The organism is Streptomyces sp. NPDC059909 (genome assembly GCF_042730885.1).
GTDB lineage: Bacteria > Actinomycetota > Actinomycetes > Streptomycetales > Streptomycetaceae > Streptomyces.
The window spans coordinates 1-57,671 of the sequence record NZ_JBHWKX010000033.1 but is presented as its reverse complement, the minus strand read 5'-3'; the positions used below and the strand labels follow the sequence as shown (position 1 = coordinate 57,671).

Here is a 57,671-nt window from a genome sequence, read left to right as displayed (position 1 = left end):
TGGTCATGCCTCCCACACCGCGCCGTGTCGACCCGGCCGAGGCGCTGGGCAAGCTCGCCGACGACGACCAACTGGTGCGCGTGCAACTGCTCGTCACCTGTGCATCCAACACCGAGGGCCGCGCCCATGCCCGGCTCAGCCGGCTCCAGGCCGCCCTGGATGTGTTCGGCGGCCGCTCCCGGTGGGCGATGCGCGGGCTGCGCATCGGCCCGTGGCGCCTCGGTGCCGACCGCTGGCCCAGCCGCCGCGGCTTTGAGCGCCGCTGGAAGTACGGCCACTGTCAGCCACCCCGGGCGAACTGGGTGCGGCTGGAGGAGCTGACCGGGCTGCTGAAGCCGCCCACCGTGCACTGCCGTCTGCCGCTGCTCGCCGGTGATCTGCCCACGTTCTCCTTCGGCGACCCCGAACTGCTGCTGCAGGGCCTCTACCGGGCCCCGGACGGCCGTGAGCGCCTGGTCGCCACCTACGCGTCCGAGACGCTGTTCGAGTGCGCGGTCGGCAAGGCCGGCGGCGGCAAGACCGAACGCGCGCTCGCCCAGGCGATCGGGTGGGCGCACGCCGGCGGGGGGCTGATGTTCGTCGACCCGCACCGCGACTCCTGGCCCAGGGCCGCGAAGTTCCTGGCCCACGACCACCTCATGCAGCGCATCGCCCTGATCGACCTCAACGCCCATGGCCCCACACCTGAGTTGAGTTCGTGGAATCCGCTGTCCATGCAGCACGGCCAGGCCCCGCACGAGGTCGTGGAGGCCGTCACCGATGCCTTCGCATCAGCGCTCGGCTGGGACGATGTCAGCGCGCCCCGCGCGATCACCATCATCACCGCCGCGCTGGCCATGCTCGTCGCCGTCAACCAGACCGCCTGCCAAACCGGGCACCCCCAGGACCAGGCCACGATCTTCCACGTGCGGGCCCTGCTCACCGACCCCGCCTTCCGCGCCGTCGCGCTCGCCGCAACCGGCGAGCGGCTCGATGAGGAGACCCGCGCCTGGTGGCAGACCGTGTTCCCGACCCTGCCCCCCGACGCGTTCGCCGTGGTCCTCAACCCCCTCACCCGCCTGGCCGCCAACCCTGTCACCAGGGCCTTCCTCGGCCAGCCCGTCGGCGCCTACAACATCCGGGCCGCCATGGACCACCGGATGATCGTGTGGGTGTGCCCGGCCGGGAACGGGCCCACCGACCGGCTGCTGACCGCACTGCTCGCCCGCGACCTCCTGCGTGCCGTGCGCTCCCGCCGCGACACCCCCGAAGACCAGCGGGTGCCCTTCCGCCCCTACTTCGACGAGCTGATCACCCTCACCGGCGCGGCGCCGGAGACGATCGCCGCCATGTTCGAGGACTTCCGCAAGTACAAGGCACACGTCCACGGCATGACGCAGCTGCTGGCCCGGCTACCAGGCCCAGTACGGCTCTCACTGACGCAGAACGCCTCCACGCTGGCGACCACCGCAGGATCGAAAACCGCGATCGCTCCGATCACCGCCGAGTGGGGCGACAACCCCACCCCCGACCAGGTCACCGTCCTGGACCGGTTCGAGCACTACGCCTCCCTGACCGTGCACGGCCGCCGCATCGGCCCAGTACGGCTTCGAGGGCCCCACCTCGATGAGGTCTTCGCCGACCAGGCCCGCCCCGGCAACGTCGCCGCCCTCGAACAAGCCGCCCGGGCAACCGCCAGGGCGCTCCCCCTGGACCAGCTCACCACGCGCGCAGCCGGCCAGCTCGGCCGCGTCACCGCCCTCCTCACCCAGCACGCTCCCGCCGGCTCCAGCGCCGCACGGCTCACGAAGGGATACGAATGACCACCGCCAACCTCCCCGAGGAGCGTGCCGCCTCGCCCGTTTTCACGCCCAGCCCCGTCGAGCCGCTCCCGCAACAACTGCTGACCGTACTCGCCCAGCACCGCATGGCCACGACCAGGCAGCTCCACACCCTGCTTCGGCCCGGCGCAACCCGCCAAGCACTCTCCCAGCCGCTCAACACTCTTCGCCGCGAACGCCTGGTCGACTTCGCCGTCCTGCCGCAATCGAACCGCACCCGCGCCTGGTACCTCACACCGAGGGGCGCCCGCCTCACCAGGGACTGGCCCGCACTGCGCGGCCGCCCGCCCTACCCGATCACTTCGGCCACGGCCGCGTCACTCAAGACCCCCCACACCCTCACCGTGGTCCGTACACACCTGGCCTTCGTCACCGACGCCCGCCGACGCTGCGACGAACACGGCCCCCCTGGACTGGACGCCCGAGGTCTCGCACGCGATCGGCGACGGCGAGAAAGTCGTAGCGGACGCGGTCATGCACTACACCCTCGTCACCGAGCAGCAGCGCCGAAAGCTGCGCGCGTTCATCGAAGTGGACCGCTCCACCATGGGCAGCGAACGCCTCGCAGCAAAGCTGATCGAGTACGCCCGACTGTGGTCCTACGACCCGCAGCCCGCCAGCCGCGCGCGGCGCCCACAAGGCGCCGCCGGATCCGGGTGGCTGCGCTGGTACCCCGTATTCCCGCGTGTGCTGTTCGTCCTGACCGGTGCCTCCCGGCACACGCTGAATCACCGGATCAGCGACCTGCAGGCCATGGCCGCCCAGCACCCCCTCGTTGCCGCCCTCGCCCGCGACGTGCCCCTCGCTGCGGCCGTTCTCGACGACCTCGAAGCACACGGGCCCACCGAATCCGTGTGGATGCCGCTGGCTGGCGGGGGCCGTCGCTCCTGGACGGAGCTGTGACTTTTCGTGAGCGTCGACATTGGCCATCACCGAAGGCTCGGGGCAGGGAGATCTTCCGAAGGTGGGTAGTCAGCGCGGTATGCCGAGCGGCATACTCGAGCTATGGCAGACACCAGCGTCAAGATCGACGACGTCACCCGGGACCGACTCAAGGCTCTGGCCGACGATGCGGGCATGTCCATGAAGGACTACCTCGCCAAGGTGGCCGAGGAGAAGGAGCACGAGAAGCGGCTCGAGACGGCGACCGCCGCGTTCCGCCGCGTCATCGCCGAGCCGGGCATTCTCGACCGTTTCGACGCCGACTTCGGCGGACTTCCGCCAGTGCGCCACGAGACCCCGCGGGCGGCCTGAACCTGTGGACCTGCTCGTCGACTACCGATGGCTCCTGGCCCGCCAGGAAGACATCCTCCGCACCGATCTCACCGTCAACGACCTCAGCGTGCTCGTCGGCATGGCGGCCCGCCACCGGGTTGATCCGCCGCGACTCGACCAGAGTCACCCCGATGCCTTCTGGCGGGCCGCCGTGTTCCTGGAGGAGTGCGTACTGCTGCGCCCTCTCCCCACGCGCAACGAGGCCTACGGGTACGGCCTCGCCCTCGCCTACCTGGAGGCCTCCGGGGAACGCGTCGACGCAACGTACGAACCGTGGCACAAGCTGATCACCGACATCCGCACTCTTCGGCTGGACTCGTACGAGATCGCCGAACGACTCCGGTCGTGGCGGCTCCCGACCGATGGATGATCCCCTCAAGGGGCGGCGGGAGGTGGGTCTTGCCCACGGTGATTCCAGCTCCGCGGACAACAAGTGCTGAAGCGAGGGGCGCTTGGCCCGGCCTCGGTGACGTGCGAGCACGACAGGCAGCGGGCTCGCGTACGCCGTGCTCCGCGCCACGGCATAGTTCGGTCCCCGCCGCAGGGAGAGCAGGGTGACGGTGGTCGTCACGGGGTTGCTTGTCCGGATGAGGTTGCGCCTGCCTGAGGTGCCGAGTGGCGATTGTCGCAGCTGGTTTGGATCCAGGTGCGGTACTGATCTCCGCGGAAGCGGGGGCGGCCGGGGTGGCCGCAGGTCTCGCACATCTGCTCGGAGGCGAGTTCAGCGGTGTCGATGAGCGCGGTAGCTGCGTCGGTGAATTCGCCGTCGAACTCGCCCTGATCGTCGAAGCGGTCCGCGACGGCGATGCGCAGGCCGCCGAACTTCGTACCGAAGCTCTCAATCTGGTAGTCGGGGGCGAGGGCGACCAGGTCGCGGTGGAGCCGATCCAGCAGGGTGTCCCAGCCGGGCCCGACGGTGTGGGCCTGGGCGGGGATCTGCCCGGTGAGGAGACGGGAGCCTGTCGCGGTGTCGTCCATGGAGCCATGCTGCCCTGCGGCAGTGACAGTGGCTGCTGCCGCACGGCGGCGCCCGGGGTCAGGGGCGGGTGGCAATGATCGCTTCGGTGCGGATGACCTCCTCGAAGCGGCCGTCGGGGTTGAAGGCGAGCAGGGCCTCGCGCAGGTCGCGTTCGAAGGCGTCTTTGTGGTCGCCAAGTTGGGCGGGGGCTGGACTATCCCGAACTCGACTGCATCGACACCTCGATCCCCGCAGGCGAGAACACGAACCTGTAACTGCACCTGGCCCGACCCGCGAGCGGGGCACGCTCCTGCCCGAGGATTTCCACCTCGGCCTCTTGGTCAAGCTCGGCGAGGCCCGCAAGCGGGCCCAGGACAGCGACGAAGACCTGGCCCTCTTTGCTGACCTCGACGACAACGGCCAGTGGGGCTGGTCGGTGTTCACCGTCTCGGAGCTTTGGAACGACTGACGCATCCAGACCCACGGCTGACCAATCAGCACGGCCTACGGCCACGGCGCCGGCTCAGCGTGGCTGCTCCACACGCTGCGATCAGGCGGCGAAGGCAACGTAGGTGCCGACCGTGAGGCCGGAGAAGGTGAGGAGCTGGCGGGGCTTGAGGCAGGTGAAGGCGGTGTGCATCCCGATGCCGGCGGCGACGGCATACGGCGTCGTCTGCGGGATGAGCAGCGCGGGGGGCAGCGCGATCTCAGCAGTGATGACGGCGGCTGCGACCAGGCGCCAGAGGATGATGTCGCGGGCGGTGAGGTTGCCCGTGTGGCGGCGGACGAAGCCGGGGACGGCGTACTGGCGCCGGTAGGGGAGCTGGTCCTTGACCTGGGTGTAGACGTGAATCCATTGGGCGAGGTAGAGGCCAGTGCGGAATTGGCGGGAGCGAATCTTCTGCCAGGCGCTGTTCCAGTAGATGTCGGTGGTGATCAGCACGAGGAGGCACTGTGCCCAGGTGTTGGCCGTGCTGGGGCTGTGCTCGATGCGGAGACCGTGGCCGAGGTCTCCGGCGGCCAAGAGGCAGGCGCCGGTCAGCAGGGTGTAGCGGACGGCGTTGGGGCTCTTGAGGTAGAGGAGTTCCATGGCGGCTCCGGCGAGGACCAGCAGGAGTGCCAGCCGGGTGCCAAGGCCAACGGCCAGGACGAGGGCGGCGGCCGTGCGGACGATCAGCGCGGGCCGGTAGACGGTGATCAGGAGGTGGGCCCGGGCGGGTCCGAGGCGTTGCTCGGCGAGGTGGGCGCTGAGCGACCCGGGGGCGAAGCGGTCCCAGCCGCCCTGACCGAAGGCGAGGGCGAAGCGCAGGGTGCACACGGTTCCGAAGATGATCCGGAACCACTGGAGTTGTCCGGGGTCGGTGGGGTGCTGGAAGCCGGAGGCGAGGGCGTCAAAAAACCACACGGCTGTCCCTCACCTCTACGGGCTGCTCACCGCGGGCAGACAGGACGCGACCGTGTCCGTCGATCTGGTCGTACCGACCGCTGCGGGTGAGGTAGTTGATGATCGCCTGGAGCTGAGGCGGACCGAGGATGAAGGAGCCCGGGGACAGATAGTCGTAGACGTTCACCGGCTCGATGCGGCCGTCCTTGGTGCCGGTGAGCGTGACGACGGTGAAGGTGGCCCGGCAGAACATCTTCCAGCGCAGCCAGCGGCCGGGCAGGCGGGTGAAGCCGGTGATCATCCACGCCACCAGGCCGATGGTGACGGCGATCTGGACAGTGGACAGCAGGGACACGTTCATGGGCAGGAGCCTCCGGGTGGGGAGGGTGAAGGTGATGGGTGGGCGGCCCCGTGACCGAGGCGCCGGGGTCAGCGCTCGGGCTTCGGGGGCCGCTGCATCAGCGCGGCCGTAGCCTGGTCGAGGGTGACCTTCTCGTGCAGCAGGGCGGAGATCACTTCCGTGATCGGCATTTCGACCCCGTGGGCGCGGGCCAGGGCGAGGATCGCCTCCGCGCTCTTGACGCCCTCGGTGGTCTGCCGGGTGGCGGCCGTCGCCTGCTCGACGCTCAGGCCTCGGCCGAGGTGGGTGCCGAAGGTGCGGTTGCGGGAGAGCGGGGAGGAGCAGGTGGCCACCAGGTCGCCCAGGCCGGCCAGACCGGCGAGGGTGGCCGGATGGGCGCCCATGGCCGTGGCCAGCCGGGTGGTCTCCGCCAGTCCCCGGGTGATGAGCATCGCCGCGGCGTTGTCGCCCATGCCCATGCCCGAGGCGATACCGACCGCGAGAGCGATGACGTTCTTCACCGCGCCGCCCAGCTCGCAGCCGGTCACGTCGGTGCTGGTGTAGGGCCGGAAGTACGGGGTGTGGCACGCCTGCTGGAAGCGGCGGGCTGCGGCTTCGTCGGGGCAGGCGACGGTGGCTGCGGCGGGCTGGCCGTCCATGATCTCGCGGGCCAGGTTCGGCCCCGACAGCACCGCGACCCGGTCAGCAGAGACGTCGGCCACCTCGGTGATGACCTCGCTCGCCCGCTTCCCGGTGTCCATCTCGATGCCCTTCATCAGCGACACGATCACGGTGTCGGGCCCGATGTGCGGCGCCCACGCGGCGAGGTTGGTCCGCAGGGTCTGCGCGGGGATGGACAGCACCAGGAAGTCCGCTCCCGCCAGTACGGCGGCCGGATCGGTCGTCGCGGTCAGGGCGGCGGGCAGCTCGATGTCCGGGAAGTAGCCGGGGTTGCGGTGAACCGTGTTGATCGCGTCGGCGATCTCGCTGCGGCGGGCATGCACGATGACGTCGGTGCCGGCGTCGGCCATGATCTTGGCGACGGCGGTACCCCAGGACCCGGCCGAGAACACCGCCGCACGGGCGGAACGGTGCTGGCTCACTGCGGGGTCCTCTCGCTGAGTACGGCCCTGTCGCCCGGGTTGCGGTCGGGCCCGGTCATCGTATCGGCCGTTCCGGGAGCGGCCGGGGCGGTCGCGGGGCGCCGCAGGGTCAGCAGGACGGCGCGACGGCCCGGCAGTGCGGGCAGCACCTGGTGCGCCTCGCGCAGCATGTTCTCGGCCTGAACCTCGCCCAGCTCGCGAAGCAGTTCATCGGCGTGGGCGATCCACAGCCGGTAGAGCCGGTCCCACATCGTGGGCTCGGCGGGGCGCTCGTCCACGTGCTCCACCGTGAGCCCGGCGGCGCGAGCCTGCTCGGGCCAGGCTGGTGTTGCTCCGCGCCGCAGCGCCCGGGTCACGACCAGTCGGCCGCCCGGGGCCAGGACGCGGCCGAGCTCGCGCACCGCCGCGTCCCGGACGGTGGCGCGGCCGAGGGCGTCCACGCACACGATGCCGTGGGCACAGGAGTCGGGCAGGCCGGTGTCCTCCAGCTCGGCAACGCGGAAGGCTGCGCGGTCGGTGCCCCCGCCGAGGAAGTGGGGTCGGCGGGCCGTGGCCTGGGCGACGGCGACCGGGGACAGGTCGAAACCCTCCAGGCGAAGGGTGAGAGCGCGGGCCAACCACAGGCCGATGCCGCCAGTGCCACAGCCGGCGTCCACCAGGAGCTGGCCCGGCCGCATCCGCAGCCGCGCGGTCATCAACCCCAACAGAGGCCAGTCGCAGGAACTGGAGTCGACGACCTCGGCCGGGTAGTCCTCCCCCATCGCCTCGGCGTACAGGCGGGAGACGAGCCCTGTGCGGGCCCGGGCCGCGTGGAAGGCGTCGTACTGGGCGGAGCGCTGTCCGCCGGGCGCGTCCGGCGCCGCCGTGGTGGGATTCATCGGGGCATCGACCTCCTGATTCGCGAGCGGGTACCGGGGCAGACGACCTGCACGGCGTGAACGGGGCCGGCGGGGTCCGACAGGTCCAGAGCCACCGGCTCGTGCCCGGTGACGCGTGCGACCCGCCAGGCCACGTCCCCGGCCTGTTCGGCGAAGCCGCCGCCAGCCGTGGACAAATGGCCTGTCATCTCCGGCCAGGGTGCGAACCTCGTGGTCTGCGCCGGGCGGAAGGGCGGGATGTCGAACGAGGCGGGATCGCTCGGGAAGTCGTCCCGGGTCCCGGCGATGGCGGTCAGCCGGGACTGCGCAGCCTCGGTTAGCGCCCGGGTCAGCGCGATCGCCGGGGTGCTGTGGCAGCCGCCGCCAGCGAAGACCACGGGGAGATCCTCCGACCACAAGTAGGCCACACACACCGGCAGCCCGTACGGGCCGTCCACCAGCGCGACCTCCAGCGCCATGCCGGCGGCCACCAGCCGGTCGATCAGCTCCCGGCCGTGGAGGTCATCGACCGTCCCGGGCGCGATGAGGGTGCGCCGCCGCCCGCCGGATTGCCCGTCCCGGTACAGCACATCCCGTTCAACGACCTCGAACAGGGCGTGCAGCAGCGCCTCGTCCTTCGTGTTCCCGCATGCCAGGCCGGTACTGGTCGCGCGCAGCAGATCCGGGCTCCACTCGGGCCGCTGCGCCCGGCGGCGGACCAGGTCGATCGGCAGCAGCACCTTCTCGCCGCTGACCACGGCGGTGCCAGGCGTCCACTCCCAAACCATCCGGGCCAGGGTGTGCTCGGGGTACGGGACGGTCAGCGGCAGTGCGGCCACGGGGCAGTTGGGGGCGACCTCGGCGGCCGGGCCGTGGGCAGCGACGGGCAGCGGCTGCTCGACGTGCCACAGCTCGATCGCCTCCATCACGGCCGACAGCTTCGCCAGCAGGTCAGTGCCGCCCTTGCCCTGGGACGTACTCAGGGTCAGCGAGGCGGGGCGGATCGCCGTCCAGACCGGCAGCCCGATGCAGTCCAGGCCGGTCAACTTCGCGACTCGGGTGATGCCGTATTCCGGCAGGCGTCCGGCCACCGCGTCCCACGTCTCCTCGGGTATCCGGGCGCGTACCGTGCCCGGCAGCGCCACCAGGTCGTCATCGCGCACCACTTGCCATCTCCTTTCGCTCGTTAAGGAATCCGGGCATGAGCCGCTTGGCCGCCTCTACGGCGCGTGCCCCGCAGACCAGCCCGCGGGCGGACGCCTCCGCGTCGAACCGCTGCGCAGGGCACCGCCACACCCGCACCAGGACCCGGCGGGTGAGGTCACCACGCACCGCCGCGGTTGAGAACCCCGGTCGGCTGCGGCGAGCCCGCGCGAGAGCGTCGGCGTACCGGGCAACCGCCTGGCGGTCCTCCGGGGTCTCGCTGGCCAGCAGCAGTGCCACGGTCGTCTCATCCCGCAGGTCGACCGCCGGGTGAAACACGTGATGGGCAGGCAGATCCCCGCCGGTGACCTGGCCCAGCCGCTCCGCCAGCGGCAGGCCCGGCTCGTCGCTGGCCGGATGCCGGGAGCGGTATTCGAGGTAGGCCGCCCACGTCTTCCGGAACGCCGGGTCGAACACCTGCTGATAGACGATGCGGTCCTCGGTGGACAGCTCCAGGCCGTCCACGCGTTCGCGGGCAAAGGCGTTGGACCACTGCCGGAAGTACGTCGTCTCCCACACCGAAGGCGCCGGCTGGGAGTCGGCCCGCGGCGCCCAGCCGCTGAGTGCAGTGCGTACGGCCGCGAGGGCGTCGGCGCGCTTGAGGTCTCCGAAGTTCCGGTCCTGATCGCGCCGCTCGGCCAGCCATCCGGCGAACTCCGTCTCGCCCTGGCGGCGGCAGACGGCCCGCACCGCGGCTGTGGTGCGCTGCGGGTAGTAGACCGCGTGCAGCGCCGTCAGCGTCCTGGTTGCCCGTTCGGCGTCGAGTACCCCAGCCGACCGGGCCAGCTGAAGGGCGTGCCGGAGGTTGACCACCGACCAGGTCAGCGCGTCCCACTCCCCGTCAGGGGCCTGCCCGACGGCCACCTCGTCGTCGCCGTCGATCTCCCCCCGAACGTAGGCGGTGTAGATGCTGCCGACCCCGAGCATCCCGAACGGCGCCAATTCGGCCGCCCGCAGCGCGCCGATGCTCGCCGCCCCGATCAGCCGAACCCCCCGGCCCATTGCGGCCAGGATCTCCTTGTGGCGCAGCGCCGGCGCCTGGTGATACACCCCGTCGATGATCAACGCTGTGTCGCCACCGCGGATCGCGGTATCGAACAGGTCGCCGTGCCGCACCGGCGGCCACACCCGCACGCCCGGCGCCCTAAGCAACGACTCGGACCGCGCCAGCGTCGGCCCGACGAACACATGAATCACTGCGACCCCCCAGACGGTGAAGCGCCAGGGGCGCCCCTCCCCGGCCCCGAAGGAACCGAAGAGAAGGGAGGGAGGGACGCCCGGGTCAGAACGCGCGAGTCGAGAACTACTCCTCGTCCTCGACGTCGACCGCGACCACCACGGCCCCGGTGATCTCCTCGAGCTCCTCCAACGAGGCGCTGACGGCGGCGACGCCGGACTTGGACTGCTCCACGGCCTTCTCCTTCCTGCTCGGTCGGACGGTGCGGGCCGACTGCCCGTACCGGTCGTGCCAACGGACCCAGGGCTCTCCGCCCACCAAAGTCCGCCTGCCCGCCCCTGGCCGGGGCGGGAAGCCTGGTTTTCAGCCCCTGGAGAGGGTGCAGTGGTCGGCGACGATCCACTCACTGCCGCCTCCCTCAGGGCACAGGAAGACGGTGACGGGTTCTTCCAGGACGTCCCGGCACGCCGCCAAGGGCTCAGGCTCGCCAGCACCAGAGCCGGCGCATCCACCAGTGCCATCACCGCTCGCCTCCACGTGCACGGGCGATCTCCTGTGGTGGCAGGTCAGGGCGTGCGACCGGCGCGTCCGACACGTGCGGTGCGAGGATCACCACCGGCGGCGTCAGCCCAAGGGCGGCAAGCACGCCCACCGCCAGCCCCAGCCGAGACGACGCATCCTGCCTTGCGTGACGGTCACTCACCGCGCCACCCACGGAAGCATGACCGGGGTGACCGGTCCCGCTGGCGTGACCGCGCCCGGGTCCGTCGTCCACTCCACCCCGCCGCCCTCGGGGGCCAGCCACGCCACCGGCCGGGGCTTGTCCCCGTCTGGGGCGACGGCCCGCAGAATGCCCGTGCGGCCTGTCACGGAGTCAACGACCATCCGCCCGAGCCACGGATGCGCCTCGTGCAGCATCCCGCGCCCGCCGGTCACCGGAGGCCACCCGAGTCCGACGCCAGCGGCGCCCAGCTGTACCGCACCGTCACACCGTGTTCGGCCAGGGCGTTGACCTCCCGATACCGCAGCTCGTGGTTCGCCTCCGGGGCGAGCGTCGCGGGCCACCGGATGATCACCATGCCGATCTCGCTGGCGGCCGCCAGCTCCCGCACCCTGCGCCAGCCCTCCCGCTGCATCGGGTCCGGCTCCCCATAGGGATCCGTAACGGTCTCGACGAGCGCCAGGTCGTGGGCCCGCGCGAACGCGCGACCCTCCCGCTCCGCACGCTCAGCGGCCAGCCCTGGCGCAGTCGGGCTGCGCTCCGCGCAGACGTACAGCACGGCAGCCGTCTGCGCGGCAGGGACGGCGGACTTCTCCTCGGTGGTGCGTGTTGTGGGCATAGCGGCCTCGTCGTGGTCGGCGGACGGAGGGGGCGGCCCGCCCCCGACGGGGGACAGGGACAGACCGCCAGGCCCGAACCCGACCGATTGGACGTCGAGTTGGAGCGCTGTCAGACAGTCAACGATCACTGCCGCTATGGGACCATCACGCATGCGGCATGCGCATACGGGTATGCGCCCAGCGGGTACGGGCAGAGGACTGAGGCCGCAGCGACTCGTAGCGTGGGGGTACGCCGTGGACTGGCAGTCAGGACCGCTCCGGGACGCCTCCCGGGCCGGGGATTTCGGGCGGGTAATCGAGCTGACCCGCCAGGAACGGCGCATGACACAGACCCAGTTGGGCCAGGCGTGCGGGCTCTCTCAGTCCGCCGTCTCCCGACTGGAAAAGCGCGGCACCAGCACATACAGCACTGACATCCTGGCCGCCGCGGCTGCCCATCTGGAGATCCCGCCAACACTGGTGGGGCTCGCGGACGGTCGCCCGCGGGTGCAGGTGGAAGACGAGCACGACGTGAACCGAAGGAAGTTCCTCGGCGACGCCGCCGGGGTCGTAGCCGCCCCCGTAATGGCCTCCCTGCCCGTCCCCGACGACGGTCCCACGGGCCAGGCCGCTGCCCTGCGCCTCAGCACCACGGCGTACCGCAGACTCGACGGCTCCACTCCGTCCCGCGATCTGTCCGAGTCGGTACACACCCACATCCGGCTGATTCAGACCATCACCCGGGACGCCCCGGAGGCGGAGCGCCCGCGTCTGGCAGCCGTTGGCAGTGAGGCCGCGAGCCTGGCCGGGTGGCTCGCATGGGACATGGGAGACAACGGATCAGCCCGCACCTGGTACGGGGCTGCGATCAAGGCCGCCCGGTCCGCCGGCAACCCCCTGCTCGCCGCCTACCAGGCCGGGAGCCTGGCCCAGTTCGAAGCCCACGCGGGCAACGGCGTCCAGGCCCTCAACCTTGTTCGTCGCGCCCGCCGGTCGCTCGGCGAGCGGCAACCGGTCGTCGCCGACGCCTGGCTGTCCTCCGTGGAAGCCCTCGGACACGCCACCGCCGGTGACCGGCGCGCTGCCGACCGCGCACTTACGGCAAGCAGGGCCGCGACCGAGGCCTTGCCACGCGAGGAAGCACCGCCGTGGCCGTGGGTCTTCACCTTCACCGAGACCAAGGTCGTTGCCGCGCGGGTGGCATGCGGCGCCCGGCTCGGCCTGCCTGATTGGGTGCTCTCCGAGGACACCGAAGCCCTCGCCACCGGCCACGCCAAACAACGCGCGCTCCTGATCCTCGACATCGCCGCCGGGCATCTCGCCGGCGGCCGAGTAGAGGCCGCGTTCGCCCTCGCGTCCCGCGCGCTCGATACGGGGCTCCGCTACCGGTCCGGCCGGATCGTAGAGCGCGCCCGCGCCGTGCGCCGTACGCTCACCACCGCCACGCCGCCCAAAGTGGTGCGCGACTTCGACGAGCGCCTACACGGCGTCTACCTGTAGGGAGGGACCACGGCATGCGCGTAGGGATCACCGGACACCGCGGACTCAGTGAGGACGTAGAGGCGACGGTGCGGGCGATGCTCGCCGAGACGGTGAGTGCGTACAACCCCGATGACCTGACGGCCGTGTCGTGCATCGCGGACGGGCCCGATGCCTGGTTCGCCGAAGCCGTTCTAGACCACGGCGGTCGGCTCGAAGTAGTTGTCCCCGCAGTCGAGTACCGGGACAGCCTCCCGGAGTGGCACCACCCCGTGTACGACAAGCTGATGCGGCATGCCGCCGACGTGCACGAGACCGGCATGACCCCATCCGACTCCGCCGCGCACATGGCGGGCAGTGAGATCCTGGTCGGCCTGGTCGACGAACTGATTGCCGTGTGGGACGGGAAGCCAGCGTGGGCCTACGGCGGGACAGCGGATGTGGTGGCGTACGCCGAGCGGACCGGGGTTCCTGTGCGGGTGATCTGGCCGGAAGGCGCCAGCCGCTGACCCGGTACCACCGCCCCGACGGACGTGCACGCCCGGGCGTACGCGGACGAGATGGACGACCCGTTCGCCCAGCGGTTCCCCTGATTCGTGGACCACTAGGACGGACACGAAGGGTTCGCGTGCGTCATCGGCTACGACGGCGCAAAGCCAGTTGGCTTCCCCTACAGAACCCCGGCGACCGCGGGTCCCCGCGAATGGTGCTGTGAAAAGCCTCCCCAAGGCGCCGGCAGAAAGCTCCACGTTCTCGGTGTCGGAGCTGATGGTGCGCCCTGAGTGGCGCATGATCGGCGCCGCTGAGCGGCTGCACGTCCGGCCTCGATGGCGCGTTGGCACCGCTGAGAGGGCCTTCCGGACCGGGCGAACGGGCACTACCTCGTCACTCCCGCCAGCGGGAACCGATGATGCCCCAAGCCATGGTTTCGGGGATGAAGTTCCAGGTTTCCCTGCGGCTGAACGCTCGGCCCGCCAATAGAGAACGACAGGCGCCACCAGCGGGCCTGACCGGGCGAGAGCAGCCCACAGAGCCCGCTCAGCCCCATGTGGCACGACTGCACGCCTCACACAATCTGGCCAGGTGTACCGGCGGCTTCAACATACCCGTCGGGGTGGGGCGTTAGCGCACGTAATGAGCAAAGGGAGAGAACAGCAGATCGACTTCAGGTTCCGAAAGTGACCGGTTACATCCCGAGTCGTACGAGTGAACTCAAATATAGTACTGGGAAGTTGACTGACACATGCGTAACCTTGCCGCTACGCAAACGCATAACCGCAGCTGGACCAGGCCGCGGATCTGGACCGTCGTACGCCGATGGCCGGGCCAGCGGTCTGCCGCACCGCGTCGTACGGGGGAGAGACCACGTGACACGAGCACCACGCCGCCGGACGGGGCTCGCCGCTGTTCGCATCCGAAAGCACGCAACCGCCGTGTTTCTCGCCGGGAGCCTGATGGCACTGACCGGTTGTAGTGACAACGACACGAAGGCGTCGCCATCCGAGCCCAGCCATCGTCCTTCCGCGAGTTCATCCGCACCCCCCAGTTCCTCAGCCGACGTTGAGGAAGCCGCGGTCCTCGCCGCGTACACGCACTCCTGGGAAGCGCAGACCGAGGCCTACGCCAAGGCGTCTTCCGCGGGCACCGGCCTGAAGAAGTACACGACTCTCCGGGCCCTGGCTGACATCGAGAGTGACCTGGAGGCCATGCGCAAGGCCGGGCAGGTGACGTCCGGGAAGCCGGCGATCCACCCGAAGGAGCCCAAGGTGACCGACGGTGAGATCCCCAAGGCCACTGTCGAGGATTGCGTCGACACCACGAGCTGGACGCTGATCGACAAGGCATCGAAGAAGAAGGTCCCGCTGCCATCGGAGCGACTCACCAAGTACGTCAGCACCGCAACGTTTGAAAAATGGGGGGCGAAGTGGATGGTCACGGAGTTGACCGCACAAGATCAAGCCTGCTGACCCGACGCGTCGCCGTATTCACGGGCGCCGTCGTCCTGGCCACGGCCAGTACGGCTCACGCCGACGACGATCCGCCCGATGTCGGTGCGGGCAAGTGCCAGGTCATCAAGTTCTGCGTCGGCGTCGGCGTGGACGACCAGACCGAGGGGACAGGCCCACAAAGCGGCTCGCAGAACGGCAGCGAGAGCAAGCTGAAATGCAAGCTGACCAAGATCGACCCGAAGCCGCCAGCCAACCACCCGGCTTGGAAGGGCGCCGACCCCAAGAAGAGCGACCTGTACTTCCGCGCCTGTTCGGACGGCGGCCATGACAACCCCGACGGCTTCGTCGTCGTGCCCCAGGGCCAACCCGCGCCGCAGGTGGATCCGCAGGAGCTGGCGCAGCACGCGGTCGACTCCATGGCGCTGCTCGGCCCGGACATCGCCAGCCCGCGGGCGGCCGGGAAGTACGCAGTCGGTGTCCCGATGTGGATGTGGGTCAACCAGAGCGCCACGACCTACGGACCCAACACCGCGTCGGCGTCGGCGGGTGGGGTGGCCGTTACCGCAACGGCGAAGGTGTCGAAGGTCGTGTGGCAGATGGGCGACGGCGCCTCCGTGACGTGCAACGGTCCCGGTACGCCCTACCAGGCCTCCGAGGGCATGGCCCAGTCGCCGACCTGCGGACACATGTATTCCAAGACCTCTGCGGGTGCGCAGAACGGCAAGTACCAGGTCACCGCGACCTCGACGTGGACTATCGACTGGCAGGGCGGCGGAGCGGCCGGCCAGCTCACCGAGATCCGGCAAACCAATGTACAGGTGGCGATCGGCGAGCTGCAGGTCGTTGGGTAGAGCTTCCGGAGGGAATGAGCGTTGAGCAAGACCAAGGAACACAGCGAGACAGTCGCCCCGAACGGAGTGCCGCCTCAGGGGCGTGGCGCCGGGCCCGTAGCGCCGCCGCGTGTCTCGGCACGCAGGCGCCGACCGGGCGTGATCGCCCTGTCCCTGGCGCTGATCGCGGCCGGTGGTGCTGGCGTTGCCGTGCTTGTTCTGCAGGTCGGCCACCGTACGCAGGTGGTGACCGTGGTGCGCGACGTCCAGGTCGGGCAGGTCCTCACGGAGCAGGACTTCGGGGAGGCGTCGGTCGCTCTGGACCCGGCGGTGAAGGCGGTGCGCGCCGACGCCTTGGAGGCGGTGGTGGGCAAGCGGGCGGCGGTCGAGCTCAAGCCTGGCTCGTTGCTGGCCCCTTCGCAGGTGACGAAGGACTCGCTGGTCAAGCCGGGCGAGCAGTTGGTGCCGGTCGGGCTCAAGCCGGAGCAGGTGCCGGCCACCGCGCTGGTGCCCGGGCAGCGAGTGCAACTGGTGCGAGTCCCGGCCCAGGGAGAGGAGCCCAAGGAGGACGCCGCGCAGAAGTCGATCGCGGGACGGGCGGTGAAGGCCTCCAAGGCCGCTCCCGGCACCGGGATTGTGGTCGTCGACGTGGCCACGTCGGCTGCCGACGGTCCGACGGCTGCTGCCTGGGTGGCGACGGGCACTTTTCGGCTCATCCTCGATGCGCCGCAGGACGGTAGCTGATGAGTGTGATCGCGCTGGCCGGCTGCAGCGGCGCGCCCGGCGTGACCACCAGCGCCCTGGCGCTGCTGCTGACCTGGCCGCTCGCGCCGGGCAGGCGGATCATTCTGGCCGAGTGCGACCCGGATGGTGGGGCGGTGCTGCATGGGTTGTTGCAGGGAACGCTCGGCGACCGGTACGGGCTGCGGAACCTGTCGGTCGCGGCCCGCAAGGGCGAGCTGAAGGACGCCTTCTGGCGGCAGCTGGTCGACTTGAGCGCCGAGGACGGCACACAGGAGTCGCCGCGCGACCGGTTGCTGCTGCCCGGCGTGACCGACCCTGCGCAGGCGGCCGGGCTCGGGCCGGTGTGGGAGACGCTCGCCGACATGTTCATGGGTATCGACGCGCTGCCCGCGGACGGCCACGACGTCCTGATCGACCTCGGGCGAGGCGGTGCTTTCGGCCCGTCGGCGGTGCTCGCGCAGCGCGCGGATGCGCTGGTTGTGGTGGTCCGCAACACGCTGCGGTGTCTGCAGGCCGCCCAGGCGCGCATCGACGCGCTGGAGGAGCGGGTGGGCAACATCGGGCTGCTGATGGTCGACGAAGGCCCCTACCCCGCCGGTGAAGTGCAGCGGGTGCTGCGAGTGCCCGTGGTGGCGACGCTGCCGTACGCGCCGAAGGAGGCCAAGGTGCTGTCCGATGGGGCAGAACAACCCCGCCACTTCACCCGGTCTGCGTTGATGAAGTCGGCCGACACGGCAAGCACGGTGCTGGTCCAGCGGGCCGCGCTGCGCAGGGCCCGGCTGGCCCCAGATGCGGCGCCAGTCCTACGGGAGGCGGGCAGGTGACGCATGCGGGGTAGGCCGCTGCATCCCGATCCGACCGTGCGCGCGCCGGTGAACGGTCTGCCGGCCCGGTGGCCCGCCCAAGCCATGGTTACTCCTGTGCAGGGTGGGGCGGCGAACCCGCAACTGGTGGGCACTGCTCAGGTACCGCGCGCCACGGTCAACCACAAGGTCGCCCGGCATATCGCGTCGCAGGTTGCCAAACAACGCGAGGAGCTGCTGAAGACCGACCCGTCGCTGGACCGCGCCAGTGAGGAACAGCACTGCCTGCGCTGGATCAACAACCAGGTAGCCCTGTGGTCGGACGCCCAGGCCGTCGAGCGCGGTGTCAGCCCCACGCCTCAGGAGGACGATGCGCTGCGGCGCGCGGTGTACGACCTTCTGTACCGCGCCGGACGGCTCCAGCCCTATCTGGATGACCCGCGGGTCGAGGACATTATCATCCAGGGCCACGACGAGGTGTGGCTGGACTACGGCGACGGTCAGCGTCAACTGGTCGGTCCCGTGGCCGACTCGGAAGAGGAGCTGCTGGAGCTGCTGCGCGAGCTCGCGCGGGACTCCGGGCACAGTGAGCGGTCCATCTCCACCGCGAACCCGATGCTGGCGCTGTCGCTCAAGGACGGCTCACGTCTGCAGGCGATCACCGCGCTGGGCCCGAAGACGTATGCGGTGATCCGCCGCCACCGGGTCGAGCACGCCGACCTGAACGACATGATCCGGCTGGGCACCATCGACCCGGCTCTCAAGGAGTTCCTGGCGGCCTGCGTGCGCGCCGAGAAGAACGTGATGATCGCGGGCAAGCAGAAAGTCGGCAAAACGTCGCTGCTGCGGGCGATGCTCAAGGAATTCGACCCGGAGACCAGGTTCGCCACGATCCAGACCGAGGACGAGCTGCACGCCCACACCAACGGCTACCACCGCCAGGTCGTTTCTCTCGTGGCGCGCGAGTCCAACGGCGAGAAGGACGCCGCAGGGCGCGGTGCCGGCGAGATCACACTGCTGGACCTGCTGCACCCGTCGCTGCGGATGTCGCTGGAGCGGATCGTCGTCGGCGAGGTCCGCGGCCCCGAAGTGGTCGCCATGATGCAGGCGTTGACCAACGGCGCGGGCGGCAACTTGTGCACCATCCACGCCCGGCGCCCCGACATCGTCTTCGACCGCATCGCCGAGCTGTACGCGCTGGCCCAGGGCAACCTGTCCGAGCAGCTCGCCTACCGGCAGATCGCCAACGGCCTGGACTTCGTCGTCTACGTCTCCATGATCGACGAGACGCGGATCGGCGGCCGCCGGCACCGGTTCGTCTCCCACGTCATGGAAGTCACCGGGATCGGCGAATCCGGCCGCCCCGCCACGAACGAGATCTTCTCCCCCGGCATCGAGTTCGGGGAGGAGCGGGCGGTGCCGCGGATGGACCCGGCGTGTATCGACGACCTGCGCCGCGTCGGCTTTGACTCGACGCTGCTGCAGCACCCCTACGGCGCCTGGCAGGCGCCGCTGCCGCTGAAAGTGGGTGTGGGCCAGTGACCCTGCTGTTCGCTGTGCTGAGCGGGATGACTGTCATGGGCGGGCTGATCGGCGTGGTGGTGGGTGCCGTCGGCACCGACGCCCCGCGTAGGGCCCCGTTGCGGCAGCGGTGGCAGGCCCGGCGCTCTGGGCAGGAGCAGGCACAGGATGTACGGCTGCGACGCCGGACGCTTGCGGCCGGGGCGATCATGCTGGGCCTTGCCGTGTGGCTGATCTCCGGGAACTTCGTTGCCGGCGCGCTGCTCGGCTCAGCCGTGGTCGGCGTGCCCTGGCTGCTCACCCCGGCCCAGGCCGCGCAGGGCCGCATCGGCCAGCTGGAGGCCTTGAGCGAATGGACTCAGCGCCTGGCCGGACTGCTTCGCCTGGGCATGGGCCTGGAGCAGGCAATGATCACCAGCAGGAAAGGGGCCCCTGAGGAGCTCAACGGGCAGATCGCTGGCCTCTCTGACCGGCTGCGTCTTGGGTGGCGGCCGGAGGAGGCGCTGCGCGCCTTCGCTGACGAGCTCGACGACATTACCGCCGACAAGGTGGTGGCCGCGTTGATCCTCTCGGTGAATGACCGTGGCCCGGGCCTCGCCCAGGCGCTGGAGGACCTGGCGGCAACCGTCCGCGAGGAGGTCGCCAAGAAGCGCAGCATCGAGGCGGATCGGGCCAAGCCCCGCACCACCGTGCGGTGGATGACGTTCATCACCCTGGGCATCATCGTCGCCGGGTTCTTCGTGCCCGCCTACACCGCCCCCTACTCCACGCTGCTCGGCCAGCTGGTGCTGGCGTTCCTGACGGCCGGGTTTGTCGGCACGCTCGCCCTCATGCGCCAGTTGGGCGATTTCCGCCGCATCCCGCGCTTCCTGGTCCCCGACACGCGCAGCGCCGTCCGCCTGCCCGCCCCTGCTGCTGAGTCGGCCCTCGAGCGGGAGCCCGAAGGAGTAGACCGGTGAACCTGCTTCCCATGGTGCTCACCGGCGGCGCGATCGGTGCCGGCGTGGCGCTTCTGACGAGTGAGCTGCTGCGCCCGCAGCCCGCCTTGGCCGTCGCGCTGGAGCGCACCGCCCCCGGCCGCCTGACCATGCCCGAACCGGAACTGGACCGGGACGAGGTGTGGGGCCGGTGGCTGCTGGCCCGTCTCGGCCGCCTGCCTGGGGTGCGGATCCCCACCAAGAACCTGGCCCTGCTCGGCCAGGGCGCAGGTCAGTTCATGCTGAAGAAGACCGCGCTCGCCGCGCTCGGCCTCCTGTGCCCGGTGCTGGTGACCATTCCGTGGATCATCGTGGGCATCTCCCTGCCCATCTACGTGCCCGTCGTCGTCGGACTCGCCGCCGCAGGGCTGCTGTTCATCACCCCGGACCTGGCCGTGCGCGACCAGGCCAAGCGGGCGAGGGAGGAGTTCGCCCACGCACTCGCCGCCTACCTCGACCTCGTCGCCTTGAAGCGGGCCGGGGACGCCGGTCCTTCCGAAGCCTTGGAGAAGGCCGCCGCGGTCGGCCGCGGCTGGCCCTTCCTCTACCTGCAGGGGGCACTGCGGCGCGCCCGGCTGGAGAAGATCCCGCCGTGGCAGGCGCTGGATGACCTCAAGCACGAGTACGACCTGCCCGTCCTGGATGACATCGCCGACATCATGCGCGGCTCGGCCACCGACGGCGCCGCCGTCTACAAGGCGCTGCGGGCGCGCACCTCGGCGCTCAACACCGAGCTGCTCGCCCAGCAGGCGGCCGAGGCGAACGCCGCCAGCGAGAAGATGACCGCCCCCGGCGCCCTGCTCGCGGTGCTGGTGATGCTGCTGATGGCGTTCCCCGCGGTAATCCGCATGCTCACCGTCTGACCCGACCACCAACAATCTGGAGCGTGACCTGATGAAGTACACCGCTGCCCGCACCTACGGGGCCGTGCACTGGCTGACCACGCGCCTGCCCGAGAGGCTCAGCAAGGCGGGCAGGCGCCCGGACCGCGGCGACATCAGCATTACCACGGTCATCATCTGGGTCGCCGCCGTCACCGGCGCCCTGGTGATCGCCGGGACCATCGCCGCCGTCATCGCTAGGTACAACGGCAGCCTGTCCGGCATCTGATGGTCCGACTGGTGCGGCTTCAGGCAGGGTTGCGCGGACGAGCACGGCGCGGCGACCGCGGGGACGCGTCTATCCAGATGGCGATCGTCTTCCCGTTCGTGCTGCTCGCCACCCTCGCCGTCGTCCAGGCCTCGATGTGGTTCTACGCGCGGCAGATCGCGCTGACCGCCGCGCGTGAAGGCCTTTCCGCGGCCCGCTCCTACCAGGCCACTCCGGCCAATGGCGCGGCCCAGGCACGCGAGGTGCTGGGGCGCACGGCAGGCGACAGTCTGCTCAGCCCCAGCGTCTCCACGGCCGGCAGCAATGCCCAGCGGGTGCGGATCCAGGTATCTGGCACGGCGCAGTCGATGATCCCGGGCGTTCCGGGCCTGCGGATCACCCAGTCGGCCTCGGGCGCCGTGGAGCGCTGGACTGTTCCAGGAGAGTGACACGTGCTGAGCAGGATGCGGCGTTGGGCCCGGAAAGACTCGGGCAGCACAGCGATCGAGGCTGCCATCATCATCCCGCCGCTGATCATGTTCGTCTGTCTGGCGATCGCGGGCGGCCGCCTGGCCCTGTCTGGCTCGAAGATCGACGCAGCAGCCGAGGATGCCGCGCGGGAGGCGTCCATTCACCGCACGGCGGGTGCTGCTTCGGACGCCGCGCATGCGGCGGCCGCTGAGTCACTGGACGACCAGGGCATCCGGTGTGCTTCCAGCAGCGTGAACGTGAACGCGAGCGGGGTGAACGTGCCGGTCGGGCAGGTGGCGACCGTGACCGTGACCGTGCGCTGCACGGTCAACCTTGCGGATCTGCTGCTGCCCGGCGTGCCCGGGGCCCGCACCTTGGAATCGACCGCGACGTCGGTCGTCGATCAGTACCGGCAACGGGGGGACTGATGGCCGCCATCTGGATGCGCCCCGGGCGGGGTCGGCTCGATGACCGTGGTGGCGTCGCCGTGTTCGTCGCCGTGTGCGTTGTCGCGCTGATCGGCATCATCGGCCTGGCCGTCGACGGCGGTGGCAAACTCCGCGCCACGGAGCGCGCCGACTACATCGCCACCGAGGCCGCCAGAGCGGGCGGGCAGGCCATCGACCCGGCCCAAGCCATCCCCGGAACGGCGATCGCCGTCGGCCCGCAGGCCGCGCAGGCCGCGGCCCAGGCCTATCTGCGCTCCGCCGGCGTCGCGGGCACCGTCACGGTGTCCGCCGACGGCAAGACGCTCACCGTCACCACGACGGGCTCCTACGCCACGAAGTTTCTGCCGGTGGTCGGCACCGGCTCGCTGCCGGTGACCGGACACGGCAAGGCCATCCTCCTGCACGGCGTCACCGCTCCCGAAGGACCCTGATGCACACCAGCCACTCCCCCGCCGCCGGCCCCACCCTGATCAGGGTGCTCAAGGCCGTGCTCAGCGTGCTCGTCCTGGCGAGCCTGGTCGCCGGGCTGCCCCTGCTGCTGGCCTGGGCCACTCCTGTGGTGTGGGCGACCAGCCACGACGACCTGATGCATTTGCTGGACCGGCAGGACACCGGCGCCGCGTTCCTGGTGCTTCTCGTCGCCGTCGGCTGGATCGGCTGGGCCCAGTTCACATTCTGCGCTGGACGGGAGTTGGTCGCGCAGCTGCGCGGCCGGACCTGGCACGCCCCGCGCGGACTGGGTGCCTCGCAGCGCGCGGCGGCCGCACTGATCGGCAGCATCCTGGTGCTGCTGCCCGCCAGCTCGGCTCTGGCCACCCCTGCCCACGCCGCCTCGGTCCAGGCAGCCGCCCGCTTGCCCGAGCAGGCTCAGGCGCCGCGGGCCGATGCCGATCAGGCGACCGCTGCCGCCGGCACCAGCGAGACCAGTACGTACACGGTGCGCGATGTCCGGCCGGCGGAGAGCCTGTGGAGCATCGCCGAGCGGGAGTTGGGCGACGGCGAGCGATGGCGGGACATCGCCGCGCTGAACGAGGACCGCACCATGGTCGACGGCCAGACGTTCCGGTCCAACAGCTTCCTGCAGCCAGGGTGGCGGTTGCGCCTGCCCACCGCCGCAAATCCCGGTGACACGGGTGCCGCCCGGGCAGGAGACGTCCGTACCCAGCTCGGAGACAGCAGCACCTCGCCCGCGGCCAGCGAGCAGGTGGTCATCGTGAAGCCCGGCGACTACCTGTCGAAGATTGCTCAGGAGGAGCTCGGCGACGACGCCGAGTGGCCCGAACTGTTCAAGGCCAGCAAGGGCAAGCCGCAACCGCACGGGCTGCCTGAGATCACCGACCCGGATGTGATCTACCCGGGGCAGCAGGTCACCGTGCCCGCCGCCACGCAGCCCGACCGGCACGATGCACCCCAGGAGACCGACCGGGAGAACGAGGAAAGCCGCGAGCAGCCCACTCCCCCAACCGCGGAGGAGCCCGGCGGAAAGCGAAAGCCGGGCGGAGACAACGGCGAAGCACAGGCGCCCGCCCCGAACCGTCCCACCGCTCCCGCGCCAGAGTCCCCCGCACCTGCAGAGCCGACCAGCCGGCTGACCCAGCCTGGCCAGGGCACAACGACCGCGCCGTCGCCGCGGCCCAGCGCCAGTGCCTCTGCCGCGTCGCCATCCGCTCAGCACGAGTCGGCTGAGCCTTCGACGGCGCGCCCCTCCCCCACCGCCGCATCGCCCGAAGCATCCGAGGCACCCGCATCATCGTCGGCCAGCCATCCGCTGCAGCTGCGCACCGTCCTCGGCGCCGGTGCGCTCCTTGCCGCTGCCGTCACCGGCGCACTCGCCTTGCGCAGACTGCTGCAGCGCCGACGCCGCAAGCCCGGCGAAAAGATCGCGATCGCACCCGAGACCTCCACAGCTGAGGCTCAGCTGGCCGCGGCCGCCGAGCCGACCGGCGCGGCCCGCCTCGACGTGGCCCTGCGGACCCTGGCTCACCAGGTAGCCAACGACGACGAACGGCACCTGCCGAAGTTGCGGGCCGCGCGGATCGGCGCCCGCTCCCTCGAGGCCCTGCCCGAGGATCCCACGCAGGAGCCGCAGACGCCCTTCGCCGCCGGGCAGGGCGGCTGGTGGACCCTGCCCGCCGACGCCCCACTCCTGGACGACGAGACGGCACGCAACACACCCGCCCCGTATCCGGAGCTGGTCACCGTGGGCAGCACCGAGAAAGGCGAGCTGCTGCTGCTCAACCTGGCACAGCTGCAGGCCCTGCTGCTGGACGGCAACACCGTGCACATCACCGAAGTGTGCACCTCCATCGCCCTGGAGCTCGGGATGAGCCCCTGGGCGGCGAAGGTCGAGGTCGTCACCGTCGGATTCGGCGAAGATCTCCCCCGGTTACTGCCCACCTCCCGGATCGCGCACATGCGCCAGCCCGCACACGCCCTACGGGACCTGACCGAACGGCTGCTGGAAGCCCACCAGGACCCCGAAGCCGACGCCCAGCCGTACCTCCTGTTGTGCGCGTCCATGCTGGATGCCGATGTCGCCTGGCAGTTCGCCGACCTCATCGACAAGGCCGGCCGCGTCCCCGTCACCCTGATCGCCCCGGCAAACGCGGCAGCAGCACACTTCCCCGACGCGGAGATCCTCAACGCCTCGCTCGCTGAGCCTCAGCAACTCGACCACGTCGGCGCCGACATCACCCTCCAGCGTCTGGAACACGCCGCCTACCAGCAGATCACCACAGCGCTGGCCGTCTCCGGGCAGCCAGCCGACCCGGCCGAGGGGCCCTGGCAGGAGGTGCCGGACGAGCCGGACACCAAACGAGTGCCCGAATCGCGGGCGGAGACCAACTCGGAATTGCCCGTCACCGACACGACAGAGTCTGCATCGCTGGCTACGGCGGACACGGGCGACGGCGAGGTATTCCCGGCACTGCTCGCCGCATCAACCGATCCTGCCGGTCTCCGTCTGCTGCCCGTGGCTCCGGCGGCGGCTGATGCCCATGCCAAGCCCGAGGAAGAACTCCGCACGGGCGCGATGGAACAGGCCTCGGCGACGGAGCCCTGCCGCGAAAGGGCTGCGAGGCCCTCGGCCGACGAGGGCACGGGCAACGAGGGTGAGGCGCAGGACCTGCACGCACCGGAGATCCGGGTCCTCGGTCCGGTGGAAGTGACCGGAGTCGCCACCACCGGTCACGGCCCGCGTCAGGCCCAGCTCGCCGCGCTGCTGTACTTCCGCCCCGGCCGCAGCGCCGACGTGCTGTGCGCCGACATGGACCCCAACAACCCCTGGTCCAAGGACACCCTCAACGCCCGCATGCAAGGGCTGCGCCGCGCCCTGGGCAACGACCCGTCCGGCACGCCGTATGTACCAAGGCGCCAAACCGGGGACGACCCCTACCGCATCTCCCAGAGCGTGCGGTGCGACTGGACACGGTTCACCCAGCTCGCCGAACATGCCCTGCCACAGGGTCCGGCCGGCCTTCCCGACCTGGAAAAGGCACTCGGCATGGTGCGGGGGCGCCCCTTCGGAACCCGTCCGCTGCCCTGGGCCGAGCCCTACCAGCAGGAGATGACGACCCGGATCATCGACGTCGCCCACACGGTGGCCACGTACCGCACGGCCGTTGGCCCGCATCACGACCTCACGGCAGCCCGGCAGGCCATCGCGACGGGACTTGACGTCGACGACAGCGCCGAGCTGCTCTATCGCGACTGGTTCCGCGTCGAGCACTCGGCCGGCAACAGGTCCGGACTGCACACCGCCATCACCCGGCTCCAGCAGATCAACCGCGCCTTGGACTGCTCACTGGAAATGGAGACCGAGCAGCTCATCAACGACCTGCTCAACAGCTCCGGGATGAACCAAGCCCTGTAGCAAATCGGCGCGCAACGCACGGGCCGCGCAACCGCGCGCTAGCGACTGGGGGCGACATCGCGGGCCGCGTACGCCAGGAGTTCATTGATGGCCGCCTGGTTTGGTCGCCGGTCGGCGTGTCAGCCACTCGTTCAGTGTCTCCCGCACCGTCTACTCAACCGTATGGGCGTGCTGCGCGAGATCGTCGTCGAGAGTTACCTCTCCCCCGCCCCGGGCGCGTCCGGTGATGACGATGGGTCCGTGCAGCGGGTACAGGGCAATGCCGCGCCATACGCTGGCCAGAGCCCATGCGGCGAGGTTCTCTTCGAGTCCGATCACCCGGCCCTCACCGTGGATGTGCAGGACGGCCCGCTGGTGGTGAACGGTCGACGGCTCCCGCCGAGCCGAGCTGGTCACTGATGGCCCGACGCGCATCCTCGTCTGGCAGTAAGAGCTCGGTAACGCTGGTGTTCGGATCGATGCGCAGTGCGCGCATGGGTCCCTCCTCGGCGGAACAACCGGTGCTGCCCGCTGCGTCGCGACGCGGTGCGCATGTCTGCGCAGTGATCACTGCTAGCTGCGAAATGTGCATCTGATCAGGGGTTTGCGTGATCGCGTATGGGTGGGCGCGCCTCCGGAGAGGCTGATGCGCACGATGCACATCGGGGGAAGGTCAGCGGTTGGCGATGGCGTGGTGGAGGGTGAGGGCTTGCCAGCGGCGCTCGAAGTCCTCTGCCTGCGCCGTGATGTCGGCGGCGGTGATGGTTTCGTTGTACTGGGCGGTGATCCCGCGGGCTGCGCAGTCCTGCGCGACTGTCTCGGTCGAGGGGTGGTCGCCGCGCATCCGGTGCTCGGCCCAGACACTGTAGAGGCGGAAGGGCAGGAAGTAGCGGCGCAGGGTGCTCGGGCTGACCGGACGCTGGCCGCGGCCGAGCACGCCTTTCTCGGCGAGGTAGGCGGACAGGCCCTTGTCGGTTGGTTCGCCGCCGTGCTGCTGCCGGTACTCGCGCCAGGCGAGGAAGTACCTGTCGACCTTGGACAGTGCGCTGCCCGCCCCCACGTCGCTGGTGGCCGGGTCGTCGATGCTGGCATCGATCTTCGGGCCGCGGGCCGTCTGCGCAGGCACTGCGCCCGCCAAGGCTGGCGGCTCGGCGACTGAAGGCTCCGGTTCGGCCTGCTCTTCGACGTCCGTGTCCGCCGGCGCAGAGCCTGGAGCGGAGCCCTGGAACTCCTGCCGCCACAGGGCCTGAACGCTCGCGTCCAGTACATCGGCGGAGAGCGGACGTCCATCGGCGTCGGTGATGCCGTGCCGCTCGGCCAGGTACGTGGCGAAGTGACCGGTGGCAGGGAACTGACCGTAAGCGTCGGCGTACTCGTACCAGGCCCGGTAGAGGAACTCCTCCCAGGTCTCGCCCAGATCGCTGTCGGCTGCCTCGGCGGTTTCGTCGCCTGTGGGGTCATCTGTGCCGTCGTGGGCATTGTGTTGCGTGCGCTGAGGATTCTGCGGCAAGTAGAACAGCTCGTGTTCGGTACCGAGGGTTTCCTGGGCCCCGAGCTGGTCCGCTGGGAGCGGCTCCTGGGTGCCGCTCAGTGCCGGAGTCTCCTCTGCTACCGCAAGCTGCACTCTGCTCGCGGCGGCCGGGATGGACGTCGTGGTGTCGTCACGTTGCGCACTGAGGAACAGCACAGGCGCGTCGATCCCGGCAGCGGCGAGACCGGCGGGCGCCGTCTTGGCCAGCGGAACGCCGTACTTCGCGAGCCGCAGCGGCATCAGGGCCTCGATGGGCGCCTTGCGCCGCCACGCGCGCCCGAAGCGGGCCTGGAGCCGGGCCTGGTAGATCAGCCGGTCCTGCTCCAGCTTGATGACCTGCTCGTAACTGCGCAGTTCCCACAGCTTCATCCGCCGCCACAGCCGGAACGTCGGCACCGGCGAGAGCAGCCAGCGGGTGAGCCGCACGCCCTCCATGTGCTTGTCCGCCGTGATGTCCGCGATCCGGCCGACCGCATGCCGGGCGGCCTCGACGGAGACCACGAAGAGCACCGGGATGACGGCGTGCATGCCGACGCCGAGCGGGTCGGGCCAGGCGGCGGCGCCGTTGAACGCGATCGTCGCCGCCGTCAGCAGCCACGCCGTCTGGCGCAGCAGCGGGAAGGGGATTCGGATCCAGGTCAGCAGCAGGTCGAGGGCGAGCAGCACACAGATGCCCGCGTCGATGCCGATGGGGAAGACCAGGGAGAAGTCGCCGAAGCCCTTCTGCTCGGCGAGCTCGCGCACGGCGGCGTAGGACCCGGCGAAACCGATCGCGGCGATGATCACCGCGCCGGCCACGACGACCCCGATGAGTATGCGGTGCGTGCGTGTCAGCTGCATCGCGGCCATTTACCGCTCTCCCCCGTTCCCTCAAACCGAGAAAGCATCCCACAGCTTTCCAATCGCACACCCCCGCAGGACCACCCCATGCCCATCAGAAAAGCCACCAAACCCACGAACCCCCTCCATGGCGCCGCATACGCAAACGAAAGCTTGCAACAACTCTTGCACCAGCAGTACGTCGTCATCGGCAGCGATCACGACAGCCTTCAAAACGAAAGCACCGCACTCGTGCGCAACAGGGCAAACGCCGGTTGCCCGCCAACGGCCCGCAGTCGCGGCCTGGGCACGGCGCTCCTCAAACGGTGCACCATGTATGGATCGGCGGGGGGACGCAGGTCGTCGGCGAGCAGGGGGAGCTGGACGACATCGACCCGGCCTGGTGCCCTAGCTGGCCGATCGCCTGGCAGCGCTACTTCCACCTCGCCCGCACCCACCTGGCCGGCGGAGGAACCCTGCCCGAGGAGAGTGGCCTGCTCATCCTCCAGGGCGAGGACATCGGCCACTGGGCACAGACTCAGCGCGCCGGATGGGACACCCTGGTGCCCGCGCAGCAGTGGCTGCTGCCGGGGAGCCGGTCCGCGTTGACCAACTCCAAAGCCGCCGGCTGATGCCCAGCGGCGTACAGGCGCAGGCGCCGACTTGGCAGCACGAAAGTCCGCATGCCGAGGTTGCTCTCCTTCCATTAATCCATTTGAGTGAACCCTCTCCGTGGCCTGCAACCTAACGGATCATCGCTCAGTCGCAGGCTGTGCATCCTTGCGGTCAAGAGTGCCTTCGGGCGGCGCGGCGGGGAGCAGCCTGGGGTTGAAGGGGGTTTGGCTATTTCTGCGTTCGGCGAACTGCAGGATTCCGGTGAAATGGGCCACGCATGCCTGCAGTTGATCCTTGGCATCGTCCGCGAAGAGGCCCGTAAGCTTCCAGTTCTGGCCCCACCGGGAGGATGGCAGGCGGCCGACTTGGAAGATCTCACTGCAGATTTCCTCGTTCAGAAGGGCAAGCAGGTCACGGTGATGCTGCTGGCTCAGGCCACGAACGATGCCTTCGTGGGGCGCCTGCTGCGAAAGTCGCTCCAACGCTGGCTGACCGATCAGGCCCGTAAGACAGGTCTCGTTGCCCTGGGACGCAGTCTGGAGAAAGTACTGGCGGCTGAGGAGGACTTTGAGCAGGTGCCTGCCGGGGAGGCGGGTGAGGGTCGCTGGAGACTGGCAGGCAGCGGCGCAGCCCCCTGGTCGGGGGTAGTGAGCAACTTGGTCGAGGCTGCTCGTTCGGTGCCGAACGTGAGGATTCCTCAGTGGTCCAGCGCGAAGCGGCGGGCCCCCGTTGCAGATCGCGTCTCCAAGGTCGTCCTGCTGCGTGCGGTGCTGTCCGCGGCCGGCAGTTCGCTTCTGGTGTCGCAGCTGTGCGAAGTGCTCGCTGCGCGTTTCCCGGTCGTGCTGGATCCGGTGGTCGTACCGCTCGATGCGGTTTCCGGGCCCGAGCCGGCTGCTCAGTCGCCCACACCGGAGCAGGCCGTCTTGGCGCACGAGGAAGAGGTTCAGGCCGCTGCGGACGCTGCGGCCATTGTCGGCATGCTCAGCCCTCTGGAACGGCGGATGACCCCGCTGCTTGACGACCCGGCGGGTATCCAGGAAATGATCGGCTGTGGCCGCAGTCAGGCTTATCACCATGCGAAGCGCTTGAGGGAGAAACTGGCGCAGCTCATCGGCGAGGGCGAGGACATGCGTGCGGTGGGCATGGAGGTGATCCGGTTGTGTGGTGGGCCTGCCGAGACGCTGTGAGGAGGGGCGCAGCCGGACACCTGGTGCGGTGTGCCGTCAGTCTCTGGTGTAGACCTTCTCGATCACATGACGCGGGAGGAGACCATGGGTGATCAAGTGGTGCCGCAGCGTCTTAGGGACCTGGCCCGGCAGGCGAGGGGTCCTCACGCTCTGTCCGAGGCGGGATTGCGCCTCCGGTTCGGCGCCCCGGATCAGACGGACGTCTCGGTCGGTCAGGTATGGCGGGCGCGCTGGGAGGACGTCAGCGTCTTGGTCTTGGTGCTTGCCGTCGAAACGCGCGAAGTCCACGTGGTTCCGGTGACCGTCGAACCGCCGGGTGAGGAGGGGGGTGCCCTGGTGGTGGACGGGGCAGGCACGGCATTTGGCGTCGATGCCACGGTGTGGGTGAGCCTCGCCGACCACGTCGGCCTGGGCGTTCTTGACCGAGTGGTCGATGCGTGGGGTGACGAAATCGTGGAGTGGACCGTGCAGGCCGTGCTCGGCCAGCCGGGGCCAGTGCCGGAGCGTACGCGCGGGGGCCAGGCGGTTCTTTCGACCTTTGATCCCAGTGCTGAGGTGCGGGCGGAACTCGCCGACAATCTCCGGTTCTTGCGCGGCGCGCCTCGTCTGCCGGTACAGGAGTCGGGTACGAGGACGCGCGACCTGGCGGCGCTGCTCAAGGGCCGGCTGGATCTCGCAGCGTTGATGAGAACGCTGGGATTGCCTCAGGCGGAGGTAATGAACCTTGTCCGGGGGAAGGTTCCGCTGCAGCCGGGGCAGGTCGCCGCGATCGCCGAAGTCACTGGGCTGCCCGCGCAGACGATTGCCGGCGCGGTCCAGCCTCTGCCTGTCGAGTTGGCGGTGGAAGCCGAACACCCCCGGCTGCGGGCCGTGTGGGTCCGTCGCGCAAAGGAACTACGGATGAGCGAGGCCGAGGCCCGCGTCTCGGGCAGCTACGACGCGTTCACTCTCGCAGCGCGGGAGACTGGCGGAACCACCGACTGGGGAGCGCGGCTGCGCCAGTGCATCCTCGGCCGGGAAAGCACTGCGGAGGGCCGGTGATCCGGGGCCGCTTCAGGGCGGAGGCGCCTCTGCAGGCTGAAGCGATGCTCGCGGTCCTAGAGCGGTGGCGTCCCGGCTCACTGGCCAGACTGCGTGCCGAGCCGCTGGCCGAGCTAGACCGCTGGGACGAAGTACAGGTGTCCTTGACGCCCGAGAGCGGCGACGGCGATCGATGCTCGGTCGCCGGGAGTTACCAGCACCAGACGGTGCCGCCGACGCTCTTCGTGGGCGCGGCACGGTCAACCCGCCGCCGCAGCTTCACAGCCTTACACGAGCTGGGACATCACCTGCAGAAGACCGATGAAGTCCTGGGCGGCAACACCTTCGACTGGCAGGACTCCGAAGCCTTTGAGGAGGCGGCCTGTGACGCGTTTGCCGCCCGCGTCCTGGTCCCCGAGGAGTACATCGGGAACACCATGCGTCGCAGCGGCCCCACCGCGACGGACGTGGTGGAGATGTTCCACGCCTCGCAGGCATCCCGGGAAGCATGCTGCGTGCGGGCCTCGGAGTATCTGCCCGGCGGAGGTGCCGTCGTACTGCTGGACGCGGCGGGCCGGGTCCTGTTCGCCGCATCGCCCGGTCTGATCCCTCCTGCCCGAGGCAGCGATCAGTCCACGACGCCGCTGATCGCCGCAGCACTGCAGACCCGGAGCACCCACGCACGGGACGCCACCTACGTACTGCAGCGCTCCGGCGACCGCAGCGATCTGCTGTACGGGCAGGCCGCGTGGTTCGACGAGAACTATCTGGTCGCGGTGCTCGCCAAAGACAACGTGGCCTGGCGCAAGCTGACCGCTGCACGCCCGGGCTCGGGCCGTTCCCTCTTCCGCTCTTGGTGGACCTGCGAGACCTGCCAGGAGACGTTTCAGGTCTTCGAGTCGGTCTGCCCCGACTGTGGCGAGCCGCGCTGCGCGGAGGGTCACTGCGGTTGTGCGGTAGCTCGCACGCAGCGGGACCGCACGTGCGACCAGTGTTTCCTGCTCCTGGCCCCCGTACGGTTCGACGGAGCCAGCTCGACCTGCCGCGACTGCTTCTGACCAGGCATCAGGCGTGCCCGGAGAGAACACAGAGGCGGCAGACCGGACGATCTCACCGGTGTGACGTCAGAGAAGGGTGAGCCGCCAGAAGGCGGCGGCTCCCGCCCGGCCAATCCGAGCGGCGACAGCGGCGCCAAGTGCCGAGACCCGAACGGAGACGGCCATGGGACATACCGAGACCATCCTCAACGAGGTGCGCAGCCAGATCGACGCCCAGCCCGAACCCCTGAAAGAGGCCCGCGTCCGTCTCGAGCTGGCCCGCTCCATCGCCGACACCTTTCACGGCGCGCGGTATACCTACCGAAGCGGGTCGCTGGCCCAGCACACCTTCATCCACCCGGTCGGCGATGGCGACGGCGGCCTCGTCCTCGACCGGCGTTTCTATCCCGAACTCGGCCCGGACGGTGGCGGGCAGACGCCCGCGAAGATCGCCGCCGAGCTGTGTGCCTTGCTTGGGCCAGCGGTGCGCGAGGTCTACCCCGGCGCCCGCTGCGGGACCTCCAAGCGCGGGCCGAAGATCTCCTTTGCGCGGCCGGTGAACGGGCAGGACCCGACGGTGGATCTGGTCGTCGCGCTGACCCGGAAGGAGGGTTCCGGCCTGTGGATACCCAACCTGCACACCAACCGGTGGGAAGCCTCCGACCCAGAGAAGCACGTGGAACTGTTCACCTCGGGAAGCGAGTCGCACAAGCGCACCCGCCGGCGCGTGGTGCGCCTGCTGAAGGCGTGGAACAAGCAGTGGGACGAGCCGGGGTTCTCCTCACACAATCTCACTGTGTGGGCCTGGGAGTTCATCGAGCCGGGCATGGGGATGGCCGTCGCGCTCAGCACCGTGCTCACGCAGGCTGCTGCCCGGGTGCGCGCCGGTGACGCCACCCCTGACCCGGCCGGAGTGTCACCGAACGTGCGCCTGCTCATCGGCCGCTCCCAAGCGGAGAAGCGGCTGCGGATGGCCGCCGAAGCACTGACCGAGGCACTGGAGCACGACGATGACCGCGAGGCGGTCCTGACGGCGCTGTCCCGCGTCTTCCGCCACTACGTGCAGGCCCCGGCCGCGAGCGGCCTGGCGGGCAAGGCCGCCCTTCTGCGCGGGGCTGCTCCGGTGTCGACCGCCATGCTGGGCCTGGCAGGCCCGGCGGCCGCGGTGCCCGCCACCCGGGCCTACGGCGACCAGGAGTACGGCAAGTGACGCAACGGCCGGCCTGGCGCATGCCGGCCTGGTACACCAGGCCGGCCTCCCGCATTCTCTTCCAGCGGCAGCTCGCCGCCTGTGCCCAGCAGCACGTCCGGGCAGTTAAGCCGCCGCAAAGGTACCGGGGCGGCTTCGCGCTCCGCGTCCGACTGCACGTGGAGGATCTGCCTGCGCAAATCGTCACGATCGTGTTCGGCCGCGCAGTGCCCGAAGTGCCGCACGTCTACACGGACGGGCCGGCAGAGTCACCGCATCGCTACGCCGACGGCTCCTTGTGCATGTGGTACCCCTATGATCCCGTCGAACGGCGCTGGACCCTGAAGAACGGGCCGGCAGCGCTTTTGGGGCTGGTGGTGGCGCACCTGCTACGCGAAGAATGGTGGCGGCTCACCGGCGAGTGGCCTGGGCAGGAAGCGCCGCACGGGCCGCACGCCCCGTAACAGCTCGAGGGAGGAGACCGGTTGACCCCCTCTCCCGCGCCGGCACCGGCCTCCGCTGTCAGTGCCCTGACGGCTACGGTCCTGTCCGGGGTCGTCCTCGCGGCTCTGATCACGGCCGCCATCACCATCTGGCAGGCCCGACGTAAGTCGCGAGAAGAAGAACGCAACCGGCTGTCCACCGCCTTCGCCGATGCGTTCGCCGCCTACAGCGCTTACAACGAACTCCCCTACGCCATACGTCGACGGCGCCGCGACCAAGCGGCCGAGGAACGGATCCGGATCTCCGAAAGCCTGCGCGACATCCAGGCCAAGCTCGCCTATCACCAGGCCTGGACAGCCGTCGAGTCCGAGATAGTCGGGGCAGCCTACGCCGAGCTCCTGCAGCGCATGCGGCAGACCGCGGGCAAGGCCATGCACGACGCATGGCGGGCCCCGCCCATCACCTCCGACGACGCCATGAACATTCCCCCGACCGTGATCGACCTCAGTTCGCTGAAACCGTACGAACAGGCCTACCTCAAGGCGGTGCGAACGCACCTCGACTCCCTCACCCCCTGGCGCAGGCGTTGACCTTCCGGCATGCCCAGGCGGCTTTGAGCACGCCGGGGCTCAGGCGCCGATCAGTGCAGTAGGGCTTGTGCAAGGGCGGCGTGCACTTGTTCATGCCGAGGGGCCGAGAGGGCCGCTGGGTGTCGAGATATCAGTAAGGCATGCGCAGAGCACCACGCTCTCCTGCGTCTGCAGCATCTGCCGCATCGCGTCAGTCGTCGGCAGAAGGGTCCCGGTGCGGATGATGGCCAGCTGTCCCTCATCGGCAGTGAAATGGTACAGCCCCTCAAAAGCACGCGACTTGACCCCAAACAGCCTTCCACCGGTGGCTGGCTTCCTCGCGGGCGTGGGAGCCAGCGCGTGTGCTGCGGCCGTTTACCACAGCACGCCGCTGGCCTTCCATAGCGCCCACTGCTTGGCCCACTCCGAGCCTTTTCGTGCGCGGAAGCGCCTGATGCGTGCCCGCCACTCCGGGTCGGCGGCCGACAGGGCGTCCTCGGCCTCGTACAGCGCCTCGCTCTGCGGTGTGCGCTCCCACTGCTCGTCGCGGAGGTAACGGACGGCCTCGCGGAAGGCCTCGCCCGGGGTCGTGGCCTCGTCCTTGAGGTGGGCGTGGAGGACGGCGGTGAATACCGGGCAGACCGCGTCCGAGAGCGGCCACAGGGTCGAGACGACGGCACGCACCCCGCGGGCGATGAGGGCTGTGTCGAGGGTGCGGACGCGCGGAAGGGCCGGCCGGGTCAGGGTGTGGGTGCCGGAGTCGCAGGTGGCGAGGATCGCGAGGCGAACTGTGTCGAAGTCGCCGTCTTTGAGTATCCGGCCAAGGGTGAGCCGCCCCCCGTAGGTGTCCGGCTCCTGTCCGCGCTCTCCGTCGGGGCCTTCCGTCGCCGGGAGCCGGGGGGAGAGCCTGATACCGGTCGCGTACGCGTCGGCGTGGACATCGCCGTGTCCGGATACATGGAGCACGTCGGCGGTGCGACCTTGCCGGAACAGCTCGGCGGGGACGGCGCGTCCGTCCGTGTACGAGGTGAGCGTGTCCCCGTAGAGCCGTCTGAGTACCCGCGCTTCCCTGGGCAGTGCGGGTAGGTCGTTCTCGTCCGCGTGGGCGAGGAAGGCGGGGCCGCCCGGGAGCAGGAGCGGGCGGTGTTCCAGTGCGGCCAGGGCGGCCAGCGACGGCGCGTACGTCACGTCAAAGCAGTCGCCCAGGAGAAGGTCGGGCCCCAGGGAGGGCACGGGCACGGCGTGGAGCGGCAGCAGCGAGAACAGGCCCGAGGGGCACAGAACCGCACGGCGTACTCCTTCCTCCCGCAGGGCGGCGGTGATGGTCTCGGCGAACGGGGCCAAGAGCCCGTCAAGGAGGCGTCGCAGGTCCTCTGGTTGGTCGGAGCGCACCCAGCGGACGGTGAGGTCCGCGAACTTCTCGAGGTCGATGCCGTGGATCGGTCGCAGGTGGGTGCGGGCGTGGCCCGCGTCCGTACGGGCCCATAGGACGGCAGGTCCTTCGGGGCCGGTCAGCACGTGGACGAAGGCGCGGTCGTCGCCGCCGAGGACGGCGAGCTCGTCCGCGAGCCGGTCCGGGACGAGGCCGGTGGAAAGGTCCTGTGCGCGAGCCGCCAGGCCGGCCAGCCATAGCTGATGCCGGAGCCGGGCAGGCACGGGCCTGCGGGTGCGGCGCAGCTCGGCTCGCTCCACCCGCAGCTTCTCCAGGTGGCGCAGGGCCTTGAGCCGGGGTCGCGGAATGCGGTTGGGCAGGAGGAGGTCCAGGGTCTCGCCGAGATCCTGGGAGCGGAGACGCTCCACGCGGCGGAACACGGCCACCGCGTCGGCGCGTGGGGGCAGCAGGCGGGTGAAGTCCACGGACCGGTGGGCGGCGAGGGCATCGTCCAGCGCTTGACGGGCCACGACCAGTTCCGCCTCCGGCACCTGCAGCAGAAGGGTGCGGCGCACGTCCGGTGCCGTGTCCTCGTCGGCCAAGTGAAGGACGTCGAGGCGGGCGCAGCCGGAGCGGACGACGAGCGCGAGCTGTGCGGTGTCCCAGGGCTCGGCGAGGTCGTAGGTGAAGGTGAAGGACACGGGCGCCTGAGCGGGGCGTCGGCGTTCCCCCCGCTGCAGGCGCGGCGGCGGGAAGGTGGCGATGAAGGCGGCGAATTGCTCTTGGTGCAGGGTGAAGGACACCAGGTGTTCCAGGGCACGGGTGTCGCGTGGTTGCCAGATGGCGAAGCGTTCGTCGGGGGTCGTGACCGTCGCGTACCACCACGGGAGGGTGCCGAGGGTGCGGCGACCTTGGTCCTCGCCGCTGAGTAGCAGGTTGTGGCTCATCCAGGCTGGCGCCTTGGGATATCTGTGGCCGTCCTGGCCGTGCCAGGGCGCGCCGGGCTGGCTGGCTCCCAGGGACGGCACGGTCGGTGGTTCGGGTTCCGAGCGGGAGAGTGCGGAGAACAGTCCGGTCAGCGCTCGGTCGGCGGCCGGATGAGGGTCCGGCATCGACAGCCGGTCGGCAGGCCCCCAGGGAGTGGCGGCGTCAGGCACCTCACCGCGCTGCTTGAGCCAGGAGTTGAGCAGTTCATCCCGGCGGGCGGACAGCACTGGACGCAGCAGTGCCGGGGAGGGGCGGCGACGCACATGGTCCAGGAGTTGCCGGGTGGTGTGCGTGAGGTCGAGGGAGCTGGGTCGCCGGCCGGTGCCGTATGCCGTGAGGCGGTTCGTCAGGTTGTTGATTTGGGTAGTGCTCCAGGCCTCGGTGGCCCGCAGCGCCACGGTGAGCGCCAGGAGGGCCCCCAGCGGCACGGAGGTTTCGTCGCGCCAGTCCGGCCAGCGCCGTGCGACCTCGCCCAGGACCGGATCTTCATCTGTCGCCCCGGCTACACCGGTGTATGCCTCATCCGGGTACACCCGCGATACTCCCGGTTCTTCTGCCGCACGGCGGCGCTGGATGCTGATGATCGTCGACCCCGGTCATGCCCCACCGCAAGGGCCTCCACCCGGTGCCAACAGGAGAGACCTGAACGGAACCGACGTAGAGGCGTGAGCACCTCGGTGCCGAGCTCGCGTCACGCCTGGGACGCAGGTTCACCGGCAGGAACTTCGCCAGCACTCCTACGGGAGACCCCCCTGCCGCAGGTCACACAGATCTACTACGATCTTCACACTATCCGCCCTGATAGTGAGACTCGGTGATGCTCCCTCGCCGAGGTTCGAAGCACTCTCCAAAAGACTTGAATGGTCGCACCCATGAGCCCCCACCCTCTCTGCATCGGCCCCCCGAACTGGCATGGTGGGAAAGCATGGTGATAATACGGTGGTCGACTTGGGCAAGGCGGGCATTACCCCACAATCAGGCTGCTTGAAGGCCCTGCGACCGGGTTCAGCAAACAGGACATGGAAAGGCGCGGTGAACGTCGGTGGCGGCAGCCAACGGAGCGGCATCCCCCCAACCGAAGCCAGCACCCAAGCCCGCACCGCCCAGAGTCCAGCGATGGCACCAGACTCGCACCTCGCCCTTCCCCTGGGAGCAGGACGCTCTCGACCACATCAAGCGGCTCATGCCGCAGACTGAGCCCTACCGTGCCTGGGCCACGTTCTCTTTCACCGCGTCCTCCGGGCGTGTCAATGAGTGCGACCTGTTCATTGCCGTCCCGCGTGGCCTATTCCTGGTGGAGCTCAAGGCCCACCCCGGACGCCTCGTCAACAACGGCTCCACCTGGTCGTTCCGGGGCAGCGACAAGCTCCGCACGATATCCAACCCCCTGCATCTGACCGACCTCAAGTCCAAGGAGCTCAAGGGACAGCTGGAGTGGGCGGCCCGTAAGCTCTACCCGCGCTTGCGCATCCCGCGCGTCGAGCCTGCCGTCTTCCTCTCTGACCCCGGGCTGGTCAGCCAGCTCGACGAGGTCCAGCGCATCCGTGTCTACGGTCGCGACGGCAGCGCCAGCGGCCTGCCCAGCATCTGGCAGGATCTGCTCAACGCGCCCCCGCAGCGGGAGGAGCAGCGCGTCACCGCGGAGTTCGCGCGTCACCTCGACGAGCTGATGCGCAAGATCGGTGTCCGGGCCTCCACCGCGCACCTTGATTTTGGTGATTGGCGCCTGGCGCCGCGCCTTTTGGATGCCGGCGACGGCTGGGAGGACCGCCTCGCCAAGCGCGAGGGCCTGGTTCACGAGGAGGGCCGGGTCCGTGTCTACTTGGTAGAGCTGCAAGCCACCGAGGCGGCCCGTCGCTCCACCGAGCGCGCCGCGCTGCGCGAGTACCAGGTCCTTCAGGGCATCGCGCACCCTGGCATTGCCCAGGCCGTCGACTTCCGCGGGCACCAGGGCGGACCGGCCATCCTCTTCCGGCACCGCCACGACGACCTGCGGCTGGACGACTACCTCGCCGCACACGGCGCCCGGCTCACCGACGAGACCCGGCGCAACATGGTCCGCCAGCTCGCGGATGCGCTGCGCTACGCCCACCGTCGCAGCCTCTACCACCGTGCGTTGGCCGCCCGATCGATCTATGTCACCGCGCGGCCGGATGGCGAGCAGCCGGTTCTGCGGATCACCGACTGGCAGAGCGCCGCGCGCGACTTCGAAGCCACCTCGCTCAGATCGCTGGGCAACAGTCCGCTCGGCGGGGAGCACATCCAGGACACGGCCGAGGTGTACCTTGCCCCGGGCTTCGACGAGGAGTATGCCGACCCCGTTGAACTCGACGTCTTCGGCCTGGGCGCGGTCGCCTACCTCATTCTCACCGGCACCGCCCCCGCCGCCCGGCGCAGCGCGCTGATGGCCCGGCTGGGTGCCGACGGCGGCCTGCACCCGTACGCAGTCAGCGACAGCATCGCTGCTTCCCTGGACGAACTCGTCTACCAGGCCACCCGCGGCGACGCCGCCGACCGTCTGGCATCCGTCGATGCCTTCCTCAAGCAGCTCGACGCAGCTGAGCAGGACGTCAACTCCCAGGCAGCCACAGTCGAGACCGACCCGCTCACCGCCACTCCCGGCCAGGCCCTCGACGCCGAGTGGACCGTCGTGCGGGTACTGGGCAGTGGCGCGACGGCCCGCGCCCTGCTCGTGCAGGGCGACCCCGAGATCGGAGCAGGGGCACCGCAGCCCCGCGTGCTCAAGGTCTCCCTGGATGCCGAGAAGGACGCCCGGCTGCATGCCGAGGCAGCGGCACTCAAGCAGGTCGGTGGCGGCCGCATCGTCCGGCTGCTCGACGGTCCGCGAACGCTGGGCGGGCGGACCGTCCTGGAGTTGGAGTACGCCGGCGAGCAGTCGCTCGCCCAGCGCCTGCGCGGCCAGGGCCGCCTCACCTACGACGACCTGGAGAGCTTCGGCGAGGACCTCTTCAAGGCTCTGGAGGAGCTCACCGCCAAGGGCGTCCGCCACCGCGACATCAAACCCGACAACCTTGGTGTCCAGCGCGGCGCGGACGGCCGCGAGCACCTGATGCTGTTCGACTTCTCCCTGGCCGACGTCCCCGACCGCGACCTCAAGGCGGGCACGAAGGGCTATCTGGACCCCTTCCTCGACCACGGACACCGCCGCGAGTACGACGACTACGCCGAGCACTACGCCGCCGCCGTCGCTCTGCATGAGATGGCCAGCGGCGAGCGCCCCGTCTGGGGCGACGGTACCGGCGACCCGCGCACGACCAGCGACGAGCACCCGGCACTGGCCGAGGACCTGTTCGAGCCCGGCCTGCGCGAGGGTCTGACCGGATTCTTTTCCCGCGCCCTGCACCGCGATATCGCCCGCCGCTTCGACTCCCTCAAGCAGATGAGCGCGGCCTGGCGGGAGCTGTTCACCCATGCTGACGCCGTACCGCCCGCCACCACCCCTGCCACGGCCACAACGGACGCCGACACCCTGCAGGAGATCCGGGACGCGGCGGCACTGGCGGCCGAAGGGAAGACAGAGCTGATCGCCGCCGGACTGTCCCCGCGGGCTGTCGCCGTCGCCGCCGGCCTGGGCGCAAGCACGGTCGGCGAACTGGTGGCCGTGCCGCTGCACCGTTTCTCCCAGGCTCGGGGCGCGGGTGTACTCATCCGCAACGAGCTGAAGCGTCGGCATAAGCAGTGGACGGCGGCGCTGCGCCGCAAAGCCACACCAGAGGCGGCACGAGCAGCGGCGCGGCAGACAGGCATGGCCTCCAAGGCCGCGAGCCTGTCCGGGAAGTCGGCCGCTGCGACCTCCGAGACGGACGCGCAGGTCGTCGACCAGATGACCGCCCGCGGGTCCGTCGACCAGCTCGCCTCACTGCTCGCCCCCGGCCCTACCCGCGCCAACTCCAACAAGTCTGAGGTGCTGCGCGCGACCCTCGGCCTGCCGGGCGAGGGCCCCGAGCCTGAGCCGTGGGAGGGAAAGCTGCCGCCCTGGCCCACCCAGGTCGCCATCGCTGGCGCCCTGAAAACCGCGCAGCCCACCGTCTCGCGGCACCACGTCGCCGCCATCAAGGAGTGGGCGGCGACCGGGTGGTTGCAGCACATACGCGACGAGCTCGTCGCCGTCCTAGACGCGGGCGGCCGCGTGATGACCGCCCAGGAACTCGCCGTCGAACTCCGCGTCAGACACGGCGCCGGTGCCGACACCCCGGGGCGGACCCTGGCCAAGGCGCTCGCCGTCGTCCGCGCCGCCGTGGAGGCCGAAGCCCTTCCCGACGGCCGGGACGAGGAACACCAGCCGCGGCTGGCCGTGCTGCGCCGCGGCGAGCGAGTCCTCATCGCCCTGGAGTCACTCCCCGGGTCGGACGCACCCAGCGCCCCCGACCTGGCCGACTACGCCGCCAGGCTGGGCGCGAAGGCCGACGAACTGGCGGCCTCCGACCCCCTGCCGGGCCGTGCCTCGGTCGTGCGCGACCTGCGCGCCGTCCCCACTCCTGAGGGCATGGCGCCGCTCGCCGAGACCCGCCTGGTCGCCCTGGCGGCGGCGGTCGCGTCGAAGGCGGCGGCGTCGCCCAGGCTGGAGCTCTATCCACGCGACCTCGCCCTGGACCGGGCACTGCGTATCTCCCAGGCCCCGGCGGGCGTCCGGCGCGACTTGGGCATCACGGTCGAGGACCTGCTCGCCAAGGTCCGCTACCGCTTCCCCGAGCTGGATTTCGGCGCGCCCACCCACGTCACGGTCGAGGACGCACTGAAGAAGGCGGACTTCCCGCTGGAGTACGACACCGCCGCGCACTGCTTCCGGCCGCCCGCACCCTCGGTGAACGGAACCCAGCTGCGCAGCGGGACGTCCACGGGCACGGTGACCGCCGCCGGCGGCGCCGCGCTCGGTGCGGCAGCGGCCGGACGCGACCCCGACGCACTGCTGGCGGGAAAGCTGCGAGGTGCGGTCGAGCGCGGCGGCTTCGTGGCCCTGAACGTGCACCTCAAGTACCTCGCGGGCACGTCGGAAGTAGTAGCCGGGGCCTTCCCGGTAGTACCGGTGAACCTCGCCCAGGTGTTCCTGGCGGAGTTCCGGGCACTCGCGGGCGAACGCGGGACGGACTGGACGAAGGTGCTCGGCGCGGACACCACCTTCACGCGCTCGGGCGAGCTGCCCGGCGGCCTGCGCTCGTACGTCTCGCGGGTGTGGCCCCGCGTCGGCGAGCGGATCGCGGAGACCGCGCGAGGGCGGCAGGGCGAAGTGGTGTTCATACACGCAGCCGGCCTGCTGGCGCGGTACTGGGAGGCGGGCGGACGCGACATCCTCGTCAACCTGCAAAACGCCGCTCGCCGGGGCGGGGCGAGCCCGCACGGCCTGTGGCTGCTGTGCCCGTCGGAGTCCCCACGCGGAGCCTCCCACCTCGACCGACGCACCGTGGAAGTCCTAGGGGAAGCCGAGCGGGTGGTGCTGGAGCGATCGTTCCTCGACACCTTGAGGGCGGCTGCGGCGGAACCGCTGGTCGGCTGAGCGACCACCACCCGGGGGGTTGGTGTTGCTGCCGTGGTCAATGGAGACGAAGAGGGGCGGGCAAGTGGCTGGGCGTAGCGTGAACCAAACTGAGCTGCTGAAGGACCTGCGCAAGCAGGTGAAGACGCTTGAGGACGACCTGCGGGCGCGTAGCGAGGCCGTGACGGAATACAAGGCCAAGCTGGAGGCCGAGTACACGCAAGCGCGCGAGGCCAAGCGCACGGGCGCGACGTACGAGACGTGGCGGGAAGAACGGATCACACAGGTCGCGGCAGCGTGGGTGCTGGCATGCGTGTTCGTCCGTTTCTGCGAGGACAACCGGTTGATCGCCGACCCGTTCCTGGCTGGCCCGGGCGAGCGCCTGAAGGACGCCGAAGACCGCGACACAGAGTTCTTCCGGCTGAACCCGGAGAAGAACGACCGCGACTGGCTGGTGCACTCATTCGAGTCGCTGGCTGCAACCAACCCGGCGGTGGCCGGACTGTTCGACCGCGCACACAACCCGCTGTGGGAGCTTGCGCCGTCATATGAGGCGGCGAGCGCGCTGCTGAAGTTTTGGCGGCGGCGTGGGCCGGACGGTGAAATCGTGCACAACTTCACCGACGAGCCGGTCGTGGGCCAGGACGGCGTCGTCGAGCATGAGGGGTGGAGCACGCGGTTCCTGGGGGACCTGTATCAGGACTTGAGCGAGCACGCGCGGAAGACGTACGCGCTGCTGCAGACGCCGGAGTTCGTGGAGGAGTTCATCCTCGACCTGACGCTGGAGCCAGCGGTTCGGGAGTTCGGGCTTGAGCCAGAGACGGTCATCGGCGAGGACGGCGAGATACGCAAGGGTCTGCGAACGATCGACCCGGCATGCGGGTCGGGGCACTTCCTGCTGGGCACGTTCAAGCGACTGCTCGTGAAGTGGAAACAGGCCGAGCCTGGCACCGACGTCTGGGAGCTGATCCGGCGCACGTCGGATTCGGTGCACGGCTGCGACAAAAACCCGTTCGCGGTATCGATCGCCCGCTTCCGGCTGCTGATCGCAGCGCTGCAGGCAGGCAAAGCGAAGCGGCTCGACCAGGCTCCGTCCTTCCCGATCAACGTGGCGGCGGGTGACTCGCTGCTGCACGGACGGGGCGCGGCGGGCATCCAGGGAGACCTGCTATCAGACGGCGAGGCGTTCGCCTACAGGACAGAAGACGTCAAGGAATACGTGAACCGGTGCGATCTGCTGGGCGTGTCGACCTACCACGTGGTCGTGGGGAACCCGCCGTACATCACGGTGAAGGACAAGCAGGAGAACGAGAACTACCGGGCGTATAGATCATGTTCAGGCAAGTATGCTCTCTCGGTGCCGTTCGTTGAACGATTGTTCCAGCTTGCGATTCGGGCCGGTGGATCAGATCGGGCGGCGGGTCATGTCGGGCAGATAACAGCGAACTCGTTCATGAAGCGCGAGTTCGGAAAGAAGCTGATTGAGGAGTTCTTCGTCAGCGAACGGGTTGGCGTTCACCTGACCCACATCGTAGACACCTCAGGCGCATACATTCCGGGACACGGAACGCCTACAGTGATCCTGGTTGGACGCAATCACTTCCCGCGAAGGAGTGAGCCGGTTCGGGCGGTGCTGGGTGTGCGCGGCGAGCCGTCGCAGCCAGAAAACGCGGCCCAAGGGCTGGTGTGGCGAGCGATTGTTGAACAGGTGGGAAAGCCGGGGAGTGACTCGGACTGGGTGTCGGTTGAGGATGCTGAGCGCGTCCGCTTCGCCAGCCACCCGTGGTCCGTGAGCGGTGGTGGAGCCGCTGAACTGACAGAAGTATTGAATTCTGAGACGCGCCCGCTAAATTCAATAGCGAAGCGCCTGGGCGTCTTCGGCATGACGAATGCAGACGATGTGATGCTGGCTCCGAGGTTGGCTTGGACTCGTCGTATCGGAGACACGACATCAATTCGAAAGCTCCTGCTCGGAGATGAAATTCGTGATTGGATCGAAAGCGGCGACACCTACGGTTTCTTTCCTTATAGCGATGCACTCAAGTTGATCGGTATTGAGCAGACCGGACTGGCTCAACGTTGGCTATGGCCTTGCCGTACCACAATGGGGAACCGGGCAACTTTCTCAAAGGGGACATATTTCAGTGACGGGCGTCCCTGGTACGAATGGCATCAGCTCACGTCCGATCCAGGAGGGCATCCTTGGTTCATTACCTACGCGTTTGTGGCGACGCACAACCACTTTGTGCTGGACCGGGGTGGGAAAGTCTTCAAGCAGTCCGCGCCGGTGATCAAGTTGCCGGAGGGAGCCGGAGAAGATGAGCATCTGAAGCTGTTGGCGGTGCTCAACTCGTCGACGGCGTGCTTCTGGTTGAAGCAGGTGTGTCACAACAAGGGCAGCGGCGCAGATAGCAAGGGCGCGCGGACCACGGCTGTGCCTTGGGAGGACTTCTATGAGTTCACCGGGACCAAGCTTCAGGAGTTCCCGCTCCCTGCCAGGCTTCCCCTCGTGCTCGGTCGCGCCCTAGACGTCGCCGCCCAGGAACTTGCCACGCATGAGCCTTCCGCTGTCTCTGCGGGTGATGCCATCCCTACCCGTGACCGCCTTGACGCCGCCCGCGCGGCCTACACCGCCACCCGTGAGCGCATGATTGCGCTGCAGGAGGAGCTCGACTGGGAGGTCTATGGTGCTTACGGCCTGGTCCAGTTGAACGGGACAAACGGTCAGCGTTTCACTGTCCCTGACCTCGACGCCCTCCCGCCCGTCAAGCTGGGTGAGCGTGCGTTCGAGATCGTCCTCGCGCGCAAGGTCGCCGCGGGACAGGCGGAGTCTGCGTGGTTTAGCCGTCATCACTCGACGCCGACGACGGAAATCCCCACCGGCTGGCCCGCTTGGTACCGCGCCATCATTCAGCACCGCATCGACGTGATCGAGAAGCGCCAAGACATTGGACTGATTGAGCGGCCGGAGTGCAAGCGTCGCTGGGCGTCCGAGCCGTGGGAGAAGCGAGAGAAGGAAGCCCTCCGTACCTGGTTGCTCGAGCGCGCTGAGGATCGCCGCCTGTGGTTCGCGCTTCGCGACGGTTTCGAGCAGCCTCTTCCGCACACGATTAGCCAGCTTGCCGATGAGCTCGCCAAGCTCGACCCCGACGTGTCAGCCGTCGCCGCGCTCTATGCCGCCGACCATCTCGGCAAGCGTGACCTGCCGCTCGAAGCGGTCTTGGCCGAGGTGCTCGACTCCGAGCACGTCCCCTATCTTGCTGCTCTCCGCTACAAGGACACCGGCCTGCGCAAGCGCGCCCAGTGGGAGGAGGTCTGGGACCTCCAGCGCGAGGAGGACGCGACCGGCGAGCGTCTGAACATCCCGGTCCCGCCGAAGTACTCCTCCGCCGACTTCGCCAAGACCTCGTACTGGTCCAATCGCGGCAAGCTCGACGTCCCCAAGGAGCGGTTTGTCTCCTACCCGGGCGCCAACCCCGATGCCGACCCCACTCTGCTGCTCGGCTGGGCCGGCTGGGACCACCGCGACCAGGCCCAGGCCTTGGTGAACCTCGTCAAGGACCGCGCCTCCCAGCTGAGCTGGGACAACGACCGAATAGCGCCGCTGCTCGCGGGGCTGGCCGAGCTGATGCCGTGGGTGCGCCAGTGGTTCGGCACCGACGATCAGGAGTGGGGCGGCAACGCCGCCGAGGAGTTCGGGACGTTCCTGGACACCGAGCGCACCAAGCGCGGGCTGACCGCCGAGCAGCTCGCGGCCTGGCGTCCCGCGCCGAAGATCCGGGGCCGCAAGGCCGCCGCCCCGCGTAGCCCGAAGAAGATCGACACCTCCGCCGCCGACACGCAGACGGCCTGAGCGGGAAGAGGGAGACCACCGCCCATGAGTTCCTCCAGCGACGCCCTCTACCTGAAGGACGTCCTCAACCTGCCCCAGTCCGTCCTCGCGGGCGACTTCAAGGTGGAGCTGTCCGGCGGCTTTAGCGAATCCGGGCAGCGGGTACGCGAATACGTCGTCACCGACCAGCTCGAGCAGGCGTTTCGCAAGTCCCTCGGCATCGTCAAGGCGGCAGTCCGCGACAACACTTCGCACGCCGCCTATCTGCACGGCTCCTTCGGCTCCGGAAAGAGCCACTTCCTGACCGTCCTGCACGCGATCCTCAACGACAGTACGGCAGTCGCCCGCGACAAGCCGAAACTGCAGGCGGTCATCGCCGAACACGCCGACTGGCTGGTCCAGCAGGGGACGAAGAAGCGGTTCTTGATGGTGCCGTACCACCTGGTCGGCGCGGCGTCGCTGGATTCGGCACTGCTCGGTGGTTACGTCGCCGCCGTCCGGCGGCTGCACCCGGGCGCGCCCGTGCCGCCCGTCTACCGCGCGGACGCCGCGCTGGCGGATGCCCGCCGGCAGCGCGACTTCCTCGCGGACGACGGGAAGTTCATCCAGTGGCTCGGCGACCCCTCCGGCCCGGACGCCGCTACCCAGGGCAACGCGAGCGACGGCGACGACCTCGAGGACTTGGACGTACTCGACGCCCCCGCCTCCGGCTGGACGTCTGCCAGCCTGGACGCCGCCTTCGCCGCCGCTCCCGGCGACGAGCTGCGCAATGCGCTGATCTCCGCGCTGATCTCGGACTCTGGTCCGATGGCGTCCTACGCCCGCGGCGCGCAGGGCGACAAGAACGCGTTCCTTCCTTTGGAGAACGGCCTCGCCGTCATCAGCCGGCATGCGCAAAGCCTCGGCTATGACGGGCTGGTCCTCTTCCTGGATGAGCTGATCCTGTGGCTGCAGGCGCACCTCACCGAGAAGGCGATGGTCAATGACGAGGTCAGCAAGCTCGTCAAGCTGATCGAGTCGGGTGACACCGACCGGCCGGTCCCGATCGTGTCGTTCATCTCCCGGCAGCGCGACCTGTCGCAGCTGGTCGGCTCCGATGTGGTCGGCGCGGATGTGAAGAACCTCGAGCAGCAGGTCGGCTACCTCGCGGGCCGCTTCGACGTCGTGAGCCTGGAGGACCGCAACCTCCCCGCGATCATCAAGGAGCGCGTTCTCCAGCCCAAGGACGACGCTGCTCGCGCCGCCCTCGGCAGCGCCTTCGCCACGGTCGAGTCGTCCGACGCCGCAGTCCGCGAGGTGCTGCTGGATGCAGCCGGGGCGACCCGCGCGGACTGGGCGGACTTCAAGGAGCTCTACCCGCTCTCCCCCGTCCTCCTGAACACCCTGGTCGCCCTCTCCGGGGCGTTGCAGCGCGAGCGCACCGGTCTGAAGCTCATCCAGGAAATGCTCTACCGCCGCCGCGAGGACATGAAGCTCGGTGACCTGATACCCCTGGGTGACCTGTGGGACGTCCTCGCGGACGGCATGGGCGAGGCCTTCACTGACCGTCTGCGCGCACAGTCCGAGGCTGCGATCCGCTTCCACACCAAGGTCCAGGCGTTCCTCCTGCAGAAGTACGGCTCCACCGAGGATGCCGGCTACCGTGCCGACGACCGCTTCGTGAAGACGCTCCTCCTGGGCTTCCTCTCACCGGAAGTCCCCGCCCTGTCCCGCCTCACCGGCGGACGTCTCGCTGCGCTCAACCACGGTTCACTGCGCTCCCGCGCGGTAACGCCGGGCGAACTGGCGGTGCGCCGGCTCCGCGAGTTGCAGGCGGAGTTCCCCGGGGAGCTGCGCAGCGACGGCAACGACGCCGACCCGGTGTTCACGCTCCATCTGTCCGACCTCGATGTGGAGCCGATCCTCGACGCAGTGGGCGAGAAGGACAATGTCGGGCAGCGCCGCATCTGGGTCAAGGAGCGGCTGTGGGAGGCGCTTGGCGTCCGCGACACGGGCGCGTTCGTTTGCGAGCACGAGGTGGTATGGCGCGGTACCAAGCGCATCGCCGAGTTCGTCTTCGAGAACGTCAAGGAACCGGCAACCATGCCGACGACGCAGTTCTCGCCCAGCGTCGAAGGCCGCGTCCGCTTCATCGTCGACTACCCCTTCGACGAGTCCGACGGGCACCCCAGCGATGACACCGCGCGTATCCAGCGGCTGCGGCAGGACGGCTTCGAGGCTGCCACCGTCGTCTGGCTGCCGTTCTTCTTCTCCCCGCAGCGCTCCGCGCAGCTCGGCCGCCTGCTGAAGATCCAGTACCTGCTGGAGCGAGACCGTCTCGCCAACTACGCCGCCCATCTGCCCTCCGACGACCAGATCCGGGTCAAGCACCAGCTCGAGGCCCAGCGCGACACCCTCACCAGCCAGCTCACCGACGTGCTGCGGCAGCTGTACGGGATCGCGAGCCTGGACGAGACGAACGTCGGCGCGGAGACCCCGGACGGGCAGCACGTGTACTCCCTCTACCCGGGACACACTCCGCAGCTTCAGGGCGGCGCGCCCTTCGCGTACAACCTGGGCAAGCTTGCCGACGGGCTGTTCGCCGCGCTCTACCCCAAGCACCCGGACTTCGACCCGCAGGAGACCCGCAAGCCCGTCACCGCTGGCGAGCTGAAGACGGTCTACGGCTGGATCGCGCGGGCCATGGAGGACGGCTCGCGTCGCGTCGTCGTGGACAGCAAGCAGCTGGGTCTGGTCAAGCGGATCGTTCACCCCCTGGAGCTGGGTGAGGTCCACGACGGGCCGCTGAACATCGGAACCGAATGGCGCCGCCGCATCGAGCAGCACGCCACCGCGCAGGGCGTCACCGGCGACTACGAGGTCGAGGACATCCGTCGCTGGATCGCCGAACTGGGCTGGACCGGCCTGGACAAGGCGGTCAGCAATCTACTGATCGCCGTGTACGCGCTGGTCGCGGACCGCTCCTGGGTCTACAACGGCTCCTCCGCCGCGGCCCCCGACGTGGACCGTATCGCCCCCGGCTGGGCGCTGCGGGCGCAGGAGCTGCCCAGCGAGCAGGAGTTCACCGCCGCGCACGAGCGCGCCGCCGCGCTGTTCGGACAGAGCGTGCCCCGGGTGCGCTACGCCCGTAACGTCAACGACCTGGCAGCGAAGGTCCGGGCGAAGGCACAGGGCTGGGAGCCGGCCGTCAACGGTCTGCGACGGTCCCTGGCCAACCACCGCACAGCACTCGGCCTGATGGACGAGCAGAACGCCCGCGAGACCTCGGTGCGCGACGCCGCCGACCTGATCGCCCGCCTGGTCCGGCACAAGGACGCCACCGCGCTCGTGCGGGAGCTTTCCGCGCTCGGCTACGCAACCTCGGACGACGTACTGGCGAAGGCCATGTCCTCGGCCCAGCAGACCCTGGACGCGCTGGACCGCGTCAAGTGGCAGCTTCTCGACAGCGTGCGCGGCCTGACCAGCCGCGGCGATGGTCTGGCGGACCGGGCGGAGCGGCTACTTACGGAGATCGCCGAGACGGCCGCCACGGTGGAGCGCGACCGGGAGCTGGCTCCGGTACTGAACGCGGCCGAGAGCCGGGCCGTGGACATCATCAGCGAGTCCGGGCGGCTGAACGCCGTCGCCGCGCCAGCGCCCGAGCCCGCCCCGTCACCCACCGCAGCATCTGTTCCGAACCCGCGGGGCGCAGACCAGGTGAGCCTGACCGTCCACGGCCAGCCCCCGCTGCCCGCTCAGGCGCAGCCGGCACCCGAGGCGCCCGCAACACCCGCCGCATCCCCTGCCGCCACAGTTCCGCCCGCCCGGCGCCGCCGCCTGATCGTCGCAACCAGCCCAGGCAGCCTGGAGCCGGAACTGGCCCAGGTCCTTGCGGAACTGACCCAACAGATCATCTCCCACGCGGCTGCCAAGCCCGGCACCGCCATCGAGATCGGCTGGCAGGAAGTGGAAGGTGGTGCATCATGACCCAGGCGAGTACGGGGACCACCGTCCCCGAGATCGACCAGCGCGCGGTCGAAGCCCTGCTGTGGACGGCGCTCCCCCACGCCAAGAGCTCTCGCCTGGTACTAGTCCGCGGCCGTTACCGCGAAGGCGCACCAGGTGAGTTCACCACTCGGCTCATCAAGGATCCGATGGTGGACGGCGAGCAGGAACAGCGCCGGATCTATGTCAGCCACCAGTCCTCGGTGCTCGGCATCGTCGACGCCTGGCAGAGCCATCTCGCCCGGCACGCCGACGGCGTTGCTGGCCGCGACATCCTCGTCGTCACCACCGACGCTCCCGACACCCGCCCCATGCCGCTGGACTTGCGCGGAGAGGCCATCGGCCGCTCCCTCCTCACCGTCGACCGCGTCGAGATCGTCAAGCAGCGCTTCAGCGCGGTGGACGTCGACCCGCGCATCCGTCGCGAACCATGGCTCGCCGACGCGCTGCTCGCCGCAGAGCCGCCCGGCGGATGGCTCCCCGTCGGCTCCGTGCTGACCCTGGACGCGGCCATGCGCGCCCTCGTGCACGCCCGGATCGGCCTGGGCGACGGCCTTTCGACCGACGCCGTGCCGCTCGACGTGGAAGCCCTCCTCACCTGGTCCCGCACCCCCGGCGGCCCCGCACGCTTCGCGGACCTGCAGCCCGAGGAGCGAGCCGGCCTGACCAACTGGCTGGAGCGCACAGTCGGCGACTCCGCTCCCCTGCTGCTCGCCCTGGCACAAGCCGGACGCGGCGAAGACGCGATGGCACTGGGCATCGTCGCCGCCGCCCTCACCGGGCCGAAGGCCACCGCAGACGCGGCCCTGGCCGTGGGAGCGCTGTTCGGTTCCGTCCCCTTCCGGCCGGACGAGCTGCGCCACTACACCCTCGCCGTGGAGGGCGTCCTCGCCCGGTGGATCACGCAGGCCACAGCGGGTGGACCGCGCAGCGGCGAGGCGCGCACCCGCGTCCTGGAGGTCTTGGAACAGGCCGACCGCCTGGCGGATCGGGCAGGTCTGCGCGAGGCCCTCGCCGACAGCGGATTCCTTCCCTCAGGCTTCCGCGCCCGGCTTAGGGCACTCGCCGCCGCTCTCACTCCGGCTCCCGACCAGCGCAACGTGACGGCAGCCGAAGCCGCCCTACACCAGTTGAAGAATCATCACCTGGCGGCCCTGCTCTTCTGCGAGCAGGTGCACCTCGCCGAGATGGCGGTACGCCTCGAACGCTGGCTGACGACCCCGGAGGCCAACCTCGCGTCCGGCTCCGGAGCGGTGGGCGCCGCGGTTCAGGCCCACCTCGGCAACTGGGGCTGGGCCGACCGTGCCCTGAACCGGCTGTGGACCGGGGACGGGGCGGCGGACCCGCACGTCAACGAGGCGTACCGGGTGGTCCACGACGCCGCCCGTGCCCGCCGCGATCGCCTGGACCGCACCTTCGCCAAGACCCTGGCCGCCTGGACGCAGCACGCCACCAGCACCGCGCCCGACGGGGCGCTGCTGGCGGAGGACGTGCTGCGGCACATCGCGGTGCCGCTCGCTGCGAAGCGGCCCCCGTTGATCCTGCTTCTCGACGGCATGAGCAGCGCGGTCGCCACCCAGCTCGGTGAGGAACTGGGCGCGCCGCGCTGGATGGAGGCCGCGCCGGACGCCGGCCGGCGGGCCGCCGCCGTCGCCGCGATCCCGTCGATCACCACTGTCAGCCGCGCCACGCTCCTCACCGGCGGCCTGGTTGCTGGCGGTCAGAGCGTGGAGAAGGACGGGTTCATCGCGTTCTGGCGCAAGCGGCGGCATGAAGCGGTGCTGTTCCACAAGGCCGACCTGCCCGGCCCAGCCGGGCACCGGCTCGCCCCCGAGGTCGTCGCGGCCCTCGCAGGCGACGGCGTCGTCGGCGTGGTCCTCAACACCATCGACGACGCGCTCGACCACGGTCAGGAGAACTCCAAGGGCGATTGGACAGTGGGCAGCGTCCGCTACCTGTCCGAGCTGCTGGACGCCGCGCGCGGCCAGGGCCGCCCGGTGGTGCTGGTCGCCGATCACGGCCACGTCCTGGACCGCACCACCGAAGGCCCTGTGCCCGCCCACGGCGTCGAGTCGGCGCGCTGGCGGATCGCCAGCCCCGCAGAGCAGCCCGGTGAGGACGAGATCCAGCTGGCCGGCCCGCGCGTGCTGGAGGGCGGCGGCACGGTCACCGTGCTGTGGCGGGAAGATCAGCGCTACACCCCCCGCAAGGCCGGCTACCACGGCGGCGCAGCTCTGGCCGAGATGACCGTGCCGGTGCTGGTGCTGCTTCCGTCGGCCGAGATCCTGCCAACCGGCTGGTCAGTGCTGGCCCCGGAAGTCGTCACCCCGCCGTGGTGGCACGAGCCGGGCCGCAAGGATGTGCCCGCCGCGCCGCAACCCAGCCCGGGCTCCGGTCCGGTCGCAAGGAAGAAGGCCGAGCCGCCCCGTGCCGGCGATACTGCAACGTCCCCGGCCCTCGGCGCCCTGGTCGTGGACACCGGCGTGTATGCGGCGCAGAAGCAGTTCGTCCGCAAGGGCCCCGAGAAGAAGGCCGTCGCCGCCGTCATCGACGCTCTCATCGCGGCGGACGGTACGCTCTCGCTCGCCGCAGTGAGCACAGCCGCCGCATCCTCAGGCGGGCGCGCCCCGCGCAACGCCGAGTTCTTCGTCGCGGCACTGCAGCGGCTGCTCAATGTCGAGGGCTACCCGGTCCTCGGCCTCATCGACGCGGGCGCACGCGTCAAGCTCGACATCACACTGCTGAAGGACCAGTTCGGGGTGAAGGCGTAGATGAGCACGGTCTCTGCGGTCAGCCCGGCCCGCCGCCGCGAGGTCGTGGACGCACTGCGGCGCGGCACCGTGCCGCAGTCGGGACTCGACCTGTTCGCCGTCGGCCTGGACCGCTTCTCCGGGGCCCTGGACGGCGACCTGGCCACCGTGGCGCGCGGCGGCGCCGCCTTCCACGCCATCCGCGGCGAGTACGGCTCCGGCAAGACCTTCTTCGCCCGCTGGCTCGCCGAGCGCGCCAAGCGCGCCGGACTGGCCACCGCCGAGATCCAGATCTCGGAGACCGAGACACCTCTGCACAAACTGGAGACCGTCTACCGCCGCCTCACCGAGCGCCTCACCACGGCCACCCACCCGCCGAGCGCGCTGCGAGCCGTGATCGACTCCTGGTTCTTCACCCTCGAAGAAGAGGTCCTTGACGCGGGCGAGACCGACGAGGACGACGCCGACGCGCTCGCCGACGCCGTGGACACCCTCATGGAACAGCGCCTCATCGACGTCGCCCGGACCACCCCGGCGTTCGCCGCAGCCCTGCGCGGCTACCACCATGCCCGCGCCGCAGGCGACGCGCCCACCGCCGAAGCACTGATCGCCTGGCTCGGCGGACAGAAGTCCGTCGCCGCCTCCGCCCGGCGCTCCGCCGGCGTCCGCGGCGACCTGGACCACTTCGCCGCCCTCGGCTTCCTGCAAGGCCTGCTCACCGTCCTGAGGGACTGCGGCCAGCCAGGCCTCCTCCTGGTCCTCGACGAGATCGAGACCCTGCAGCGGGTCCGCAGCGACGTCCGGGAAAAGGCCCTCAACGCGCTACGGCAGCTCCTGGACGAGATCGACGCCGGACGCTTCCCCGGCCTGTTCCTCGTCATCACCGGAACCCCCGCCTTCTACGACGGGCAGCAGGGCATCCAGCGGCTGCCTCCGCTGGCCCAGCGCCTGGCCACGGACTTCTCCACCGACCCGCGCTTCGACTCCCCCCGGGCCGTGCAGCTGCGCCTGCCCGGCTTCGACCTGACCCGGCTCTGCGAGCTCGGACGCAACATCCGCGACCTCTACGCCAGCCAGGCCACCCACCCCGAGCGGATCGCCCACGCCGTGGACGACGCCTACATCGCCCAGCTCGCCACAGCAGTCACCGGCGGCCTCGGAGGCAACGTCGGCGTCGCGCCACGGCTGTTCCTGCGCAAACTCGTGGCGGACGTCCTCGACCGCGTGGATGAGTTCGAAGACTTCGACCCGCGCAAGGACTACGCCCTCACCGTCTCCTCCGCCGAGCTCAGCGAGGTCGAACGCAACGCCGCCGCAGCCAGTGCCGACGACATCGAGCTGGACCTGACGTGACCCGCACCGCTTCCGACGACCCGGTAAGCAGGCTCGACACCGTACTGCTGCACCACATCGTCAACACCCTCGGCTGGAAGTCGCTGCGCCCGCTCCAGCAGGAGGCCATCGACCCGCTGCTGTCCGGAACCGACACCGTGCTGCTCGCCCCCACCGCCGGCGGCAAAACGGAAGCCGCCGCATTCCCCCTGCTGTCCCGGATGGCCGCCGAGAACTGGACCGGCACCTCCGTGCTCTACGTCTGCCCGCTCAAAGCGCTGCTCAACAACCTGCTGCCGCGTCTGGAGACCTACGCATCGTGGCTGGGGCGCACCGCCGCACTGTGGCACGGCGACGTCTCCCAGCCCAAACGCAAAGCCATCCTGCGCCAGCGCCCCGACATCCTGCTGACGACCCCGGAGTCGCTGGAATCGATGCTGGTGAGCGTGAACGTGGACCACCGCGCGTTCTTCGGCGGCCTGCGCGCCGTCGTCATCGACGAGGTCCACGCCTTCGCCGGCGACGATCGCGGCTGGCACCTCCTGGCCGTCCTGGAACGTCTGCAGCGCGTCGTTGGACGGTCCGTGCAGCGCGTCGGGCTGTCCGCCACCGTCGGCAACCCGGAAGAACTTTTGAGCTGGCTCCAGGGCTCGGCCGCCGGCACCCGCCCCGCCCAGGTCATCGCCCCGCACCTGCGCGCTCAGTCCGAGCCGTCGTCAGGGAAGCCGGCGGGGCCGCCGCCGGGCGCTGTGCAACTCGACTACGTCGCCTCGCTGACCAACGCCGCCACGGTCATCGCTGCCCTCCACCGGGGTGAGAAGCGCCTGGTCTTCTGCGAGTCCCGACGCCAGGTCGAGGAACTCGGGGAGAGCCTGCGCGCCAAGGGTGTCACCACGTTCCTCTCTCACGCCTCCTTGTCGGTGGACGAGCGCCGTCGCGCCGAGGAGGCTTTCGCCGAGGCTCGGGACTGTGTCATCGTCTCCACCAGCACCCTCGAACTGGGTATCGACGTCGGCGACCTGGACCGTGTCATCCAGATCGACGCCCCTGGCAGCGTCGCCTCCTTCCTCCAGCGCATCGGACGGACCGGACGACGCCCCGGCTCCACTCGCAATTGCCTCTTCCTCGCTGTCGACGAGGGCGGCCTGCTCGCCGCTGCCGCCCTGCTGCTCCAGTGGTCCCGGGGCTGGGTCGAACCCGTCGTGCCACCGCCCGAGCCGCGTCATATCGTCGCGCAGCAGATCCTCGCCCTGTGCCTGCAGGAACACGGGATCGGTGACAGGCTCTGGCAGGAGTGGTGGGGCGGCCTCGGCCCCTTCGGCCCGGCAGCCGAGCCCATCGTGCGCCACCTGGTCCGCGAGGGCTACCTCGACCAGGACGGCGGGATGCTGTTCATCGGCCCCGAGGCCGAACGCCGCTTCGGTCACCGGCACTTCATGAACCTCACGGCCGTCTTCACTGCTGCACCGGAATTCACGGTCCTCAACGGGCGTACCGAGATCGGCAAGACCGACCCCACCCTTCTCACCGAGGAGTGCGCCGGACCGCGACGCCTGCTGCTCGCCGGCCGCAGCTGGCAGGTCACCTACATCGACTGGAACCGCAAGCGCTGCTTCGTGGAACCCGTCGACAGCGGCGGAAAAGCAAAGTGGAACAGCGGCGCGCTGCCCATGGCGTCCTTCGAACTTGCCCGTGCCGCCCGCGAGGTCCTCCTCGGCGAGGACCCGCCGATCGCATTCACCAAACGCGCCGAAGGTGCGCTGGCGCAGCTGCGCGAAGAGAGCACAGAAACCGTCCACCCCGGCGGCAATCACATCATCCACGACGGCGAGGGCAAGGACCTGCGGTGGTGGACCTGGGCCGGCCACCGCACGAACGTCACGCTGGCCGCCACCCTGACCCCCATCGCCGACCCCCTCCAACGCGGCAACGACCTCTACGTGCGGCTACGCGCCGACCTCACCCCGCAGAGGTGGAAAGAAGCTACTGCGCACGCCGCAGACAGCCTCTGCCTCCCCGAAATCGACCCCCGCGCCCTCAACGGCCTCAAATTCAGCGCCGCCCTGCCCGAACGCCTCGCAGAAGCCACTCTCGCAGCACGCCTCGCAGACCTCGACCACGCCGCCCACGTCCTCACCGAACCAGCCCGCTTTGTGCGCCCCGGCTTGATGTAAGCGGACCTGATCGTCGAGTTCATCCTCCTCCACGGCAGGCCGCCATTCGTACCTGCACAGGGGCAGCCGCAACTGACTCCCGGATAGTGCGGCTTCGTGGACGAGGGTTACTTCACGCGGAACATGCGACACTATCGCAGTCCTCGCCTATTGTGACCCCACGATTGCACTGTCTCAGTACCCTCGGGATCTACAACCGCGGTCGGACTGGTGCTGCTGCGAACACCCTTCCTCTCCGCCGCATCAGCAGTAGCATGCTCCTGATCAGCCACACGAAAATTCATTGGGGGGAGTCATGGCCGAGCTCAAGATTCCTGAGATCTATTGGGATGACAACGAAGCCGTGCGTCTTTTGGTGGAGTACTTCACACGGCGGCGCGCCAAGGGCGACCTGTACTACTCCGGGGCATACTTCGAGCGGCTCGGCGGCGGCGGTGACAATGAAGCAGACGCGAACCGTTTCACGAGCGACGACCTTGTCGCGATCACGATGCTTGGCGTCCACGTGCGTGGACATGGCGCGGTCGACCTCCTGACCGACCCGGACGGCCACTGGGCGCGACTGTTGTCGGCCATCCCGCGCAGCGCTCGGCTGGAGGATCCCGACAGCGCCCCGCTCGTTGCGGAAGGCGGGCCAGCATGGCAGCTGTGGGAATGTCTCCGTGATGCCGAGAAGTACCCCAACAAGCCGGACGGGGTCGGGCCGGTCGTCGCGGGAAAGCTACTTGCCCGCAAGCGCCCCCGATTGATCCCGGTGTACGACATCCGAGTCAAGTCCCTCCTGGAGCGCCCGAAAGTGGACAACACCTTCTGGGCTGCGCTGCATCAGGCGCTGCAGGCAGACGAGATGGCGCTGTACCGGCAATTGCTCCGGCTGCGCGAGAAGGCTGGAATCGGTGACGACATCGCAGCACTGCGAGTCTTTGACGTCATCGCCTGGATGCACGAGGGCGAGCGTCAAGCCGCAGCCTAGCCCGCTGAGGTGGCGGCCCGCTTCTCGAGGGTAAGTGGATCTAGAGCACACGAAGCGGGAATTTCCCGGCGCACGGTGGCGGTGTCAGCAGTGAGGTCGGGTGGGTAGGCGGCCTCGTCCCAATCGATTCGAGGCGGATTTTATGGCCACACAGGCTCAACTCCGGGGTTACCTTCTGGAAGAAGCGTTGGCCTGGTTGCTGAGGCGCAGCGGCTACGAGCTTCTGACCTCGGTCGCCGACGATCCGGTCGAACTGTCCCAACAGGGGAAGCACACCTTGTTCGTCCAGGGTCGGGGTGCCCGCCACCAAGTGGACGTTCTCGGTCAGTTCGCCTTCACTCCTGCGTTCTCGCTGCCCATACGCCTCTTCCTGGAAGCGAAGTTTCGTGACGCGCCATGCGTATTGCGCGACGTACGCCAAGCCCACGGGTTGCTTCGCGACGTCAACGAGAACTTCGCCGTTGGGCCGAGCGGGCGCCCCCGACGTCGCTACCAGTACTCCTATGCCCTGTTTTCGACCAGCGGGTTCACGAAGGCTGCGCAGGAGTACGCCCTTGCGCATCAGATCTCGCTGGTGGACCTGTCCGGAGTCTCCTTCCGGTGGCTGCTCGATCCGGTGCTCAACACTGCCGGAACGTTGTTCGATTCAGACTCGGGATTCCACTCTAAGAGGGCGGTATGAGAGTTGATGCCCGTTTCGACATTGCGGCTGGGGTGGGTGGGCTGGTCGTGGTCTTGGCGGCTGGTTATGGGCGCGGCTGAG

45 protein-coding genes and 1 pseudogene (1 of these 46 running past the window's edge) are annotated in these 57,671 nt (G+C 69.6%); 34 read left to right on the top strand and 12 right to left on the bottom strand.

What is annotated here, in order from left to right; translation table 11 throughout:
• The 4 genes and pseudogenes from ACFV9O_RS22630 to ACFV9O_RS22615 all read left to right on the top strand — a co-directional run.
• On the top strand, positions 1–1,802 hold the 3' portion of the coding sequence (locus ACFV9O_RS22630; protein ID WP_385420588.1) for an ATP/GTP-binding protein. Its footprint begins 826 nt before the window's first position; 1,802 of the gene's 2,628 nt are visible here — the last part of the coding sequence; its start codon lies beyond the left edge, outside the window; its stop codon occupies positions 1,800–1,802.
• A pseudogene (locus ACFV9O_RS22625) lies at positions 1,799–2,723 on the top strand (replication-relaxation family protein). The gene ACFV9O_RS22630 and the pseudogene ACFV9O_RS22625 overlap by 4 nt, the downstream one beginning before the upstream one ends.
• Before the next feature lie 102 nt (positions 2,724–2,825).
• Complete coding sequence (locus ACFV9O_RS22620; protein WP_385420587.1) at positions 2,826–3,074, top strand: antitoxin MazE7; 249 nt, start codon at positions 2,826–2,828, stop codon at positions 3,072–3,074.
• A 4-nt stretch (positions 3,075–3,078) separates the two neighbouring features.
• Positions 3,079–3,465, top strand: a complete 387-nt coding sequence (locus tag ACFV9O_RS22615; RefSeq protein WP_385420585.1) for a toxin Doc — start codon at positions 3,079–3,081, stop codon at positions 3,463–3,465.
• Positions 3,466–3,662: 197 nt separating this feature from the next.
• On the opposite strand, the gene ACFV9O_RS22610 is transcribed toward ACFV9O_RS22615, so the two are convergent.
• Positions 3,663–4,073, bottom strand: coding sequence for a hypothetical protein (locus ACFV9O_RS22610; RefSeq protein ID WP_385420584.1), 411 nt, complete (start codon positions 4,071–4,073; stop codon positions 3,663–3,665).
• A gap of 317 nt (positions 4,074–4,390) precedes the next feature.
• Here ACFV9O_RS22610 and ACFV9O_RS22605 point away from each other — a divergent pair, with 317 nt between their 5' ends.
• Complete coding sequence (locus tag ACFV9O_RS22605) at positions 4,391–4,522, top strand: hypothetical protein (RefSeq protein WP_385420582.1); 132 nt, start codon at positions 4,391–4,393, stop codon at positions 4,520–4,522.
• Between the two features lie 81 nt (positions 4,523–4,603).
• On the opposite strand, the gene ACFV9O_RS22600 is transcribed toward ACFV9O_RS22605, so the two are convergent.
• The 8 genes from ACFV9O_RS22600 to ACFV9O_RS22565 all read right to left on the bottom strand — a co-directional run bounded on the left by ACFV9O_RS22600 (position 4,604) and on the right by ACFV9O_RS22565 (position 11,457).
• A complete protein-coding gene (locus ACFV9O_RS22600; protein WP_385420581.1) occupies positions 4,604–5,458 on the bottom strand; it encodes a hypothetical protein in 855 nt (284 codons plus the stop codon).
• Positions 5,445–5,798: a hypothetical protein gene (locus ACFV9O_RS22595; protein WP_385420579.1), complete on the bottom strand. Its 354-nt coding sequence runs from the start codon at positions 5,796–5,798 to the stop codon at positions 5,445–5,447. The genes ACFV9O_RS22600 and ACFV9O_RS22595 overlap by 14 nt, the downstream gene beginning before the upstream one ends.
• A 68-nt stretch (positions 5,799–5,866) precedes the next feature.
• Complete coding sequence (locus tag ACFV9O_RS22590; RefSeq protein ID WP_385420578.1) at positions 5,867–6,880, bottom strand: NAD(P)H-dependent glycerol-3-phosphate dehydrogenase; 1,014 nt, start codon at positions 6,878–6,880, stop codon at positions 5,867–5,869.
• Positions 6,877–7,758, bottom strand: coding sequence for a class I SAM-dependent methyltransferase (locus ACFV9O_RS22585; RefSeq protein ID WP_385420576.1), 882 nt, complete (start codon positions 7,756–7,758; stop codon positions 6,877–6,879). The genes ACFV9O_RS22590 and ACFV9O_RS22585 overlap by 4 nt, the downstream gene beginning before the upstream one ends.
• Positions 7,755–8,903 carry a YcaO-like family protein gene (locus ACFV9O_RS22580; RefSeq protein WP_385420574.1) on the bottom strand — a complete coding sequence of 383 codons (1,149 nt, stop codon included), beginning with the start codon at positions 8,901–8,903 and terminating at the stop codon, positions 7,755–7,757. Before ACFV9O_RS22580 ends, ACFV9O_RS22585 begins: the two co-directional genes overlap by 4 nt.
• Entirely contained in the window at positions 8,890–10,074 is a 1,185-nt protein-coding gene (locus ACFV9O_RS22575) for a TfuA-like protein (protein ID WP_385420572.1), read from the bottom strand. Before ACFV9O_RS22575 ends, ACFV9O_RS22580 begins: the two co-directional genes overlap by 14 nt.
• A gap of 742 nt (positions 10,075–10,816) precedes the next feature.
• On the bottom strand, positions 10,817–10,987 hold the full coding sequence (locus ACFV9O_RS22570; RefSeq protein WP_385420570.1) for a hypothetical protein: 171 nt from the start codon (positions 10,985–10,987) through the stop codon (positions 10,817–10,819).
• A 62-nt stretch (positions 10,988–11,049) separates the two neighbouring features.
• Positions 11,050–11,457: a hypothetical protein gene (locus ACFV9O_RS22565; protein ID WP_385420568.1), complete on the bottom strand. Its 408-nt coding sequence runs from the start codon at positions 11,455–11,457 to the stop codon at positions 11,050–11,052.
• Between the two features lie 136 nt (positions 11,458–11,593).
• Between ACFV9O_RS22565 and ACFV9O_RS22560 the strand changes: the two genes are divergently transcribed.
• The 14 genes from ACFV9O_RS22560 to ACFV9O_RS22495 all read left to right on the top strand — a co-directional run bounded on the left by ACFV9O_RS22560 (position 11,594) and on the right by ACFV9O_RS22495 (position 25,620).
• On the top strand, positions 11,594–12,937 hold the full coding sequence (locus ACFV9O_RS22560; RefSeq protein ID WP_385420566.1) for a helix-turn-helix domain-containing protein: 1,344 nt from the start codon (positions 11,594–11,596) through the stop codon (positions 12,935–12,937).
• 14 nt (positions 12,938–12,951) lie between these two features.
• Positions 12,952–13,425 (top strand): hypothetical protein, encoded by a 474-nt coding sequence (locus ACFV9O_RS22555; RefSeq protein WP_385420564.1) that lies wholly within the window; start codon positions 12,952–12,954, stop codon positions 13,423–13,425.
• 945 nt (positions 13,426–14,370) lie between these two features.
• On the top strand, positions 14,371–14,883 hold the full coding sequence (locus tag ACFV9O_RS22550) for a hypothetical protein (protein WP_385420562.1): 513 nt from the start codon (positions 14,371–14,373) through the stop codon (positions 14,881–14,883).
• Entirely contained in the window at positions 14,829–15,716 is an 888-nt protein-coding gene (locus ACFV9O_RS22545; RefSeq protein ID WP_385420560.1) for an ATP/GTP-binding protein, read from the top strand. The genes ACFV9O_RS22550 and ACFV9O_RS22545 overlap by 55 nt, the downstream gene beginning before the upstream one ends.
• 21 nt (positions 15,717–15,737) lie before the next feature.
• Entirely contained in the window at positions 15,738–16,439 is a 702-nt protein-coding gene (locus ACFV9O_RS22540) for an SAF domain-containing protein (RefSeq protein ID WP_385420558.1), read from the top strand.
• Positions 16,439–17,263, top strand: a complete 825-nt coding sequence (locus ACFV9O_RS22535) for a hypothetical protein (protein WP_385420556.1) — start codon at positions 16,439–16,441, stop codon at positions 17,261–17,263. The genes ACFV9O_RS22540 and ACFV9O_RS22535 overlap by 1 nt, the downstream gene beginning before the upstream one ends.
• 3 nt (positions 17,264–17,266) lie before the next feature.
• On the top strand, positions 17,267–18,784 hold the full coding sequence (locus tag ACFV9O_RS22530) for a CpaF family protein (protein WP_385420554.1): 1,518 nt from the start codon (positions 17,267–17,269) through the stop codon (positions 18,782–18,784).
• Positions 18,781–19,722 carry a type II secretion system F family protein gene (locus ACFV9O_RS22525; protein ID WP_385420552.1) on the top strand — a complete coding sequence of 314 codons (942 nt, stop codon included), beginning with the start codon at positions 18,781–18,783 and terminating at the stop codon, positions 19,720–19,722. The genes ACFV9O_RS22530 and ACFV9O_RS22525 overlap by 4 nt, the downstream gene beginning before the upstream one ends.
• The gene (locus ACFV9O_RS22520) at positions 19,719–20,603 is read left to right on the top strand and encodes a type II secretion system F family protein (RefSeq protein ID WP_385420550.1); all 885 of its coding nucleotides are present in this window, start codon (positions 19,719–19,721) and stop codon (positions 20,601–20,603) included. Before ACFV9O_RS22525 ends, ACFV9O_RS22520 begins: the two co-directional genes overlap by 4 nt.
• A gap of 31 nt (positions 20,604–20,634) precedes the next feature.
• Complete coding sequence (locus ACFV9O_RS22515; protein ID WP_385420548.1) at positions 20,635–20,850, top strand: hypothetical protein; 216 nt, start codon at positions 20,635–20,637, stop codon at positions 20,848–20,850.
• Between the two features lie 11 nt (positions 20,851–20,861).
• Positions 20,862–21,278, top strand: coding sequence for a TadE family protein (locus ACFV9O_RS22510; protein WP_385420546.1), 417 nt, complete (start codon positions 20,862–20,864; stop codon positions 21,276–21,278).
• Positions 21,279–21,293: 15 nt separating this feature from the next.
• Positions 21,294–21,728, top strand: a complete 435-nt coding sequence (locus ACFV9O_RS22505) for a TadE/TadG family type IV pilus assembly protein (RefSeq protein ID WP_385420641.1) — start codon at positions 21,294–21,296, stop codon at positions 21,726–21,728.
• Complete coding sequence (locus tag ACFV9O_RS22500) at positions 21,728–22,180, top strand: pilus assembly protein TadG-related protein (protein WP_385420544.1); 453 nt, start codon at positions 21,728–21,730, stop codon at positions 22,178–22,180. Before ACFV9O_RS22505 ends, ACFV9O_RS22500 begins: the two co-directional genes overlap by 1 nt.
• Positions 22,180–25,620, top strand: coding sequence for a hypothetical protein (locus tag ACFV9O_RS22495; RefSeq protein ID WP_385420542.1), 3,441 nt, complete (start codon positions 22,180–22,182; stop codon positions 25,618–25,620). Before ACFV9O_RS22500 ends, ACFV9O_RS22495 begins: the two co-directional genes overlap by 1 nt.
• A 150-nt stretch (positions 25,621–25,770) precedes the next feature.
• On the opposite strand, the gene ACFV9O_RS22490 is transcribed toward ACFV9O_RS22495, so the two are convergent.
• A complete protein-coding gene (locus tag ACFV9O_RS22490; protein WP_385420540.1) occupies positions 25,771–26,016 on the bottom strand; it encodes a hypothetical protein in 246 nt (81 codons plus the stop codon).
• 256 nt (positions 26,017–26,272) lie between these two features.
• Positions 26,273–27,979: a DUF2637 domain-containing protein gene (locus ACFV9O_RS22485; RefSeq protein WP_385420538.1), complete on the bottom strand. Its 1,707-nt coding sequence runs from the start codon at positions 27,977–27,979 to the stop codon at positions 26,273–26,275.
• Positions 27,980–28,275: 296 nt separating this feature from the next.
• Here ACFV9O_RS22485 and ACFV9O_RS22480 point away from each other — a divergent pair, with 296 nt between their 5' ends.
• The 7 genes from ACFV9O_RS22480 (at position 28,276) to ACFV9O_RS22450 (ending at position 34,031) form a co-directional block, all read left to right on the top strand.
• Complete coding sequence (locus ACFV9O_RS22480) at positions 28,276–28,581, top strand: hypothetical protein (protein ID WP_385420536.1); 306 nt, start codon at positions 28,276–28,278, stop codon at positions 28,579–28,581.
• 207 nt (positions 28,582–28,788) lie between these two features.
• Entirely contained in the window at positions 28,789–29,751 is a 963-nt protein-coding gene (locus ACFV9O_RS22475; protein ID WP_385420535.1) for a hypothetical protein, read from the top strand.
• A 255-nt stretch (positions 29,752–30,006) separates the two neighbouring features.
• Positions 30,007–30,792, top strand: a complete 786-nt coding sequence (locus ACFV9O_RS22470; protein WP_385420533.1) for a hypothetical protein — start codon at positions 30,007–30,009, stop codon at positions 30,790–30,792.
• A gap of 44 nt (positions 30,793–30,836) precedes the next feature.
• Positions 30,837–31,829 (top strand): ImmA/IrrE family metallo-endopeptidase, encoded by a 993-nt coding sequence (locus ACFV9O_RS22465; RefSeq protein WP_385420532.1) that lies wholly within the window; start codon positions 30,837–30,839, stop codon positions 31,827–31,829.
• Between the two features lie 163 nt (positions 31,830–31,992).
• Positions 31,993–33,018, top strand: coding sequence for a hypothetical protein (locus ACFV9O_RS22460; RefSeq protein WP_385420530.1), 1,026 nt, complete (start codon positions 31,993–31,995; stop codon positions 33,016–33,018).
• Positions 33,015–33,461 (top strand): hypothetical protein, encoded by a 447-nt coding sequence (locus ACFV9O_RS22455; RefSeq protein ID WP_385420528.1) that lies wholly within the window; start codon positions 33,015–33,017, stop codon positions 33,459–33,461. The genes ACFV9O_RS22460 and ACFV9O_RS22455 overlap by 4 nt, the downstream gene beginning before the upstream one ends.
• A gap of 21 nt (positions 33,462–33,482) precedes the next feature.
• On the top strand, positions 33,483–34,031 hold the full coding sequence (locus ACFV9O_RS22450) for a hypothetical protein (protein WP_385420527.1): 549 nt from the start codon (positions 33,483–33,485) through the stop codon (positions 34,029–34,031).
• Between the two features lie 354 nt (positions 34,032–34,385).
• Here ACFV9O_RS22450 and ACFV9O_RS22445 read toward each other — a convergent pair whose 3' ends face one another.
• A complete protein-coding gene (locus ACFV9O_RS22445) occupies positions 34,386–36,797 on the bottom strand; it encodes a CHAT domain-containing protein (protein ID WP_385420525.1) in 2,412 nt (803 codons plus the stop codon).
• 614 nt (positions 36,798–37,411) lie between these two features.
• Between ACFV9O_RS22445 and pglW the strand changes: the two genes are divergently transcribed.
• From pglW to ACFV9O_RS22405, 8 genes are all read left to right on the top strand, one after another.
• Complete coding sequence (gene pglW / locus ACFV9O_RS22440; RefSeq protein ID WP_385420524.1) at positions 37,412–41,884, top strand: BREX system serine/threonine kinase PglW; 4,473 nt, start codon at positions 37,412–37,414, stop codon at positions 41,882–41,884.
• A 79-nt stretch (positions 41,885–41,963) separates the two neighbouring features.
• On the top strand, positions 41,964–45,716 hold the full coding sequence (pglX, locus tag ACFV9O_RS22435) for a BREX-2 system adenine-specific DNA-methyltransferase PglX (protein WP_385420523.1): 3,753 nt from the start codon (positions 41,964–41,966) through the stop codon (positions 45,714–45,716).
• A gap of 24 nt (positions 45,717–45,740) precedes the next feature.
• Positions 45,741–49,661, top strand: coding sequence for a PglY protein (locus ACFV9O_RS22430; RefSeq protein ID WP_385420521.1), 3,921 nt, complete (start codon positions 45,741–45,743; stop codon positions 49,659–49,661).
• Positions 49,658–52,450, top strand: a complete 2,793-nt coding sequence (gene pglZ / locus ACFV9O_RS22425) for a BREX-2 system phosphatase PglZ (RefSeq protein ID WP_385420519.1) — start codon at positions 49,658–49,660, stop codon at positions 52,448–52,450. Before ACFV9O_RS22430 ends, pglZ begins: the two co-directional genes overlap by 4 nt.
• Complete coding sequence (brxD, locus tag ACFV9O_RS22420) at positions 52,451–53,782, top strand: BREX system ATP-binding protein BrxD (protein WP_385420516.1); 1,332 nt, start codon at positions 52,451–52,453, stop codon at positions 53,780–53,782. It abuts the gene before it with no gap.
• Positions 53,779–55,935, top strand: coding sequence for a DEAD/DEAH box helicase (locus ACFV9O_RS22415; protein WP_385420515.1), 2,157 nt, complete (start codon positions 53,779–53,781; stop codon positions 55,933–55,935). The genes brxD and ACFV9O_RS22415 overlap by 4 nt, the downstream gene beginning before the upstream one ends.
• 295 nt (positions 55,936–56,230) lie before the next feature.
• Positions 56,231–56,908 carry a DUF6308 family protein gene (locus ACFV9O_RS22410; protein WP_385420514.1) on the top strand — a complete coding sequence of 226 codons (678 nt, stop codon included), beginning with the start codon at positions 56,231–56,233 and terminating at the stop codon, positions 56,906–56,908.
• Positions 56,909–57,050: 142 nt separating this feature from the next.
• The gene (locus ACFV9O_RS22405) at positions 57,051–57,590 is read left to right on the top strand and encodes a hypothetical protein (RefSeq protein WP_385420513.1); all 540 of its coding nucleotides are present in this window, start codon (positions 57,051–57,053) and stop codon (positions 57,588–57,590) included.
• Positions 57,591–57,671: the final 81 nt, after the last annotated feature.

Excerpts from the sequence above, each read along its gene's own strand:
- ACFV9O_RS22620 (WP_385420587.1), top strand. The coding sequence starts at position 2,826 with ATGGCAGACACCAGCGTCAAGATCGACGACGTCACCCGGGACCGACTC.
- ACFV9O_RS22610 (WP_385420584.1), bottom strand. The coding sequence starts at position 4,073 with ATGGACGACACCGCGACAGGCTCCCGTCTCCTCACCGGGCAGATCCCC.
- ACFV9O_RS22595 (WP_385420579.1), bottom strand. The coding sequence starts at position 5,798 with ATGAACGTGTCCCTGCTGTCCACTGTCCAGATCGCCGTCACCATCGGC.
- ACFV9O_RS22585 (WP_385420576.1), bottom strand. The coding sequence starts at position 7,758 with ATGAATCCCACCACGGCGGCGCCGGACGCGCCCGGCGGACAGCGCTCC.
- ACFV9O_RS22565 (WP_385420568.1), bottom strand. The coding sequence starts at position 11,457 with ATGCCCACAACACGCACCACCGAGGAGAAGTCCGCCGTCCCTGCCGCG.
- ACFV9O_RS22560 (WP_385420566.1), top strand. The coding sequence starts at position 11,594 with ATGGGACCATCACGCATGCGGCATGCGCATACGGGTATGCGCCCAGCG.
- ACFV9O_RS22555 (WP_385420564.1), top strand. The coding sequence starts at position 12,952 with ATGCGCGTAGGGATCACCGGACACCGCGGACTCAGTGAGGACGTAGAG.
- ACFV9O_RS22550 (WP_385420562.1), top strand. The coding sequence starts at position 14,371 with ATGGCACTGACCGGTTGTAGTGACAACGACACGAAGGCGTCGCCATCC.
- ACFV9O_RS22545 (WP_385420560.1), top strand. The coding sequence starts at position 14,829 with ATGGGGGGCGAAGTGGATGGTCACGGAGTTGACCGCACAAGATCAAGC.
- ACFV9O_RS22535 (WP_385420556.1), top strand. The coding sequence starts at position 16,439 with ATGAGTGTGATCGCGCTGGCCGGCTGCAGCGGCGCGCCCGGCGTGACC.
- ACFV9O_RS22530 (WP_385420554.1), top strand. The coding sequence starts at position 17,267 with ATGCGGGGTAGGCCGCTGCATCCCGATCCGACCGTGCGCGCGCCGGTG.
- ACFV9O_RS22515 (WP_385420548.1), top strand. The coding sequence starts at position 20,635 with ATGAAGTACACCGCTGCCCGCACCTACGGGGCCGTGCACTGGCTGACC.
- ACFV9O_RS22505 (WP_385420641.1), top strand. The coding sequence starts at position 21,294 with ATGCGGCGTTGGGCCCGGAAAGACTCGGGCAGCACAGCGATCGAGGCT.
- ACFV9O_RS22500 (WP_385420544.1), top strand. The coding sequence starts at position 21,728 with ATGGCCGCCATCTGGATGCGCCCCGGGCGGGGTCGGCTCGATGACCGT.
- ACFV9O_RS22495 (WP_385420542.1), top strand. The coding sequence starts at position 22,180 with ATGCACACCAGCCACTCCCCCGCCGCCGGCCCCACCCTGATCAGGGTG.
- ACFV9O_RS22485 (WP_385420538.1), bottom strand. The coding sequence starts at position 27,979 with ATGGCCGCGATGCAGCTGACACGCACGCACCGCATACTCATCGGGGTC.
- ACFV9O_RS22465 (WP_385420532.1), top strand. The coding sequence starts at position 30,837 with ATGCTCGCGGTCCTAGAGCGGTGGCGTCCCGGCTCACTGGCCAGACTG.
- ACFV9O_RS22460 (WP_385420530.1), top strand. The coding sequence starts at position 31,993 with ATGGGACATACCGAGACCATCCTCAACGAGGTGCGCAGCCAGATCGAC.
- ACFV9O_RS22430 (WP_385420521.1), top strand. The coding sequence starts at position 45,741 with ATGAGTTCCTCCAGCGACGCCCTCTACCTGAAGGACGTCCTCAACCTG.
- pglZ (WP_385420519.1), top strand. The coding sequence starts at position 49,658 with ATGACCCAGGCGAGTACGGGGACCACCGTCCCCGAGATCGACCAGCGC.
- brxD (WP_385420516.1), top strand. The coding sequence starts at position 52,451 with ATGAGCACGGTCTCTGCGGTCAGCCCGGCCCGCCGCCGCGAGGTCGTG.
- ACFV9O_RS22410 (WP_385420514.1), top strand. The coding sequence starts at position 56,231 with ATGGCCGAGCTCAAGATTCCTGAGATCTATTGGGATGACAACGAAGCC.
- ACFV9O_RS22405 (WP_385420513.1), top strand. The coding sequence starts at position 57,051 with ATGGCCACACAGGCTCAACTCCGGGGTTACCTTCTGGAAGAAGCGTTG.